General features: G+C 61.8%; 53 protein-coding genes (2 of these 53 running past the window's edge). 30 read left to right on the top strand and 23 right to left on the bottom strand.

The genetic code is table 11. From position 1 onward, the window contains the following. The 3 genes from FHT75_RS20850 to FHT75_RS20840 all read right to left on the bottom strand — a co-directional run. Positions 1-113: the beginning of a TerC family protein gene (locus FHT75_RS20850; protein ID WP_047616605.1), read on the bottom strand. It extends 637 nt beyond the left edge of the window; only the first 113 of its 750 coding nucleotides appear in the window; it begins with the start codon at positions 111-113; its stop codon lies off the left edge, out of view. 154 nt (positions 114-267) lie between these two features. After that, entirely contained in the window at positions 268-1,107 is an 840-nt protein-coding gene (locus tag FHT75_RS20845) for an AraC family transcriptional regulator (RefSeq protein WP_063475290.1), read from the bottom strand. A gap of 105 nt (positions 1,108-1,212) precedes the next feature. After that, positions 1,213-1,893, bottom strand: coding sequence for a TetR/AcrR family transcriptional regulator (locus FHT75_RS20840; RefSeq protein WP_047616269.1), 681 nt, complete (start codon positions 1,891-1,893; stop codon positions 1,213-1,215). A gap of 152 nt (positions 1,894-2,045) precedes the next feature. On the opposite strand from FHT75_RS20840, the gene FHT75_RS20835 reads away from it, so the two are divergent. The 5 genes from FHT75_RS20835 (at position 2,046) to xylA (ending at position 9,070) form a co-directional block, all read left to right on the top strand. After that, positions 2,046-3,260: an HlyD family secretion protein gene (locus FHT75_RS20835; protein ID WP_063475291.1), complete on the top strand. Its 1,215-nt coding sequence runs from the start codon at positions 2,046-2,048 to the stop codon at positions 3,258-3,260. Between the two features lie 27 nt (positions 3,261-3,287). Beyond that, positions 3,288-4,886, top strand: coding sequence for a DHA2 family efflux MFS transporter permease subunit (locus tag FHT75_RS20830; RefSeq protein ID WP_047616274.1), 1,599 nt, complete (start codon positions 3,288-3,290; stop codon positions 4,884-4,886). A 208-nt stretch (positions 4,887-5,094) separates the two neighbouring features. Next, a complete protein-coding gene (locus FHT75_RS20825; protein ID WP_047616276.1) occupies positions 5,095-6,120 on the top strand; it encodes a LacI family DNA-binding transcriptional regulator in 1,026 nt (341 codons plus the stop codon). Positions 6,121-6,141: 21 nt separating this feature from the next. Continuing rightward, positions 6,142-7,596, top strand: coding sequence for a xylulokinase (gene xylB / locus FHT75_RS20820; RefSeq protein ID WP_047616278.1), 1,455 nt, complete (start codon positions 6,142-6,144; stop codon positions 7,594-7,596). A gap of 163 nt (positions 7,597-7,759) precedes the next feature. Then, entirely contained in the window at positions 7,760-9,070 is a 1,311-nt protein-coding gene (gene xylA, locus FHT75_RS20815; protein WP_047616280.1) for a xylose isomerase, read from the top strand. 63 nt (positions 9,071-9,133) lie between these two features. Here the strand turns inward: xylA and FHT75_RS20810 are convergent, their stop codons facing one another. Continuing rightward, positions 9,134-10,165: a LacI family DNA-binding transcriptional regulator gene (locus FHT75_RS20810; RefSeq protein WP_047616282.1), complete on the bottom strand. Its 1,032-nt coding sequence runs from the start codon at positions 10,163-10,165 to the stop codon at positions 9,134-9,136. Positions 10,166-10,335: 170 nt separating this feature from the next. Here FHT75_RS20810 and FHT75_RS20805 point away from each other — a divergent pair, with 170 nt between their 5' ends. The 5 genes from FHT75_RS20805 (at position 10,336) to FHT75_RS20785 (ending at position 16,646) form a co-directional block, all read left to right on the top strand. Then, positions 10,336-11,862, top strand: a complete 1,527-nt coding sequence (locus FHT75_RS20805) for a sugar ABC transporter ATP-binding protein (RefSeq protein WP_063475292.1) — start codon at positions 10,336-10,338, stop codon at positions 11,860-11,862. A 77-nt stretch (positions 11,863-11,939) separates the two neighbouring features. Continuing rightward, positions 11,940-12,944: an ABC transporter permease gene (locus tag FHT75_RS20800; RefSeq protein ID WP_047616285.1), complete on the top strand. Its 1,005-nt coding sequence runs from the start codon at positions 11,940-11,942 to the stop codon at positions 12,942-12,944. A gap of 69 nt (positions 12,945-13,013) precedes the next feature. Then, a complete protein-coding gene (locus FHT75_RS20795) occupies positions 13,014-13,961 on the top strand; it encodes a substrate-binding domain-containing protein (RefSeq protein WP_063475293.1) in 948 nt (315 codons plus the stop codon). A gap of 250 nt (positions 13,962-14,211) precedes the next feature. Beyond that, the gene (locus tag FHT75_RS20790) at positions 14,212-15,267 is read left to right on the top strand and encodes a sugar phosphate isomerase/epimerase family protein (protein ID WP_062939707.1); all 1,056 of its coding nucleotides are present in this window, start codon (positions 14,212-14,214) and stop codon (positions 15,265-15,267) included. A gap of 191 nt (positions 15,268-15,458) precedes the next feature. After that, complete coding sequence (locus FHT75_RS20785) at positions 15,459-16,646, top strand: Gfo/Idh/MocA family protein (RefSeq protein ID WP_183845181.1); 1,188 nt, start codon at positions 15,459-15,461, stop codon at positions 16,644-16,646. A gap of 75 nt (positions 16,647-16,721) precedes the next feature. Here FHT75_RS20785 and FHT75_RS20780 read toward each other — a convergent pair whose 3' ends face one another. Continuing rightward, positions 16,722-17,126: a DoxX family protein gene (locus FHT75_RS20780; protein ID WP_047616294.1), complete on the bottom strand. Its 405-nt coding sequence runs from the start codon at positions 17,124-17,126 to the stop codon at positions 16,722-16,724. A gap of 265 nt (positions 17,127-17,391) precedes the next feature. Between FHT75_RS20780 and FHT75_RS20775 the strand changes: the two genes are divergently transcribed. Then, entirely contained in the window at positions 17,392-18,765 is a 1,374-nt protein-coding gene (locus tag FHT75_RS20775; protein ID WP_063475294.1) for a GH1 family beta-glucosidase, read from the top strand. 201 nt (positions 18,766-18,966) lie between these two features. Further along, positions 18,967-21,180, top strand: coding sequence for a putative bifunctional diguanylate cyclase/phosphodiesterase (locus FHT75_RS20770; RefSeq protein WP_063475295.1), 2,214 nt, complete (start codon positions 18,967-18,969; stop codon positions 21,178-21,180). Between the two features lie 49 nt (positions 21,181-21,229). On the opposite strand, the gene FHT75_RS20765 is transcribed toward FHT75_RS20770, so the two are convergent. From FHT75_RS20765 to FHT75_RS20750, 4 genes are all read right to left on the bottom strand, one after another. Continuing rightward, positions 21,230-22,159 carry a rhodanese-related sulfurtransferase gene (locus FHT75_RS20765; RefSeq protein ID WP_063475296.1) on the bottom strand — a complete coding sequence of 310 codons (930 nt, stop codon included), beginning with the start codon at positions 22,157-22,159 and terminating at the stop codon, positions 21,230-21,232. 72 nt (positions 22,160-22,231) lie between these two features. Beyond that, on the bottom strand, positions 22,232-22,708 hold the full coding sequence (locus FHT75_RS20760) for a VOC family protein (RefSeq protein WP_047616302.1): 477 nt from the start codon (positions 22,706-22,708) through the stop codon (positions 22,232-22,234). 150 nt (positions 22,709-22,858) lie between these two features. Next, a complete protein-coding gene (locus FHT75_RS20755) occupies positions 22,859-23,770 on the bottom strand; it encodes a CHAD domain-containing protein (protein WP_047616304.1) in 912 nt (303 codons plus the stop codon). Then, positions 23,748-24,236 (bottom strand): CYTH domain-containing protein, encoded by a 489-nt coding sequence (locus FHT75_RS20750; protein ID WP_047616306.1) that lies wholly within the window; start codon positions 24,234-24,236, stop codon positions 23,748-23,750. Before FHT75_RS20750 ends, FHT75_RS20755 begins: the two co-directional genes overlap by 23 nt. Positions 24,237-24,390: 154 nt before the next feature. On the opposite strand from FHT75_RS20750, the gene FHT75_RS20745 reads away from it, so the two are divergent. The 4 genes from FHT75_RS20745 to FHT75_RS20730 all read left to right on the top strand — a co-directional run bounded on the left by FHT75_RS20745 (position 24,391) and on the right by FHT75_RS20730 (position 26,823). Then, positions 24,391-25,029 carry a 2-dehydro-3-deoxy-phosphogluconate aldolase gene (locus tag FHT75_RS20745; protein ID WP_047616308.1) on the top strand — a complete coding sequence of 213 codons (639 nt, stop codon included), beginning with the start codon at positions 24,391-24,393 and terminating at the stop codon, positions 25,027-25,029. A 112-nt stretch (positions 25,030-25,141) separates the two neighbouring features. Then, a complete protein-coding gene (locus FHT75_RS20740; RefSeq protein WP_047616310.1) occupies positions 25,142-25,861 on the top strand; it encodes a tellurite resistance TerB family protein in 720 nt (239 codons plus the stop codon). A gap of 63 nt (positions 25,862-25,924) precedes the next feature. Beyond that, positions 25,925-26,620, top strand: coding sequence for a GNAT family N-acetyltransferase (locus FHT75_RS20735; protein WP_063475297.1), 696 nt, complete (start codon positions 25,925-25,927; stop codon positions 26,618-26,620). Then, entirely contained in the window at positions 26,617-26,823 is a 207-nt protein-coding gene (locus FHT75_RS20730) for a hypothetical protein (RefSeq protein ID WP_047616314.1), read from the top strand. Before FHT75_RS20735 ends, FHT75_RS20730 begins: the two co-directional genes overlap by 4 nt. A gap of 10 nt (positions 26,824-26,833) precedes the next feature. Here the strand turns inward: FHT75_RS20730 and FHT75_RS20725 are convergent, their stop codons facing one another. The 3 genes from FHT75_RS20725 to FHT75_RS20715 form a co-directional block, all read right to left on the bottom strand. Then, positions 26,834-27,910 carry a nickel/cobalt transporter gene (locus tag FHT75_RS20725; protein ID WP_063475298.1) on the bottom strand — a complete coding sequence of 359 codons (1,077 nt, stop codon included), beginning with the start codon at positions 27,908-27,910 and terminating at the stop codon, positions 26,834-26,836. Beyond that, on the bottom strand, positions 27,904-28,545 hold the full coding sequence (locus FHT75_RS20720; RefSeq protein ID WP_047616317.1) for a DUF1007 family protein: 642 nt from the start codon (positions 28,543-28,545) through the stop codon (positions 27,904-27,906). The genes FHT75_RS20725 and FHT75_RS20720 overlap by 7 nt, the downstream gene beginning before the upstream one ends. 107 nt (positions 28,546-28,652) lie before the next feature. Beyond that, positions 28,653-29,546, bottom strand: coding sequence for a LysR family transcriptional regulator (locus tag FHT75_RS20715; protein WP_047616318.1), 894 nt, complete (start codon positions 29,544-29,546; stop codon positions 28,653-28,655). Positions 29,547-30,075: 529 nt separating this feature from the next. Between FHT75_RS20715 and odc2 the strand changes: the two genes are divergently transcribed. From odc2 to FHT75_RS20695, 4 genes are all read left to right on the top strand, one after another. Beyond that, on the top strand, positions 30,076-31,209 hold the full coding sequence (gene odc2, locus FHT75_RS20710) for an ornithine/lysine decarboxylase (RefSeq protein WP_016737287.1): 1,134 nt from the start codon (positions 30,076-30,078) through the stop codon (positions 31,207-31,209). Between the two features lie 94 nt (positions 31,210-31,303). Continuing rightward, on the top strand, positions 31,304-31,894 hold the full coding sequence (locus FHT75_RS20705) for a GNAT family N-acetyltransferase (protein WP_168332549.1): 591 nt from the start codon (positions 31,304-31,306) through the stop codon (positions 31,892-31,894). Between the two features lie 228 nt (positions 31,895-32,122). Further along, positions 32,123-33,151 (top strand): serine hydrolase domain-containing protein, encoded by a 1,029-nt coding sequence (locus FHT75_RS20700; protein ID WP_063475379.1) that lies wholly within the window; start codon positions 32,123-32,125, stop codon positions 33,149-33,151. 123 nt (positions 33,152-33,274) lie between these two features. Next, positions 33,275-34,432: a GGDEF domain-containing protein gene (locus tag FHT75_RS20695; RefSeq protein WP_063475299.1), complete on the top strand. Its 1,158-nt coding sequence runs from the start codon at positions 33,275-33,277 to the stop codon at positions 34,430-34,432. Between the two features lie 31 nt (positions 34,433-34,463). On the opposite strand, the gene cysE is transcribed toward FHT75_RS20695, so the two are convergent. From cysE to FHT75_RS20670, 5 genes are all read right to left on the bottom strand, one after another. Then, a complete protein-coding gene (cysE, locus tag FHT75_RS20690) occupies positions 34,464-35,282 on the bottom strand; it encodes a serine O-acetyltransferase (protein ID WP_063475300.1) in 819 nt (272 codons plus the stop codon). Positions 35,283-35,371: 89 nt separating this feature from the next. After that, positions 35,372-35,869 carry a GNAT family N-acetyltransferase gene (locus tag FHT75_RS20685; protein WP_063475301.1) on the bottom strand — a complete coding sequence of 166 codons (498 nt, stop codon included), beginning with the start codon at positions 35,867-35,869 and terminating at the stop codon, positions 35,372-35,374. A gap of 16 nt (positions 35,870-35,885) precedes the next feature. Further along, on the bottom strand, positions 35,886-36,875 hold the full coding sequence (locus FHT75_RS20680; RefSeq protein WP_063475302.1) for a WD40 repeat domain-containing protein: 990 nt from the start codon (positions 36,873-36,875) through the stop codon (positions 35,886-35,888). After that, positions 36,875-37,969 carry a CobW family GTP-binding protein gene (locus tag FHT75_RS20675; RefSeq protein WP_047616331.1) on the bottom strand — a complete coding sequence of 365 codons (1,095 nt, stop codon included), beginning with the start codon at positions 37,967-37,969 and terminating at the stop codon, positions 36,875-36,877. The genes FHT75_RS20680 and FHT75_RS20675 overlap by 1 nt, the downstream gene beginning before the upstream one ends. Before the next feature lie 147 nt (positions 37,970-38,116). Beyond that, entirely contained in the window at positions 38,117-38,905 is a 789-nt protein-coding gene (locus tag FHT75_RS20670) for a creatininase family protein (protein ID WP_063475303.1), read from the bottom strand. Positions 38,906-38,990: 85 nt separating this feature from the next. Between FHT75_RS20670 and FHT75_RS20665 the strand changes: the two genes are divergently transcribed. From FHT75_RS20665 to FHT75_RS20655, 3 genes are all read left to right on the top strand, one after another. Further along, positions 38,991-39,503 (top strand): MarR family winged helix-turn-helix transcriptional regulator, encoded by a 513-nt coding sequence (locus FHT75_RS20665; protein ID WP_047616336.1) that lies wholly within the window; start codon positions 38,991-38,993, stop codon positions 39,501-39,503. A 118-nt stretch (positions 39,504-39,621) separates the two neighbouring features. After that, a complete protein-coding gene (locus tag FHT75_RS20660; RefSeq protein ID WP_003590238.1) occupies positions 39,622-40,644 on the top strand; it encodes a LacI family DNA-binding transcriptional regulator in 1,023 nt (340 codons plus the stop codon). 29 nt (positions 40,645-40,673) lie between these two features. After that, positions 40,674-41,630, top strand: coding sequence for a 2-hydroxyacid dehydrogenase (locus FHT75_RS20655; RefSeq protein WP_063475304.1), 957 nt, complete (start codon positions 40,674-40,676; stop codon positions 41,628-41,630). Between the two features lie 172 nt (positions 41,631-41,802). On the opposite strand, the gene FHT75_RS20650 is transcribed toward FHT75_RS20655, so the two are convergent. Continuing rightward, positions 41,803-42,582 carry a gamma-glutamyl-gamma-aminobutyrate hydrolase family protein gene (locus FHT75_RS20650; RefSeq protein WP_047616342.1) on the bottom strand — a complete coding sequence of 260 codons (780 nt, stop codon included), beginning with the start codon at positions 42,580-42,582 and terminating at the stop codon, positions 41,803-41,805. Positions 42,583-42,874: 292 nt separating this feature from the next. On the opposite strand from FHT75_RS20650, the gene FHT75_RS20645 reads away from it, so the two are divergent. Further along, a complete protein-coding gene (locus FHT75_RS20645; protein ID WP_063475305.1) occupies positions 42,875-43,981 on the top strand; it encodes a TRAP transporter substrate-binding protein in 1,107 nt (368 codons plus the stop codon). Positions 43,982-44,065: 84 nt separating this feature from the next. Here the strand turns inward: FHT75_RS20645 and FHT75_RS20640 are convergent, their stop codons facing one another. Both FHT75_RS20640 and FHT75_RS20635 read right to left on the bottom strand, forming a co-directional pair. Beyond that, a complete protein-coding gene (locus FHT75_RS20640; RefSeq protein WP_063475306.1) occupies positions 44,066-45,559 on the bottom strand; it encodes a TRAP transporter large permease subunit in 1,494 nt (497 codons plus the stop codon). A 21-nt stretch (positions 45,560-45,580) separates the two neighbouring features. Further along, the gene (locus tag FHT75_RS20635) at positions 45,581-46,120 is read right to left on the bottom strand and encodes a TRAP transporter small permease subunit (RefSeq protein WP_063475307.1); all 540 of its coding nucleotides are present in this window, start codon (positions 46,118-46,120) and stop codon (positions 45,581-45,583) included. Positions 46,121-46,446: 326 nt separating this feature from the next. Here FHT75_RS20635 and FHT75_RS20630 point away from each other — a divergent pair, with 326 nt between their 5' ends. From FHT75_RS20630 to FHT75_RS20605, 6 genes are all read left to right on the top strand, one after another. Then, positions 46,447-48,750, top strand: a complete 2,304-nt coding sequence (locus FHT75_RS20630; RefSeq protein ID WP_047616347.1) for a putative bifunctional diguanylate cyclase/phosphodiesterase — start codon at positions 46,447-46,449, stop codon at positions 48,748-48,750. Positions 48,751-48,894: 144 nt separating this feature from the next. After that, positions 48,895-49,647: an N-acyl amino acid synthase FeeM domain-containing protein gene (locus FHT75_RS20625; protein WP_047616349.1), complete on the top strand. Its 753-nt coding sequence runs from the start codon at positions 48,895-48,897 to the stop codon at positions 49,645-49,647. A gap of 243 nt (positions 49,648-49,890) precedes the next feature. After that, positions 49,891-50,115 carry an aa3-type cytochrome c oxidase subunit IV gene (locus FHT75_RS20620; protein ID WP_047616350.1) on the top strand — a complete coding sequence of 75 codons (225 nt, stop codon included), beginning with the start codon at positions 49,891-49,893 and terminating at the stop codon, positions 50,113-50,115. A gap of 153 nt (positions 50,116-50,268) precedes the next feature. Next, a complete protein-coding gene (locus FHT75_RS20615; protein WP_063475308.1) occupies positions 50,269-51,417 on the top strand; it encodes a Re/Si-specific NAD(P)(+) transhydrogenase subunit alpha in 1,149 nt (382 codons plus the stop codon). Continuing rightward, a complete protein-coding gene (locus tag FHT75_RS20610) occupies positions 51,417-51,815 on the top strand; it encodes a proton-translocating transhydrogenase family protein (protein ID WP_003542949.1) in 399 nt (132 codons plus the stop codon). Before FHT75_RS20615 ends, FHT75_RS20610 begins: the two co-directional genes overlap by 1 nt. A gap of 7 nt (positions 51,816-51,822) precedes the next feature. Then, positions 51,823-53,217 carry an NAD(P)(+) transhydrogenase (Re/Si-specific) subunit beta gene (locus FHT75_RS20605; protein ID WP_063475309.1) on the top strand — a complete coding sequence of 465 codons (1,395 nt, stop codon included), beginning with the start codon at positions 51,823-51,825 and terminating at the stop codon, positions 53,215-53,217. Between the two features lie 63 nt (positions 53,218-53,280). On the opposite strand, the gene FHT75_RS20600 is transcribed toward FHT75_RS20605, so the two are convergent. The 3 genes from FHT75_RS20600 to FHT75_RS20590 all read right to left on the bottom strand — a co-directional run. Continuing rightward, positions 53,281-53,763 carry a DUF992 domain-containing protein gene (locus FHT75_RS20600; protein ID WP_047616357.1) on the bottom strand — a complete coding sequence of 161 codons (483 nt, stop codon included), beginning with the start codon at positions 53,761-53,763 and terminating at the stop codon, positions 53,281-53,283. Between the two features lie 102 nt (positions 53,764-53,865). Then, a complete protein-coding gene (locus FHT75_RS20595; protein WP_063475310.1) occupies positions 53,866-55,518 on the bottom strand; it encodes a sensor histidine kinase in 1,653 nt (550 codons plus the stop codon). 528 nt (positions 55,519-56,046) lie between these two features. Next, a protein-coding gene (locus tag FHT75_RS20590) for a tetratricopeptide repeat protein (protein WP_047616361.1) crosses the window boundary here: on the bottom strand, positions 56,047-56,687 show its 3' portion. Its footprint extends 229 nt past the window's final position; 641 of the gene's 870 nt are visible here — the last part of the coding sequence; its start codon lies beyond the right edge, outside the window — the gene reads right to left on this strand; the stop codon is at positions 56,047-56,049.

Below are 56,687 nucleotides of genomic sequence, written 5' to 3'. Positions count from 1 at the left end.
AGAATGGAAATGAAGATCAGGTTGTCGATCCCGAGAACGACTTCCATCACCACCAGCGTGATGAGCGCCACCCAGGCGGCCGGATCCTGAATGAGCGTCATGATTTCCTGCATCAGCGTATATCCCTTTTGCGTCATATGGATAAATGACGCTCGCAATGTAATGACGCCGGCCTGCCAGACAAGCGCCGCAAGGGGGTATACGAAAGTGATGTGACATTTATTCCCTAGCGCAGGATGTCATAAGAAAACCGCCCGCACTCCGGCATCATGCTCTGATCGGCAACCAGATTTCGGTGACGCCCATGCCGGTATAGGGATCGAAGCGCTCGTCGTAGCGTTCGAACATGTCGGGTATCTCGCCGTGCTCCAGGCCGGATGTCGGCCACCATGCGCCAAAAATCCGGTTCATTGTCGCCGGAATGCCCGAGACATGGCCGCGATGGCTAAAGACGACGTAACGCTGGCCGGGAAGCTTGAGCGTTGCAAAATCCGCCGGCAGATCGCCAGCATCGGCGATTTCGGCTGCGGCCATATAGCGGAATTTCTCCGCTTCGCCGGTGATATGCGTGCAGATGCCGTAGGCGACGTTGCCCTTCTGGCCGGGGATATGACCGAAATGGGCATTGAACTTCTGCCAGAGGGAGGGGATGGCGGCATTGCCACCATAGGGATAGATCTCCTGCAGGCCGGCAAAGAGCATCGGCGGAAGGGTTTCGAAGCGGGGCGGTTCGAGGTCGTTGAGGTGGGCGGGGTCCATTCTGATCGGCTCCAGCAAGATAAGGTTACGGGCGTGTCCCTGTCTGCGCACCGCATCCGGCGTCATGCCGAATTGGTCGCGGAAGGCACGGGTGAAAGCCTCGTGCGAGCCGTAGCCCGCGCAAAGCGCAACCTCGAGAATGGTCGATGAACCGCCGACCAAGGCCGGCACGGCGCGGCTGAGGCGCCGCCCCCTGATATAGCTGCTGATCGAGTGGCCGGTGACGAGCCCGAAGACGCGCGACAGATGGTAGCGCGACAATCCGGCGGCTTCCGATATCTCTTCCAGCGATATATCGCTTTCGAAATGGCTCTCTATGAACCAGATCGCCCGTCCAACTGCGCTCATCCTCACTCCCCTGGTTGCGGCTTCTTCCTTAAAGAAAAGCCGGCAGCCGGGTTTGATCGCAGTTGCGGACTTTTGGCCGATGGAGGCGGGCAGTCAAGGGGGCGGTCAGTCGGTCTTGTGTCGGGGCGCACCGTAGGCGGCCATGAAGACCCGGATGGCGCCGCGGATGACGCGCTCGATTTCGTCGCGAGACGGCGGTTCTTCCATGCTTCCGAACAGCCGGAGCTTGAAGAAGCTGCCGCTGGCGAGATCGAGAAACTGGCCGGCGGCCAGATCGATGTCGTCGATCTCAAATCTGCCTTCGGCGATGTGACGCTCCAGGAAGTCGCGCATGATGGTGCGCAGGTTTTCCGGACCCTTGAAGAAGCGTTGACAGAGAACCGGCATGCGGTCGCGAACGCCGAGAACGGTGCGCATCGCGTTGATGACCTTTTCATCGGTCATATGGGTGACGAAGCTTATCCCGAATTCATACAGGCCGGCTTCGGGATCGTCATGTTCGGCAAGCGCCGTGCGCACGGCCGCCACGAAGGCGGCGCGCTCGGCCTCGATCATCGCCGAAAACAGTTCTTCCTTGTTGGTGAAATAGACGTAGAGCGTTCCCTTGGAGACACCGGCCTCGCGCGTCACGTCGTTCATGCTGGCGGCGTCGAAACCCATTTTCATGAAGACACGCTTGGCGCCGGCGAGAATCTGCTGGCGCTTGGCCGGATCTTCGCCTGCAGCAAATCGGCCTCCGGGCGCGGGAGGGCTGAAGACGGCGGCGTGGTCGGGGTTCAGCGTCATGTCTCCTTAACCGTGTTAACGGTTTCGTATTTTCTTTAAAAGAAATCGAACCGATTGGTTCTATACATCTTGATATGACGGTAAAACAGGTTTAAGTCAACTGAACCGAACCGTTCAGTTCGATTATTTACTCCAAGATCGGTAAAGTGGCCATGTCGAGCAACCAGAAGAGCAATGTCGCGCGGATTGTCAGCGAAAACGCCGAGACCGAAGAGGTCAAGGCCGAGGTCGCGGCTGTTGCGGAAGCTCCGACGGCTGAAGCCCGCGAAGTCCCTTCCACTCCCGCGCAGTCGGCGCCGGCTTCGGTCGCCGCACCTGCGGCTGCGAAGAAGCGCCGTAGCCCGGTGCTGCCGATCGTCGTGCTCGCCCTTCTCGCGGGCGGCGGCTGGTATGGTTATGAATGGTGGACGAACGGCCGCTTCATGGTGTCGACCGACGACGCCTATATCGAGGGCGATATTGCAACGATTTCGCCGAAGGTCACGGGCTACGTCGCGAAGGTGAATGTTGTCGCCAACCAGGAAGTCAAAGCGGGCGACGTGCTTGCCACGCTTGATAACGGCGACTATCAGAACGCCCTCGACCAAGCCCAGGCCCAGATCGCCACCGAACAGCTTTCGCTGCAGCGTATCGACGCGCAGATCGAAGGCGCCAATGCGAGCCTCGTGCAGGCGCGGGCGCAGAAGGTGGCACTCGAAGCGGCCGTTCGCGGTGCTGAGATCACCCAGAAGCGCCAGAGCGAGCTTCAGGCGAAGTCGGTCGGCACTGCCGCCGATCTCGACAACGCCAACATCGCTCTCGATCAGGCCAAGGCCAATCTTTCCGGCGGCGATGCCAACATCGTGGTTGCGCAGGCCAATGTCACCATTCTCCAGGCCCAGCGCAAAGAGGCCGAAGGCTCGGTCCGTTCGCTCGAGATCTCGCGCGACAAGGCTGCCCGCGACCTTTCCTTCACCGTGCTGAAGGCGCCTTATGACGGCATTGTCGGCAACCGCTCGGTCCAGGAAGGCGATCTCGTCTCGCCCGGCCAGCGCCTGATGGCGCTCGTTCCGGTGCGCCAGCTCTATATCGACGCCAATTTCAAGGAAACGCAGATCCAGCATCTGGTGGCGGGATCGAAGGTTAACGTGCATGTCGATGCCTATAGCGATCATCCGATCGTCGGCACCGTCGAATCGATCTCGCCGGCATCCGGCTCGGTCTTTTCGCTGCTGCCGCCGGAAAACGCCACGGGCAACTTCACCAAGGTGATCCAGCGCGTGCCGGTGCGCATCGCGCTGCCGCAGGATGCGCTCGATAGCGGCCGTCTGCGCGCGGGCCTGAGCGTCGTCGTCGATGTTGACACCCGTACGGCGCCGAGCAAGTAAGCCTTCAGGAAAGGCAGAGGTGATCTGATGGCCGGCAGCGCGACAGCAACGGCGGGGACGATGCCGGCGGCACCCGCCCATGCCGACGAGCGCATGGACCCGAAGAAGCTCATCGCCTTCTTTGCGATGGTGCTCGGCATGTTCATGTCGATCCTCGACATCCAGATCGTCTCGGCCTCGCTTGCGGAAATCCAGGCCGGCCTTTCGGCCGGCAGCGACGAGATCGGCTGGGTGCAGACGTCTTATCTGATCGCCGAAGTGATCATGATCCCGCTATCCGGCACGCTGGCGCGCATCATCTCGACGCGTTATCTCTTCGCGATCTCGGCTGCCGGCTTCACCATGGCGAGCGCGCTGGCGGCGACGGCGACGAATATCGACCAGATGATTGTCTACCGCGTCATTCAGGGCTTCATCGGCGGCGGCATGATCCCATCGGTCTTCGCGGCCGCCTTCACCATCTTCCCGCCGTCGAAGCGCAGCATCGTCTCGCCGATCATCGGCCTGATCGCGACTTTGGCGCCGACCATCGGCCCGACCGTCGGCGGCTACCTCAGCCACGCCTTCTCCTGGCACTGGCTGTTTCTCGTCAACATCGTGCCCGGCATCATCGTCACGATCGTCACCTGGAACTTCATCGATTTCGACAAACCGGAACTGTCGCTCTTCAAGAAGTTCGACTGGTGGGGTCTGATCTCGATGGGCGTCTTTCTCGGCGCGCTGGAATATGTGCTCGAAGAGGGCAATTCGAACGACTGGTTCAACGACAGCTCGATCACCATAGCGGCGGTCGCTTCCGGCGCTGCCGCGATCATCTTCTTCTATCGCGCCTTCACGGTGGAATTCCCCGTCGTCGACCTCAAGGCCTTTGCGAACCGGAATTTTTCCTTCGGCTCGGTCTTCTCCTTCGTCATGGGTATCGGCCTCTATGGCCTCACCTATATCTATCCGGTCTATCTCGGCCGCATCCGCGGCTATGATTCGCTGATGATCGGCGAGACGATGTTCGTCTCCGGGCTTGCGATGTTCTTCACCGCGCCGATCGCCGGCCGGCTGTCGACCAAGATGGACCTGCGCCTGATGATGGTGATCGGCTTCGTCAGCTTTGCCGCCGGCACCTTCATCATGATGCATCTGACGGCGGATTGGGATTTCTACGAACTCTTCATCCCGCAGATCCTGCGCGGCTTCGGGCTGATGATGTGCATGGTGCCGATCAACAACATCGCGCTCGGCACGATGCCGCCTTCGCGCATTCGCGGCGCGTCCGGCCTGTTCAACCTGACCAGAAACCTCGGCGGCGCCGTCGGCCTTGCCGTCATCAACACCGTGCTCACCAACCGGCAGGACGTGCACTACGAGCGGCTGCGGGAGAATATGGATTGGGGCAATCCGGCGGCGGTCGACCAGATGAACAACATGGCCGCCAATTTCAACACCTACGGCATGGATGGCGCCTCGGTCGCAGTCAAGCAGATGGTCGGCCTTGCCACCAAGCAGGCGATCATTCTCTCCTTCAGCGACGTATTCCTGATCCTGACCGCGCTTTTCCTGGCGATGATCCTCGGTGTCGCCATGATCAAGAAACCCGCGCCGCAAGGCGGGGGAGGCGGTGGCGGCCACTGACCTCCGGCCTGCCGCCCCTTGAAAAGGCCCTCTTCGGAGGGCCTTTTTGTTGCTGTTTTCCGGCCGTCGTGTCATCAGGCGAATGATCGCCGGTCGGATCGATCCGAATCGGGTAGGCCATGCCGGAAAACCACGCGGAAACCGGCCCGTTCGATTTTTTGATTTACGTACATCAAAATTGGCGCTAATGGTCTCGTCAGGAGGAATGATGAGACCAACCGTTCACGATATCGCCGCCGCCGCCGGTGTCAGTCTGGCGACTGTCGACCGGGTTCTCAACCAGCGGCCCGGTGTGCGCCACGTCACGCGGGAAAAGGTCGAGACCGCGATCCGCGAGCTCGGTTATGTCAGAGACGTCGCCGCCGCCAATCTTGCCAAAGGGCGCACCTATCCGCTGGTCTTCATCCTCCCGGCCAGCGACAACTCCTTCATGCACGGGCTCAATGCCGAGATCCGCCAGGCAGTCCTCCGATCGTCGGCCGAGCGCACCGATATCCGCACGATCGAGGTGCCGGCCTTCGATCCCGCAGCGCTTGTCTCGGTGCTCGAGGAGCTTTCCCGGGAAAAGCCCTGTGGCATCGCACTGGTTGCGACCGATGCGCCTGGCGTGCGCGCCGTCGTCGACAGGCTGGTGCGCGAGCGTTTTCCCATCGTCACCTTGGTTTCCGATCTCACCGGCTCGCTGCGCCATCACTATGCCGGCGTCGACAATATCGCCGCCGGGCGCACGGCGGCTCGCCTGCTCGGCCGATTCCTCGGACCGAAAAAAGGCGAGATTGCCGTGCTTGCCGGCTCCATGCTGGTGCGCGACCATCGCGAGCGGCTGGAGGGCTTCACCGCCGTCATGGCCGAGGAATTTCCCGATCTGGCGATTCTGCCAGTCCTCGAAGGCCGCGACGACCCCGAGATCGCCCATATGCTCGTTGCCGACGCGCTTTCCAGGAATGCCGGCATCATCGGCGTCTACAGCCTTGGCGCCGGCAATCGCGGCCTCATCCGGGCGTTGAAGGAGAAGGCCGTCGATCGCGTGCTGACGGTGATTGCCCACGAACTGACCGCCCACACGCGTGCAGCCCTGATCGACAATACGATCGATGCGATCCTCAACCAGGACGCCGGCCACGAGGTACGCAGCGCGATTCGCGTGCTGAAAGCCAAGGCGGACGGGCTGGCCGTCATCGAGGCGCAGGAGCGCATCCGCCTCGACATATTCCTGAAAGACAATCTGCCGTAACGGCAAAGGGAGAAATACCACATGTATCTGGGTCTCGATCTCGGAACCTCCGGCGTCAAGGCGATGCTGATCGATGGTGATCAGAAGATCGTCGGCTCGGCCAATGGTTCGCTCGACGTCTCGCGTCCGCATTCCGGCTGGTCGGAGCAGGAGCCAGCCCACTGGGTGCGGGCCACCGAGGAGGCTGTCACCGGCCTCAAGGCGAAACATCCGAAAGAGTTCGCCGCGGTCAGGGGCATCGGCCTTTCCGGCCAGATGCACGGGGCGACGCTCATCGATGCCAGCGATAAGGTCCTGCGGCCCTGCATCCTCTGGAACGATACGCGCAGCTATGTAGAGGCCGCGGCGCTCGATGCCGATCCGCGTTTTCGCGCGCTGACCGGCAACATCGTCTTCCCGGGCTTCACGGCGCCGAAGCTCGCCTGGGTCCAGAAGCATGAGCCCGATGTCTTCGCCAAAATCGCCAAGGTGCTGTTGCCGAAGGACTATCTGCGTCTTTGGCTGACCGGCGAATATATTTCGGAAATGTCGGATTCGGCCGGCACGTCCTGGCTCGACACCGGCAAGCGCGCCTGGTCGTCGCAACTGCTCGCCGCCACCAACCTTTCCGAGGCGCAGATGCCGGCGCTTGTCGAAGGCACCGCGCAGGCCGGCAAGCTGCGGTCTGAACTGGCGGCGCAATGGGGTATTTCCGGCGATGTCGTCGTTGCCGGCGGCGCGGGCGACAATGCAGCCTCGGCCTGCGGCATGGGCACGGTCAGCGATGGCGCCGCTTTCGTCTCGCTGGGCACGTCGGGCGTGCTTTTTGCCGCCAACGGTTCCTATTTGCCGAAACCGGAAAGCGCCGTGCATGCCTTCTGCCACGCGCTGCCGAACACCTGGCACCAGATGGGCGTCATACTGTCGGCGACCGATGCGCTCAACTGGCATTCCGGCGTGACCGGCAAGTCGGCCGCCGATCTTACCGGCGAACTCGGGGAGACGCTGAAGGCGCCCACCGGCGTCACCTTCCTGCCCTATCTCTCCGGCGAGCGCACGCCCCACAACGATGCCGTCATCCGCGGCGCCTTCATCGGCCTCGAACATGAAAGCAGCCGTGTCGTGCTCACCCAGGCGGTGCTCGAAGGCGTCGCCTTCGCCATTCGCGACAATCTCGAAGCCCTGCGTTCGGCCGGCACCGGCATATCCCGGGTCACGGCAATCGGCGGCGGGTCGCGCTCGCGTTACTGGCTGGCCTCGATTGCGACCGCGCTCGGCGTTCCCGTCGACCTGCCGGCCGACGGCGATTTCGGCGCCGCCTTCGGTGCAGCCCGCCTCGGCCTGATCGCGGCAACGCGGGCAGATCCCATTGCCGTCTGCACGCCGCCGGTAACGGCCGGAACGATCGAGCCGGTGTCGGCGCTGAGCGGCGCTTACGAGGATGCCTACAAGCGCTATCGGGCGCTCTATCCGGCGATCAAGTCGCTGGCGCATTGAGATCGAGGCGCCCCCTCACCCTACCCTCATTCGAGGGAGCCGCGACGTTGCCACAAGTTTCTTCTCCCCGCCGGGGAGAAGGTGCGGCAGGCGGATGAGGGGGCCTCTGGCATAGACTAACAATTCAGAACTTCGAAAAGATACGAACCCAAGGAGACCCAACATGAGCACCGGATTTTTCGGCGATATCCAGAAAGTGAAATACGAAGGCCCCGACAGCACCAATCCGCTGGCCTTCCGCTATTACCAGCCGGACGAGATCGTCATGGGCAAACGCATGGAAGACCATCTGCGCTTTGCGGTGGCCTATTGGCACACCTTCACATGGCCGGGCGGCGACCCCTTCGGCGGCCAGACCTTCCTGCGTCCCTGGTTCGAGGACACGATGAAGGCCGCCAAGCTCAAGGCCGACGTCGCCTTCGAATTCTTCTCGCTGCTCGGCTCGCCCTACTACTGCTTCCATGACGCCGACGTGCGTCCGGAGGGCAAGAATTTCGCCGAGAACACCAAAAACCTCAACGAGATCGTCGATTATTTCGCCGAGAAGCAGGCCGCAACCGGCACCAAGCTGCTCTGGGGCACGGCGAACCTCTTCTCTCACCGCCGTTACATGTCGGGTGCGGCGACCAATCCGGATCCAGATGTCTTTGCTTTCGCAGCCGCGACGGTCAAGACCTGCATCGATGCCACGCAGAAGCTCGGCGGCGAAAACTACGTGCTCTGGGGCGGCCGCGAAGGTTACGAGACGCTGCTCAACACCGATATCAAGCGCGAGCTCGACCAGCTCGGCCGCTTCCTCAACCTCGTCGTCGAATACAAGCACAAGATCGGCTACAAGGGCACGATCCTGATCGAGCCGAAGCCGCAGGAGCCGACCAAGCACCAGTACGACTATGACGTCGCGACCGTCTACGGCTTCCTCAAGAAGCACGGCCTTGAAAACGAGGTGAAGCTCAATATCGAGCAGGGCCACGCAATTCTTGCCGGCCACTCCTTCGAGCACGAGCTGGCGCTTGCCAATGCGCTCGGCATCTTCGGCTCGATCGACATGAACCGCAACGACTACCAGTCCGGCTGGGATACCGACCAGTTCCCGAACAATGTTCCCGAAATGGCGCTGGCCTATTATCACGTTCTGGCAGGCGGCGGCTTCAAGACCGGCGGCACCAACTTCGACTCGAAGCTTCGCCGTCAGTCGCTCGACCCGGCGGATCTACTGATCGGCCATATCGGCGGCATGGATTGCTGCGCCCGCGGTCTGAAGGCCGCTGCTAAGATGATCGAGGACAAGGCTCTGTCGCAGCCGCTCGCCGATCGTTATGCCGGCTGGGAATCCGCCGAGGCGCAGAAGCTCTTCCGCGGCGAGTATTCGCTGGATGAGATCAGCCATTATGTCGAAAGCCACGACGTCAACCCGCAGCCGAGATCCGGCAAGCAGGAGCTGCTGGAAAACGTCGTCAATCGTTACGTCTGATAAAGCGCGCCGGCGGTCATCGGCCGCCGGCGCAGCCCTCTCCGGCCGGAAGCCTATATGGATTTACCGTTTCAACCAGTTGCGCGACGGCGCCGAGACGGAGTTTCGAACCACCAGATCCGGCCTCAGCAGGATTTCCGTTTCGGTCGGCCGGCCATCGGACAGCAGTTCCAACAGCAGCGCCATTGCCTGTTTGCCGATTGCCGTTCTCGGCTGGCGGATCGTGGTCAGTGGCGGGGATATGAAGACGGCCTGCGGCACGTCGTCGAAACCGGTCACCGAGAAATCCCGCGGAATGTCGTAACCCCGCGCGCCGAGCCCGACCATGACGCCGATCGCCGTCTGGTCGTTGACGCACATGAAGGCTGTGGGAAGCGTGTCACGCATGAAAAGCTGTTCGACCGCATGCCGCCCGCTTTCGATCGTGCCGTCGCCTTCGAGCACGATCCTCAAGTCGGGCGGGATGCCGGCGGCGTCGAGACCGGCATCGTAACCCATGCGGCGCCTGGTATAGGCAAGCCGGGTGCGTGAATCGCCGATGAAGGCGATCTTGCGATGCCCTTCGGCCAGCAGCAGATCCACCGCTTTCCTGGCGCCTTCGGTATCGTCGACACCGACATAGGGAATGCCGCCGTTGAAGACAGGCTCGAAAACGCCGACGCTCGGCGGCAGCCGCGCGGTCATCGTCTGATGCCCGAAGGGCAGGATGCCGGTGAAGAGGATCAATCCGGCCGCCTGGTTGGAATTGAAGAATTTCAGATATTCGAGGCCGCGCTGGGCGTCGTTCTGCGTGTGGCCGATCAGGATGCCGTAGCCATGCGCGCGCGCCTCGTTCTCCAGCCCGACGAGAATGTTGGAGAAATTGGGATCGCCGATATCCGGCGCCACCACCAGGATCATGTTGGAGCGGCCAAGCCTCAGGCTGCGCGCCATCGCATTGGTCGTATAACCGGTGATGGCGATCGCCTGGTTGACCTTGAGCCGTGTGGAGTTGGCGACCTTCTCGGGCATATGGATCGCCCGGGACACCGTCGCGATGGAGACCTCGGCGATCCGGGCGACGTCTTCGATGGTTGCGGGCGTGGAATTCGACACTGGGCTCTGCCTTGGGGCTGTCTTCGCCGAGACACTACACAGACTTGTCGAGAGGTCAAAGGCAGGCTTCAACTGATCTGTGTAAATCAACGATGTAAACCTTTACACGATGTATGTAAAGGTTTACATAGGGTCCAGAGCGGATGGAGAGCCGCTTTGGGGAGGATCAGATGACCGTGGAAGCCGCCGACACCGCACCCGTGGTGCTGTCCGCCAGGCGCATATGCAAATCCTTCAGTGGGGTGCAGGTCCTCTTCAGCGTGAACTTCGATCTTCGCGCCGGCGAAATCCATGCCCTGATGGGTGAAAACGGGGCCGGCAAATCCACGCTTGTCAAGGTATTGTCCGGTTTCGAACAGCCGAGTTCCGGCGAGATCCTGCTCGACGGCAAGCCCGTCGTCCTGCCGCCCAATGGTGCTGCCGAGGCGCTCGGCATCGTCATCATTCACCAGGAATTCAACCTCGCCGACCACCTGACCGTAACGGAGAGCCTCTTCCTCGGGCGAGAAGTCACGCGCTTCGGTGTGCTCGACCGCAAATATATGCGGTCGGAGACCCGCAAGGTTCTCGACGTGCTCGGTTCGCATGTCGACGAGAACGCATTGATCAGCACGCTTTCCATCGCCGACAAGCAGATGGTCGAAATCGCCAAGGCGATCAGCCGCGATGCGCGGGTGGTGTTCATGGACGAGCCAACCGCGGTGCTGTCGCGGGAAGAGACCAGCATGCTCTTCAAGCAGGTTCGCAAGCTGCGCGACCAGGGCACGAGCTTCGTCTTCGTGTCCCACAAGCTCGACGAGGTGATGGAATTGACCGACCGCGTCACCGTGCTGCGCGACGGCCAATGGATCAAGACGTCGCCGACGTCCATTCTGGACGGGGAATCGATCGCCCAGCTGATGGTCGGCCGCGAACTTTCCAGCCTCTATCCCGCCAAGGTCGAGCCCGATATCGACGAGGAGGTCGTTCTCAGCGTCGATTCGGTGTCGACCGGTTATGTGAAGGATGCGAGTTTCGAGGTGCGCAAGGGCGAAATTATCGGTTTCTCCGGCATGATCGGCTCCGGCCGCACCGAACTGATGGAAGCGATCGCCGGATTGCGGACCCGTCTCGAGGGCGAGGTGGTCATCAAGGGCGAAACGGTTCCCTCCGGCGACGTGCATGCCGCCAATCGCTGCGGGCTCGCCTATATGACCAAGGACCGCAAGTCGAAGGGCCTGCTGCTGCGCTCCGGCATGGTGACCAATCTGACGCTGCAATCGCTCGGAAGGCATGCGCGTCACGGCTATCTCAGCCCGGGAAGCGAGGCGGCCGCCATGGCAAAGGCCAAACGCCGCTTCGACATCAGGGTTCGCGACGGCAATATCGTCGCCGGGCGCATGTCGGGCGGGAACCAGCAGAAGCTGCTGCTGGCCAAGGTCATGGAGACCGATCCTGATATCATCATCATCGACGAGCCGACGCGCGGCATCGATGTCGGCACCAAGCAGCAAATCTATCATTTCATTTCGGCGCTCGCCCGGGACGGGCGGTCGATCATCGTCGTGTCGTCGGAGATGCCGGAGGTTATCGGTCTCTGCACCAGAGTGGCGGTGATGCGCGAAGGGCGTATCGTCGGCATGCTCGAAGGAGACGAGATTTCCGAGCAGGAGATCATGCGTTACGCCGCCGGGCTCAAGAAGAAGGCGGCCGCCTGAGGCTGAAGCAGGGCTTCGCCGATCAGGACGACAGATAAGATGCCCAGAAAATATGGGACGGGAGGTTGGTTTTGGAAATGAGTGTCAACGAGGAGACCAGGGAAATCCGGCGCCGATCCTGGCGGGATGTCGACCTGCGTGCGGTCGCGCCCTTTGTCGCCCTGGCCCTGCTCCTGATCGTCGGAGCCCTGGTCAATCCCAATTTCATCGGCATCACCAACCTTGCCAATGTCGCGACGCGTAGCGCCTTCATCGCCATCATCGCGGTCGGCGCGACCTTCGTGATATCAGCGGGCGACCTCGATCTGTCTGTGGGCTCCATGGTGGCCTTCGTCGCCAGCCTGATGATCCTGCTGATGAATTCGGGCGCCGTCGAAAACCCGGCTTTGATGCTGACGGTCGCGGTCGCCTTCACCATCGTCGCCGGCGCGCTCTGCGGCCTGGCAAACGGCCTGATCACCACAGTGGGCAAGATCGAGCCGTTCATCGCGACGCTCGGCACGATGGGCATCTATCGCGGCCTGACGACATGGCTGTCGCAGGGCGGCGCCATCACGCTTCGCTCCGCCGATATCCAGACGCTCTATCGTCCTGCCTATTTCGGCAATATCGCCGGCGTGCCGATACCGATCGTGGTGATCCTGGCGGTGACGGCGGTTGCAGCCTTCATCCTCTATCGCACCCGCTACGGGCGCCATGTCGTCGCAGTGGGATCGAACAGCGATGTCGCCCGCTATTCGGGCATCGCGGTCAACCGCGTCAGGACGATTGCTTTCGTCATCCAGGGACTGTGCGTAGCCATTGCCGTGCTGCTCTACGTTCCGCGTCTCGGCTCGACCTCGGCGACGACGGGCATCCTGTGGGAGCTGCAGGCGATCACCGCCGTCGTCGTCGGCGGCACGGCGCTCAAGGGCGGCGCGGGCAGGGTCTGGGGCACGATCTGCGGCGCCTTTATTCTCGAACTCGTCGGCAACATCATGCTGCTTTCGAATTTCATCAGCGAATATCTGATCGGCGCCATCCAGGGTGCGATCATCATCATTGCCATGTTCGTCCAGCGCTCGCTGGTGCGCAAATCATGAATTGACCGGGCTGACAGGGCGTCCGGTCCCGATATGGAAAAGTCCCTGAAGTTAGTGGGAGGAAATAGCATGCGTAGATTGATGTTGGGTCTCGCGGTTGCGGCGGTGACGTTCGCCGGCGCCGCTCACGCCCAGGACAAGAAATTCACCATCGGCGTCTCCATTCCGGCGGCCGACCACGGCTGGACTTCGGGCGTGGTGTTCCATGCCGAGCGCGTCGCCAAGCTGCTGATGGCCGAACATCCCGGTCTCAACGTCATCGTCAAGACCTCGCCGGATGCCGCCAGCCAGGCGAACGCCGTGCAGGATCTCGATACGCAAGGCATCGACGCCCTCGTCATCCTGCCGTCGGATCCGGATCCGCTCGTCAACGCCATCAAGGAAGTCAAGGGCAAGGGCAAGTTTGTCGCCCTCGTCGACCGTGCGCCGAGCAACAACGACAATTCCGTGCGCGACCTCTATGTCGCCGGCAACAACCCGGCTCTCGGCGAAGTCGCCGGCAAATACATCAAGGACAACACGCCTGATGCCGAAGTGGTCATCATCCGCGGTCTGCCGATCCCGATCGACCAGCAGCGCCAGGATGGTTTCGACAAGGGCATTGCCGGCTCGAACGTCAAGGTTCTCGACCGCCAGTACGGCAACTGGAACCGCGACGATGCCTTCAAGGTCATGCAGGACTACCTGACGAAGTACCAGAAGATCGACGTCGTCTGGTGCCAGGACGACGACATGGCCGTCGGCGTTCTGCAGGCGATCGAGCAGGCCAAGCGCACCGACATCAAATATGTTGTCGCCGGTGCCGGCTCCAAGGATATGGTCAAGAAGGTCATGGACGGGGATAAGCTGATCCCGGTCGACGTCCTCTATCCGCCGGCAATGGTCGGCACGGCGATGGAACTGACGGCGGCAGCCCTTTACGATCAGGTCCCGGTTCACGGCAGCTATATCCTCGACGCGACGCTCGTCACCAAGGAAAATGCCAAGGACTTCTACTTCCCGGATTCACCGTTCTGATCCATCGATTGGAGACATGCGCCCATTCGTAAGGATGGGCGCATTTTTAATGCTTCCACACAGTGTGCGGCCGAAAATGCTGCACGTACCTCTTGCCCGCCAAAGCCCATCATGATTAGCTCGCGGCCATACCGCATATGGCTTTGCGCCAAATCCGCTGGCAAGGGCGAGGAGGCGCCTTGCGCCCGCAAAATAGCGTGCTACAACACTTCAGAAACGTTTACGGTCCATATTCAGGGAGGAATCTGACATGAAGACGATCAAGGGCCCGGGCCTTTTTCTTGGCCAGTTCGCGGGCGATACTGCCCCTTTCAACTCCTGGGACGCCATCACCAAATGGGCGGCCGACATCGGCTATAAGGGTGTCCAGGTGCCGACCTGGGCCAGTCAGCTGATCGATCTGAAGAAGGCTGCCACGTCGAAGGATTATTGCGACGAATTCGCCGGCAAGGCGCGCGAAAACGGCATCGAGATCACCGAACTCTCCACCCATCTGCAGGGCCAGCTCGTCGCCGTTCATCCGGCCTATGACGAAGCCTTCGACGGGTTCGCGGCACCGGAGGTGCGCGGCAATCCGAAGGCGCGCCAGGAATGGGCTGTCGAGCAGGTCAAGATGGCGCTGACGGCATCCAAAAATCTCGGCCTCAAGGCGCATGCGACCTTCTCCGGCGCGCTTGCCTGGCCGTTCATCTATCCCTGGCCGCAGCGCCCTGCCGGTCTGGTCGAAACGGCCTTCGACGAACTCGCCCGCCGCTGGACGCCGATCCTCAACCATGCGGACGAAAACGGCATCGACGTCTGCTACGAGATCCATCCCGGTGAAGACCTGCATGACGGGATCACCTTCGAGATGTTCCTGGAGCGCGTGAAGAACCATCCGCGCGCCAACATGCTCTATGACCCCTCGCACTACGTCCTGCAGTGCCTGGATTATCTCGACAACATCGACATCTACAAGGACCGCATCAAGATGTTCCACGTCAAGGATGCGGAGTTCAATCCGACCGGGCGCCAGGGCGTCTACGGCGGCTATCAGGGCTGGGTGGAACGCGCCGGCCGGTTCCGCTCGCTCGGCGACGGCCAGGTCGATTTCGGTGCGGTGTTCTCGAAGATGACCGCCAATAATTTCGACGGCTGGGCCGTGGTCGAATGGGAATGTGCGCTGAAGCATCCGGAAGACGGTGCCCGCGAAGGCGCCGAATTCGTGGCCGCTCATATCATCCGCGTCACCGAGAAAGCCTTCGACGATTTCGCCGGCAGCGGCACGGATCAGGCGGCGAACCGGCGGATGCTGGGGCTTTCCTAAAACAGGGCATCTCGTGGGTGCCTCTCACCCTAACCCTCTCCCCGTAAACGGGGAGAGGGGAGTTGCCGCACCAGCCGTCGAGATGGGCGTAAACATCGCGGCATATCCCCCTCGCCCCGTTTACGGGGAGAAGGTGGCGGCAGCCGGATGAGGGGCGCATCCGCACCAAGTTTAAATTTCAGGAGGACAGAATGGCAATCGAAGCATCATCCGAACAGACCCGCGAGCCGCGCATCCGGCTCGGCATGGTGGGCGGCGGCGCGGGCGCGTTCATCGGCGCGGTGCACCGTCTAGCGGCGCGCATCGACGATCAGTACGATCTCATCGCCGGCGCGCTGTCGTCAACGCCCGAGAAGGCCGTGCAGTCCGGCCGCGACCTCGGCCTCGATCCGTCGCGGACCTATTCCAGCTATCGCGAGATGGCGATCCGCGAGGCGAAGCTGAAGAACGGCATCGAGGCGGTGGCGATCGTGACGCCGAACCATGTGCATTACGATGCGGCCAAGGAATTCCTGAGGCGCGGCATCCATGTGATTTGCGACAAGCCGCTGACGTCAAACCTGGCCGATGCGAAGAAGCTGAAGAAGATCGCCGACGAGAGCGGTGCGCTGTTCGTGCTGACGCATAATTACACCGGCTATCCGATGGTCCGCCAGGCGCGCGAGATGATCGCGAACGGCGAACTCGGCGATATAAGAGTCGTTCAGGCCGAATATCCGCAGGACTGGCTGACGGAAGCGGTCGAGCAGACCGGCCAGAAACAGGCCGCCTGGCGCACCGATCCGGCGCAATCCGGCGTCGGTGGGTCCACAGGCGATATCGGCACGCATGCCTATAATCTTGCCGCCTTCATATCGGGCCTGGAACTCGACAGCCTTGCCGCCGATCTCGACAGCTTCGTCCCGGGCCGCCGGCTGGATGACAACGCCCATGTCTTGCTGCGCTTCAAGGCAAAAGGCTCGGAGAAGCCGGCCAAGGGCATGCTCTGGTGCAGCCAGGTGGCGCCCGGCCATGAAAACGGCCTGATGGTGCGCGTCTACGGCACCAAGGGCGGGCTGGAATGGACCCAGAAGGACCCGAACTATCTCTGGTACACGCCTTTCGGCGAGCCGAAGCGGCTGATCACCCGGGGCGGCGCCGGTTCGGGCGCGGCTGCCGGCCGTGTCTCGCGCGTGCCGTCAGGGCATCCGGAGGGGTATCTTGAAGCCTTTGCGACGATCTATACGGAAGCGGCGCATGCCATCAACGCCCGCAAGAAGGGCAAAGCTGTCGACAAGGCGGTGGTCTACCCGACGGTCGATGACGGCGTGAAGGGCGTGGCCTTCGTCGAGGCTTGCGTCGCATCTTCGAAGAAGAACGGCGCCTGGGTCAAGGTCTGAATTTGACGTTCCCAGTCACTCAATGAAAAACGCCGAGGCGGGCTCGAGTCGCCTCGGCGTTTTGTTTATTCTCGATCAGGCCGCAGCCGTGCGGCCACGCTTCAGCAGGTTGTCGACGCTGAAGGGTCCGGCGCCTGCCGCCACCAGATAAAGAAATACGAAGCAGAACAGGATTGCCGCGACGCCGCCGTTCTGCGCGGGATAGATGCCCTTCGACGCATGCCCGATGAAATAGGCGAAGGCCATCAGGCCCGAGAGCACGAAGGCGGCGATACGGGTCTGGAATCCGACCAGCACCAGGAAGCCGAGGGTGAGTTCGAGAAGACCGGCAACCCAGGACAGCGAGCCGACGGGAGGCACGCTTGCCGCAACCGGAAAATGCAAAATCTTCTGCGTTCCGTAGCTAAAAAGCACAAGTGAGGAGATGATGCGCAGCAAGCTCAACAGATGCGGCTGCAGCAGATGGATCGAAGACAGCATTGGATTCCTTTCCTGTTTGTGATGTCTTGGCTGTGCAACGATCGCGGGCGCGCCGGCAAGTCACGACTTCTGACGTTCACGTTATGGGAGCAGTCCGCGCCGGAAAGTGCGGCAGGTCAGGGCGACCGAATACTGCAGTCGCCGCCGCTTCGCGGCCGTACTGTAACGTTGCAGTTTTTCTGCGTCCGGGCCTGTACTTTGCTTTTCGGCTTGGCTAAATCCGAACCCAAACGGTTCACCCACACGCCGAGAACGGGATTTACAGATGATCGATCCGAAAAAACTCGCAGACCGCTTTCCAGGCGATTTCACTTTCGGCGTTGCCACCGCCGCCTTCCAGATCGAAGGCGCCAGCAAGGCAGACGGCCGCAAGCCGTCCATCTGGGATGCCTTCTGCAATATGCCGGGTCGCGTCTATCATCGCCATAATGGCGACGTTGCCTGCGATCACTACAATCGCCTGGAGCAGGATCTCGATCTCATCAAGGATATGGGCGTCGAAGCCTACCGGTTCTCCATTGCCTGGCCGCGCATTATCCCCGACGGCACAGGTCCGGTGAACGAGGCCGGCCTCGATTTCTACGACCGGCTGGTCGACGGTTGCAAGGCGCGGGGGATCAAGACCTTTGCGACGCTCTACCACTGGGACCTGCCTCTGCTGCTCGCCGGCGACGGCGGCTGGACGGCGCGCTCGACCGCCTATGCCTATCACCGCTATGCCAAGACGGTGATGAACCGCCTTGGCGACCGCCTCGATGCCGTCGCGACCTTCAACGAACCCTGGTGCATTGTCTGGCTGAGCCACCTTTACGGCATCCATGCTCCGGGCGAGCGCAACATGCAGGCCGCCCTTCACGCCATGCACTACATGAACCTTGCCCATGGCCTCGGCGTCGAGGCGATCCGCTCGGAAGCCCCTGATGTGCCTGTCGGGCTCGTGCTCAACGCCGCCTCGATCATCCCTGGCTCCGACAGCCCGGCCGATCTTGCCGCCGGCGAGCGTGCGCATCAGTTCCACAACGGCGCCTTCTTCGATCCTGTCTTCAAGGGCGAATATCCGAAGGAATTCGTCGAAGCGCTCGGCGACCTCATGCCCGTCATCGAAGATGGCGACATGAAGCTCATCAGCCAGAAACTCGACTGGTGGGGCCTGAACTATTACAAGCCCGAGCGAGTCACTGATGATGCCGATCGCAAAGGCGATTTCCCCTGGACGGTGGAGGCGCCGCCGGCAAGCGACGTCAAGACCGATATTGGCTGGGAAATCTATGCGCCGGGCCTGAAGCTCTCCGTCGAGGACCTCTACCGCCGCTACGAACTGCCGGAATGCTACATCACCGAGAACGGTGCCTGCGACAACACCGATGTCGTCGATGGCGAGGTCGATGACGCGATGCGCCTCGACTATGTCGGTGAGCACCTCGATGTCGTCGCCAACCTCGTCAAGGACGGCTATCCCCTGCGCGGTTATTTCGCCTGGAGCCTGATGGACAATTTCGAATGGGCGGAAGGCTACCGCATGCGCTTCGGCCTCGTCCACGTCGATTACGAGACCCAGCAGCGCACGGTGAAGAAGAGCGGCAAATGGTATCGCGACCTTGCGGCTCAATTCCCGAAGGGCAATTACAAAGCGGGTTAGCGCCATTCCTCGCGCGGGCAGTTGATAAGGCGCCTCTTGAACTCGAACTACCGGCCGGCACGGCAAGCTGACGCTGCCTGCCGTCAATGTCACGGCGGCCGGCGGCACGCATAAAAATAGATTGTCAGAAACGTACAACAGGCGGTTGCTTAAACGTTTTTGAACCCTTGACTGGCAAAGTCCAACGGTCAGGGAGTCGTAATGCAGACAGTCGGAAAGTCGCAAAGCAAGGGATCGGGAATAGGCCGCCACATCGCCGTCACCGGCGTGCTTTTCTCCTTCGCGGTCGTCGTCGCCGTCGTCACCATCATGGTGCTGACGGCGCTTGAACGCGTGGCCGAAAATGCCAATCTCCTCGATGACGAGCGCTCGCGCGAAACGACGATCGGCGCGGTGAAGACTTTCGAGGATCAGCTCGGCGCGACACTCGACGATTATGCCGCCTGGGACGACGCTGCCGTCAACGTCTACGCGCCTGACGGTATGGACTGGACGGTGAGCAATTACGGCGAGATGTCGCTCAACAGCTCGCTGTTCGACATGGCGATCGTCATCGATGACGCGAAGAAGGCGATCATCGCCTATCGCGACGGCAAACCGATGGAGGAGCCGCTCACGGATTTCTTCGCGCCGTCGCTCTGGACCCTGCTCGACACGGTGAAGGCGGCCGGCCCGGCAGATCGTCCTCAAGCGGTCGGTTTCATCACCACCAAGCGGGGCATTGCCGCTGTCGGCGTGGCATTGGTTCGGAAGAAGTCCGGTGCGCTTGACGTGCCCGCCGGCCAGCACCGCTATCTCGTTTTCGCCCGCCATCTCGATGACGACAGGGTGACCGCTCTCGGCCAGACCTATGTCATTGGCGGCCTGAGGCTGGCGCCACCCAGCTTTGCGGCCGACTATCGCGTCCCGATCGTCGATCCGACGGGGGCAACGCTCGGCAAGCTCGTCTGGACCTCGCGTTCACCCGGCGACATCGCCTATGCGCAGGTGCGGCCGATGGTCATCCAGGCGCTCGGCCTCGTCGGATTGTTTTTCGCGGTATTGCTGGTCATCGGCTTGCTTGCCGGCCGCCGCCTGAAGGCAGAGGAAGGCAGCGCCCGCGAGGAGGCGTTGCGCGACAGGCTGAGCGGCCTTTCCAATCGCGACGGGCTCGGGCTCGCCGTCGATCGTTTTGTCGTCGAAGCACGCCAGACCAGGCGCAACGTGCTGCTCCTCTATCTCGACCTCGATGGCTTCAAGGAAGTCAATGACAGCTATGGCCATGGCACCGGCGACCAGTTGATCCGTGCGGTCGCTGCCGGGCTGGAAGTGCTCATTCCACAGGATGCGGTTCTGGCGCGCATTGGCGGCGATGAATTTGCGATCGCCTTTCTCTCCGACAGCGAGAATGCCGCCGCCCTGCAGCTTGCCGAGCAGATCCTCGATTTTCTTGTCGAGCCATTGGAGATCGGCCGCCGCGTCGTCGTCGTCGGGGCCAGTATCGGCATCGCCATGTCACCCTTCGGTTCGATCGGCCGCGAGGAGCTGGTGCGCCGCTCCGATCTTGCCATGTACAAGGCGAAGGAGGCCGGCCGCGCGCGCATGACGCTCTACGATCCGTCGATGGATGCTGATAGAGAGCAGCGCAACGCGCTGGAACTCGATCTCCGGATCGCCATCGAAAGCGGTGACCTGACGCTCGCCTACCAGCCGCTGATCGATGCGACCACCCAGGCGATGACCGGCGTCGAAGCACTGGTGCGCTGGAATCGCCCGGGCCACGGTCCTGTTTCGCCCGAGCTGTTCATCCCGATCGCGGAGACCAGCGGCCTCATCGAATCGCTTGGCCTGTTCGTGCTGCGCAAGGCCTGCGAGACGGCCAAGCAATGGCCGGAACTCAACGTCTCGGTCAACGTCTCGCCCGGCCAGTTCCGCAATCCCGCCTTCAGCGACTATGTGCGTTACGTGCTGAAGCAGACGGAGATCGAAGCCAGCCGCATCACGCTCGAGATTACCGAAGGCTACATGATCCAGAATCCGCAGCGGACCCGCCAGTCGATCGAACGGCTGAAGGGGCTGGGGGTCAAGGTGGCGCTTGACGATTTCGGCTCCGGATTCTCCTCGATCGGCTATCTCAGGCAGTTCGGCTTCGACCGCATCAAGATCGACCGCTCGCTGGTCATGGGCGTCAACGAGGATAAGCGCCAGCGCGAGATGCTGCAGGCGACGGTGGCGCTTGCCCGTTCGCTCGACATTCCGGTGACGGCCGAAGGTATCGAGACCGAGGAGCAGGCGATCGCCATGCGCCTTTTCGGCTGCGACTGCCTGCAGGGCTATTTGTTCGGAAAGCCTGTTACAGCAGACCTCATCACCAAGATGCTGAACGAACGACGGGCAGCGGAGCCGACAGGCCGGCGTCGTATCGGCGCCGCCTGACCGGCGGCCTGATCTTCAGAAAGCAAATTTGATTCACACAGAATCCGGCTCAGCTGCCGATATGCCGCTGGCCGCGCTTTTTGGCGAGGGCGATCTGGTGCTGCCGCTGACGGTAGCGCAGCCGGTCTTCTTCCGTGCGCTTGGGATAACAGTGGCTGCAGGAAACGCCTTCCTCGTAGAGCGGCGAGGTGATCTCCTCTGATGTGATCGGGTTACGGCAGGCATGGCACAACCTGTGTTCGCCTTCCGTCAGCCCGTGCTCGACGGAGACGCGCTCGTCGAAGACGAAGCAGGCGCCATCCCAGAGGCTTTCCTCCTGCGGCACTTCCTCCAGATATTTCAGGATGCCGCCCTTCAGATGATAGACCTCGTCGAAGCCCTCAGCCTTCATGAAGGCCGTGGCCTTCTCGCAGCGTATGCCGCCGGTGCAATACATGGCGACCTTCGGCTTGTTGTGCAGGCCGGGATTGTTGCGCACCCAATCCGGAAATTCACGGAAGGTCTTGGTCTTCGGGTCGAGCGCGCCGCGAAAGGTGCCGATTGCCGTCTCATAATCGTTGCGGGTGTCGATGACGATCGTATCGGGATCGGATATCAGCGCGTTCCAGTCCTTGGCGGCCACATAGGTACCGACCACCTTGTTGGGGTCGATATCCTCGACGCCCATGGTGACGATTTCCTTCTTCAACTTCACCTTCATGCGCAGGAAGGGCATTTTCGAGGCGCGGCTTTCCTTGTGCTCCAGGCCCGAAAATTCCGCCTGGGCGCGCAGGAAGGAGAGCACGGCGCCAATCCCGGCATCCGGTCCGGCGATCGTGCCGTTGATGCCCTCATGCGCCAGAAGCAGCGTTCCCTTGACGCCGTTCTCCTCGCAAAGCGCCTGCAGCGGTGCCTGCAGGCTGGCAAAACGCGGCACGGAAACGAAATGGTAGAGGGCCGCCACGAGGAACGGGCTGGTGTGTGTGAGGCTGTCGGTCATAGGCCTGGAAATACAGAAAATCGGCGGGCCACGCAATTGCCTTCGCCAGAGGCGATTTCGACAGGTGGCGGACTACGCTCGCGCCTGCCATTCGGAAAACGGCCGCACGCCGAAACTCCGGTCGGGGATGGCGTCGAGAATGCTGATGAACTCGATCGAGTGCCCGTCCGGATCCTTGAAATAGATCGACAGCGCCGGCATCCAGCCGAGAACCACCGGTTCCGTTGCCGGTTCACCGTTAAAGCCGAGAGGCTCCACGCCCTTTGCCTTGAGCAAGGCGGGAGCCTGCAGCACACTATCGGCGGTCATGCGGAAGGCGATATGCAGCCGCATCTTCAACGGTCCGGTTCCGGTTTCCCAAAGGCCCAGCATGCCGGTCTTCCGGTCGTCCACCCAGAGGAACGTGACTTTGCGCTCCTCGAACGATGCTGCGGGCTCTAGCCCGACGACATCGCGGTAGAAATCCGTAGAGGTCTTGAGATCGGCAACGGTCAGATGGGTCTCGTAGAGTCCGAGCACCTTCGGCATAGCGGCATTTTCGGCGGTCATTTTTTCCTCGCAGCGTCAGGTCTTTGCTTGTTCGACCACCGGAGGCTAGGACCTCAAGACTGGTTGAGGTCAATGGGTTTGCCCATGATATTTCAGATGCGCTGAGGCATTCGGAAATGCAGCGTTCGCAAGCACTGCCGGTGTCGCCACCTATCGATTCCCGGCGGCCAGCCAGAGAAGCTCGATGCGGTCGGCTTCCTCGTCGGGATCATCGGTGAAGACGATTTCGGCTTTGACAAGCGCCTGCCGCCGGTCTTCCTGCTGGCGGAAGATGATGGCGTCAAGCAGGTGTGCGAGATCGTCGTTGCGGGTGAAGAGCTGCGGTTCGGCCTCCACCAGTTCGGAGAGCACGGCGAGATCGTGTATATGGCCGAGATCTTCGACAAGTTCCGTGGCGGCATCGCGCTTGGCCTTCATCGCGCCCGGCCAGACGTCACGCAGAAGAGCATGGTAGAGCCGATAGTCGTAGGCGCGCTTGCGCAGATCGTGGAAATCGTCGGCCGATGCCTCGCCGTGGCAGGCCGCAAGCGCGGTCTTCGCCTTGCGCGCGGTGCGGCGCCAGCTCTTTGCCAGCATGCGGGCATTCTTGCGGTGGCTGCCGTCGAAGGACACTTTATCCAGGGCTGCAATCGCCGCCGTCAGGACCGCAGAGGTTTCCGTCAGCCGCTGCTCCAGGCCGCTTTCGGCTTCGGCCATCCAGTCACGGCGTCCTTCGAGAACAGTGACGATGCGGCCGAGCGCCTCGCTTTCCTCGTTCCCCCGGGCTGATTGTTGGAGATATTGTGCGGTGCCGATGAGGGCGGCAGCGTCGCGGATCGCCGAAAGCGACGCTGCGGCATCGCGCAGCCTCGTGTTTTCCTGGGCCTGGAAATCCGGCACCTTGCGACGAACGAGGCGGTACAGCGAGCGCAGTCGTTTCACGTTCTTGCGGAAGGAATGGATTGCCTCATCGGTGCCGTCCGGCCGTTCCTCGATAAGCGTAATGGCACGTTCCAGCTGCTGTGTCGCGACGCTGCGGAACGCGTCCGTGAAATCGGCGTCAGGCCGAATGCGATAGGCCATGCCTGTCGTGCTCATATTCTGTGGCAAGGGCCTGGTTGGAATAGCGGAAATCGCCGGTCACTTCGCGGCCAAGCCAGCTGGGTAGGGCCGGATTGTCGGTTTCCGCCGTCATCTCCACCTCGGCGATGACAAGGCCACGATGCTCGCCAGTAAAGACGTCGACCTCCCAGACGAAACCCTGATGTGGAACGCGGTAGCGCGTCTTCTCGATGACGATGCCGATCGCATTCTGCAGCAGCTCTTTGGCATCGGCGATCGGGATGTCGTATTCGAATTCGTCGCGGGTAATCGTGCTGCGGCCGATCTTGATCGTCAGCTTCGCTTTCCTGTCGTCGAGGATGCGCACCCGGACGGAACGGTCGTCCATCGAAGCGATGTAACCCTGCCTGAGAACAGACTTCGTCTCGACGGCGGAACGCCATCCATCGCTGCGTACAAGAAACTTCCGCTCGATCTCTTTCGCCATATCGGTGAACCTTTTGTGACGATTGCGGCACGGTAGACCAATTTCCACCCATTTCCTACCCATCTTGTCATACGGTCTGGTTTTATCTCGACAAGGGTCGGCGGGGGCGTTATTCGGGATCCGAATTCAATCGTTTCAAGGAAGTCGCACGACCATGGGCGAGAAAACAGAAAAGCTCCTTTCCATCCTGAAACTCCAGCCGGTCGTTCCGGTCTTGATCGTCGACGACGCCAAGTCGGCGGTATCGCTGGCCCGGGCGCTCGTCGCGGGAGGCCTGAAGGCGATCGAGATCACCATGCGCACGCCGGCGGCACTCGATGCCGTGCGCGCCGTCGCAGCCGAGGTCGAGGGCGCCGAAGTCGGCGCCGGCACGATCCTGAATGCCGCCCATTGGCAAGCCGCCGTCGAGGCCGGTTCGAAGTTCATCGTCAGCCCGGGCACGACACAGGAACTGCTCGATGCCGCTGCCGACTCCGATGTGCCCTTGCTTCCGGGGGCTGCGACCGCCAGCGAAGTGATGGCTTTGCGCGAAGAAGGCTACCAAGTGTTGAAATTCTTCCCGGCGGAGCAGGCCGGTGGCGCGGCCTTGCTGAAGGCGCTCTCTTCGCCGCTCGCCGGCACGCTGTTTTGCCCGACCGGCGGCATTTCGCTGAAGAACGCCAATGATTATCTCTCGCTGCCGAACGTCATCTGCGTCGGCGGCTCCTGGGTAGCGCCGAAGGAACTGGTCGCGGCCGGCGACTGGGCTGGTATTACCAGGCTCGCGGCAGAAGCGGCGGCACTGAAGGCCTGAGTTTCGGCAGGGGTGGGGTCGGCCTTCGGGCATAATCCCCACTCCTCAATTTGTATTTCACCCGTCGCAAACCTATGTACCTCCCTAGCTTCAAACAGGGAGATGACGAGGAATGTTCGACGCAAAGAAGCTTCTCGACCAGTTCTTGGGTTCGCAGGTGCCGGGTCTCGGCGGTTCGGTCCGCGACAGGGCGGGCGACGCCGTTCAGACGGCTAAAAACAACCCGCTGGCGACAGGCGCGATTGCAGCCGCGCTTCTCGGCACCAAGACCGGCCGGGGTATTGCCGGCAATGCATTGGCGATCGGCGGTCTTGCCGCCATTGCCGGCCTCGGCTACCAGGCCTACAAGAATTACCAGGCGGGGCAGGCGCCCGCAGCCCCCTCGGATGCGCCCTCGGCCAACAATCCGGTTCTCTTGCCGCCGCCCGCCGAATCCGGTTTCGGACCGACATCCCCTGCCGGCAGCAATGAATTCGTGCTGGTGCTGATCCGCGCGATGATCGCCGCCGCCAAGGCCGACGGCCATATCGACGATGCCGAACGCGCCCTCATCATGGACAAGGTCAAGGCCGCCGACGTCAGTGGTGAGGCCGCGGCCTTCATCGAGCACGAACTCGCTTCGCCGACGGATATCGATGCGCTGGTGGCCGCGGCGAGGACCGAAGAACAGCGCGTCGAACTTTACACCGCCTCGCGGCTCACCATCGAGCCGGATTCGCGCGCCGAGCGCGGTTATCTCGATCTGCTCGCCGGCCGCCTCGGTCTTGCCGACCAGTTGGTCGACCATATCGAGGCGACGGTGTCCTCCGCCAAGGTGACCTTGTCACAGTGACAAGCAGGCCGGTTGCCTTTGTCGGGCGGCTGGCCTATCCACTCCTAGACAAGGGGAGTGAACATGCGCGATCTAGCAAATTTCAACGGTTGTCCGGCGCCGACGCCGGTCACGCTCAAGGGTCGTTTCGTCACCGTCGAGCCCTATCGGCGCGCGGAACATCTCGAGGCGCTGTGGGACGGGCTCGGCGGTATGGGCATCAACCCGCTGCTTCTCTATTTCGCGCAGGACGATTTCTCCGGTATCGACGATTTCGCCAACTGGCTGGAAGCCGTCCACACCAAGTCCGGCTGGCTCACCCATATCTTCCGTGACAACGCCACCGGCAAGATTGTCGGTATGGCGAATTACATGCGCGCCGACCCGGCAAACGGCGTCGTCGAGATCGGCGGAGTGGCGCACGGCGCCGAGATGAAGCGGTCGCCGCTTTCGACCGAGGCGCATTATCTGATGGCCAAGCACGTGTTCGAGGATCTCGGCTACCGCCGCTACGAATGGAAATGCGACAATAAGAACGAGGCGAGCAAGACGACGGCCGCGCGTTACGGCTTCAGCTTCGAAGGCGTCTTCCGCCAGCACATGATTTCCAAGCATCGCAACCGCGATACCGCCTGGTTCTCGATGATCGATGTCGAATGGCCGATGATCAACGATGCCTTCGAGGCCTGGCTTTCGCCTGAGAATTTCGACGCCGCCGGCAACCAGATCCGCCGCCTGCAGGATATCCGCGCCGATCTCGAAAAGGAAAGGCTCGTATGAGTCCGGAGAGCCGCTCGCAGGCGACAGCCGCCGGCATCATCCTGCTTGGTGCCGCCTTGGTCATCTATTTCCTGCCGACCATCGTGCTGTGGATCGGCAATTTCTCGCCGACACTGGCGATTGCCGTCGGCGTCTGCCTGATCATGGCGTTCTTCGCGGTGTTCTGGCTGCGGGCGCGCTATCAGCGCGGCAGAGAGAAATAGGGCTACAGCTCTACCCCTGCAGCGAGGCCCCGAGCAGCAGGGCGCCCATCAGCATGACGAGCACGGCGCCGAGGATTTCGATGGCGTTGCCGACCCAGATCGAGGCGGTCGAGCCGCGTCCGGAGAGTCGGACGGCCGCCCCCTTGGCCGTGACGGCAAGTGTGGCAAGCAGGGAAACGGTGATCGCCGTGCCGAGCGACATGGCGGCGACGGAAAGCACGCCGCCGAGATAGAGCCCGTTCAGCAGCGAGAAGGTCATGACCAGCAGTGCGCCCGAGCAGGGGCGCAGACCGACGGCAACGATCGCCGACCAGGCCTCGCGGGCGCTGAACCTGTCGCCGGCGAGCAGGGCCGGATCAGGCACATGGGCATTGCCGCAGGTCTCGCAGGCCATGCCGGGAACGAAGGTATGGCCGGCGTCGATGGCCTGTGCCTTGCCGTTGAAGGCATAGACCTGGCGCTCGGCCGCATTGTCCTTCCAGTCGAGCATCATGCTGACCGGGCCGGCGGACGTCGCCATCAGCCGGCGGCGCGGCATGTTGCCCACCATCGAGCGCAGTTTGCGGAACAGCAGCCAGCCGCCGAAGAGGATGACCATGACGAAGCTTGCGATTTCCATCGCATGGGTCGCCGCCGTCAGCGTGATACCGGTGCCGCGCAGCACCAGCCAGGCGCCGCCGACCAGCGCTACCGCCATCACGCCCTGGACGAAGGCCGAAATGAAGGAAATCACGACGCCGCGTTTCAACTCGACCTCGTTGGCGATCATGTAGGAGGAGATGACCGCCTTGCCGTGGCCGGGGCCAGCGGCATGGAAGACGCCGTAGGCAAAGGAGAGGCCGATCAGCGATGCCAGCTGCCACGGGTCCTGGCGCATGGCCTTCAAGGCACCGGTCAGCGCCCGGTAAAAGGCCTGCTGCTCATAGTTCACGTAGAGCAGAAGCGGTGCGAGCGGCCCGCCGGTCGGCTGGAAGCTCGGCTCCGCCGTGCCGATGCCGAGCGGCGATTGCGCATGGGCGAGGCTTGCCGCCGTCAGCAGCGCGAGAGCTGCAGCGGAAAGGGTGAGGGGTAACCGTTTCGTCAGCATGTGACCTCCAGCCGGGTGGCGAAGAGTTTGGACATGTTGGTGCCGGTGGGATCGTTGAAGAAGGCGTCCGTCAGTGACTGCTTGTTTTCCGAGATCACCTGGTCGGCATCAGGCCTTACCACCTGATGCTTGCAGGCCTTGAAACCGTCGCCGACCGTTGCCAGTTCACCGTCTGTGGGAAAATCGATCGAGGTATAGAGCGTCGGGTCGTAGACGCCGAAGGTGAGCCTGCCCTTGAGTGGCATCTTCTCCACCGGCTTCACCGCAAAGAACATCAAGAGCTGGCCGTCCTTGTAGTCGACATGGATGATGTCGGGCTTCTGGACGGTGATGTTCTTCCCGTTGATCGTCAGGTTCATGTAGTAGTCGTAATCGGCGAGCGATTGCTTCACCGTCTTTCCGACCTCGGCGAGTTCGTTCGGCTCCAGCTTCAGATCGGTGTTCTTGTCGAAATCCATGACGACGGAGGAGGAGAAGACCTCGTCGAAGCGCCAGACATTGCGCAGTTCCTCGACGCTGCCGTCCTTGCCGGCCACGACTTCGAGACGCGCCTCCACAAAGATGTGCGGATGGGCAAAGGCGGCGGCCGGCGCCAGCGAAAGAAGCGCGGCCATCAATATCGTCGAATGTTTCATCTGTTCCGCTGCCCTGTTCGGTGACCCTGACTTCTTGCCAGAAATTGGGACGGAATTGGGACCGGGTTAGTGGTGGCTGGCGCGGACGGAATGTCGCATCCGCCCCATTATGGATGTTTCTTGAACCAGTTGTGCAGGTAGTCGACGAAGATCCTCACTTTGGCCGGCAGATAGCGCCGATGCGGATAGACGGCGTAGATGCCGCGGTCGGTCGGGAGGTAGTCGTTGAACAGCGTCACCAGTGCGCCGCTCTCGATCGGCTTGCGGGCGATGAAATCCGGGATGAGGGCGATGCCGATGCCGGCGAGCGCTGCGCGCAATGTCGCATGCGGGCTGTTGACCTCGATCGGTCCGCTGACGGCGACGGCGAACGAGGTGTTGTCGGGATTGTGGAAGCGGATGCTTGCCTGGGTGCGCGCATTGGTGTCGACGATGAAGGGGACGTTGGAAATGTCGCTGGGGTGCTCGAGATCGGGATGGCGTTCGAGAAATTCCGGGGTGGCGCAGAGATGGACGCGGAAATCCGAGATCTTGCGGGCGATCATGCCGGAATCCTCGAGTTTGGTGACGCGGATCGCCACGTCGAAACCTTCCTCGATCAGGTCGACGAACCGGTCGTCGGCGGCGATCTCCAGCGAAAGGTCCGGGTTCTCCTTGGCGAAATCGATCAGCGACTGGCCGACATCGGCATCGACGAAGGTGCGCGGCACCGAGATGCGAAGCCGCCCTTTGAGCTGTGCATTGTTTTCACGCACGAGATCGGCGAGGTTGTCGATCTCCTTCAGGATATCGGAGGCGGTGCGGTAGTAGGTATGGCCAGCCTCGGTCATTGAGAACTGCCGGGTGGTGCGGTTGAGCAGCAGGGCGCCGAGCTCATCCTCCAGTTCGCGCACATATTTGGAGAGCAGCGCCTTCGAGCGGCCGGTGCGCCGCGCCGCGGCGGAAAAGCCTTCGGCCTCGACGACATCGATGAAGGCCCGTATGCGTGTCAAGGTGTCCATGGCTGTTCCCGAAGCTGTTTCGGAATGTTGAACAAATTGGGCGATTTTGTTCAATTATTTTTTTGGCCCCAGATTAAAAAATCGCTTGATTATGAAGGCGAATATTCTTATTTCCCACTCAGCCCAAAGTCGCACGTGCCCATGGGTGTCCGCCGAACCCTCGAATTGGTGAGGAAATCGGTAAGGTACCTGGAATTAACCCCTCCAGTCGCTATTCCGGCCAACCGGAAAATGCGAGGACGCCTGAAGCAACGACGGTGCGGGCCTTTTTGTTCTCTCCCTGCTTTCCATCAGCGGGGGTTACTGAAGAGGCACACCATCATTGCCGGAAGTGCGGTTGGGATTCTCCCTCCAATCCATGGCAGACAAAGCCGAACTTACACCGCGTCCGCGGCGTTGGTTCACTATCCGCGCATCGAGCGCTTGCTATGGTTCCGGGGTCTCCACCGGCTGGTTCCAATGCGAGCTATCGTATGCCCTTTGTCCTCCGGTTCATGCCGGAGCTCTGGAATTGGAAGAGGGAATCGATATGACCACCCAGCGCATCCGCGACTTTCTCGCAACCCGACGTCCCGACGGTCCCTGCCTCGTGGTTGACCTCGACGTCGTTCGCGACAATTTCCACGCCTTCCGTCACGCCATGCCGGACAGCGCCATCTACTACGCCGTCAAGGCCAACCCGGCCCCGGAAGTGCTGAAGCTGCTTGCAGGCCTCGGCTCCAATTTCGATTGCGCATCCGTAGCCGAAATCGAAATGGCGCTCGAAGCCGGTGCGACCGCCGCCCGCATCTCCTACGGCAACACGATCAAGAAGGAACGTGACGTTGCCCGCGCGCATGCGCTCGGCGTCAGCCTCTTTGCGGTCGACAGCCACGAGGAAGTCGAGAAGATCTCGCGCGCCGCTCCCGGCGCCCGCGTCTTCTGCCGCGTGCTGACCGATGGCGAAGGCGCTGAATGGCCGCTGTCGCGCAAGTTCGGCTGCGTTCCGCAGATGGCCGTCGACGTTCTCGTCTACGCTCATCAGCTTGGCCTGCAGTCCTACGGCGTCTCGTTCCATGTCGGTTCCCAGATGACCAAGGTCGATGCCTGGGATTCGGCGCTCGCCGATGCCAAGCGTGTCTTCGTATCGCTTGCCAAGCAGGGCATCCACCTGCAGATGGTCAACATGGGCGGCGGCTTCCCGACCAAGTACCTGCGCGACGTTCCGTCCGCAGAAGCTTACGGCAAGTCGATCTACCAGGCGCTGCGCACGCATTTCGGCAACCAGATCCCGCAGACGATCATCGAGCCGGGCCGCGGCATGGTCGGCAATGCCGGTGTCATCAAGGCGGAAGTCGTTCTGATTTCGAAGAAGTCGGACAATGACGATGCCCGCTGGGTCTTCCTCGACATCGGCAAGTTCGGCGGTCTCGCCGAGACGATGGACGAAGCCATCCGCTATCCGATCCGCACGGAGCACGACGGCGACGAGATGGAGCCCTGCGTCATCGCCGGCCCGACCTGCGATTCGGCCGACGTGCTCTACGAGAAGAACCTCTATCCGCTGCCGATCTCCCTTTCGATCGGCGACGAGGTCCTGATCGAAGGCACCGGCGCCTATACGACGACCTATTCGGCGGTCGCTTTCAATGGTTTCGAACCGCTGAAGGCCTACGTCATCTGAGGTCGTTTCCGCCGGCCCCGTAACCAGCCGGGGCGGCAACTTCACAATTTTCCTTCATCGCCGCTGATAACGGTATTGGGTACGGGAGGCCAAGATGGCCGCTGTTCTTGATTCTGTCCGCGCATTCTTTGCGCCCACCACTTTCACCATCGACGCCGAGAATCCCTCGGATGTCGTTGCTCGCGAAAACCTGCTCGACCGCGTCATGGGCGCGGATCGCCGCAAGAAATCGTCGGAGAAGATCCGCCGCAACCGCGTCCCGGCCGAGGGTCTTGCGCTCGTCGCGCGTGACCGCGACGGCCGGATCATCGGTACGGTGCGGCTCTGGAACATCGAGGCCGCCGTCAATGACGAAGGTACGCCGATCAATGCGCTGCTGCTCGGGCCGCTTGCCGTTGCCTCGCAACATGGCGGCAAGGGCATCGGTGCGGCGCTGATGCGGGCTGCGATCCTTGAAGCGAAGAACCGCGGGCATGGCGCCGTCCTGCTCGTCGGCGATGCTGCCTATTACGAGCGTTTCGGCTTTTTTGCCGAAAAGGCTCGCCATCTTGTCATGCCGGGTCCGTTCGAACGCTCGCGCTTTCTTGCGCTCGAGCTCACGGAAGGCTGGCTTGACGGCGCGGCCGGCATGATCGTCCCCTCGGGGCGCATGCTGGCCAGCGCGCCGGTTCGCCGCGCGGCCTGAGCTGTGTCGATGGGTCGGTCGGGGTTGGACGTCCTTTCGCCGTCCGGCAATATCCGCGCCGCTTGACCATGGAGGCAGGCGGGCCTGTCGTGGTTGCGGCGCGGATTATTCTTTTGGGCGCGAGCCCAGCTGCGGTCACCTGGGTAAGCATCGCGCGCGGAAACACAATCGCGTGAAAAGTGCCGCAGTCACGCGAACATGGCGCGGCGATATCCTATCTTGCGCCAGATGATCCGTCTTCTCTCCCTTCTGCTTCTCTTCTGCATGCCGCTTGCAGCGGCGGAATCGGCGGTTGCCCAGAGCACGGCTTCCACCGCCGGTGGGCTTGGGCCGCGTCTCGATCGAGTGGCGACCGATCCTGCGATGCGGCCTCTAAAGACGGTGATTGTTGCTCGCGATGGGCGTGTGCTTACCGAACGCGGATTTCATGGTCATTCGCCGGCGGAATCGACCAATATCAAATCCGCTTCGAAATCGATCATTTCGGCGCTGGTCGGTATCGCCATCGACAAAGGCCTGCTTTCGGGGCCGGATCAGAAGATCGCGCCGATCCTGAAGGTCGATCTCCCGCTAACGCCGGATCCGCGCCTCAACGACATCACCATCGGCAATCTTCTCTCCATGCAAGCCGGGCTCGATCGCATGTCGGGGGCGAACTACGGCCGCTGGGTTTCCTCGCGCAACTGGGTACGTTTTGCGCTCTCGCAGCCTTTCGTCGATCAGCCCGGTGGCGAGATGCTCTATTCCACCGCGTCCACGCATCTGCTCTCGGCCATTCTCACGAAGGTCAGCCGGCGGTCGACGCTGGCCTTGGCGCAGGAATGGCTCGGTCCGGTCGATGGTTTCCGCATCGGCGCATGGGAGCGCGATCCGCAGGGCATCTATCTCGGCGGCAATCAGATGGCGATGAGCGCCCGGTCCCTGCTTGCCTTCGGTGAACTCTATCGCAACGGCGGCAAGACTGCCGACGGCCGCCAGATCGTATCTGCCGACTGGATCTCCCAGTCGTGGCAGCCTCGCACCAACTCGCGCTTCTCCGGCGATGCATATGGCTATGGCTGGTTCACGCGGCAGATCGGCGGCGAAGAGGTGCATTTCGCCTGGGGTTACGGCGGGCAGATGCTCTACATCGTCCCGTCGCTCGATCTCACCGTCGTCATGACTTCGGAAGAGAGCGGTCCGTCTGCCCGAAACGGCTACCGGGATCTGTTGCATGGTCTGTTGGCTGATATCATCGGCACGGTGCGGGCCGCCTGACGGCAGCATCCCTTGAATTGTGCTGCAGCGGAAAAACCGCGATCGTTAAAGTCTTAGCGAAGCCTCCAATCAAACCGCAAAGCGCTTGCTGTAGCTTCCCCGCCAGAACTTCGGGAAAGCGCCATGTTGCTGGATCTCAGGACAATCTATTTCATTGTTGCCGTGAGTTGCTTCGTACTGGGCATTCTCCAGCTTGCAGCCTATGCGACCGGTCGCTTTGAGCGGTGGCCGCTCTGGTGGGGCTTGAGCAACCTTCTTGTCGGCATCGGGTCTTTCCTCGTCGCGTTGCGCAATCTCGTTCCCTATTCGGTCTCGATCGACGGCGGCAATATCGTCACCATCGCCGGCTACATGCTGATGTTCTTTGCCGTACGCGTGTTTTCGGGGCGAGCGCTCGACCAGCGTTCTTTCTGGTTGGCCATCTTGCTCGTCAGCGTGCCTGTCGTGCTCATCGTCAGCGATCCCTCGGCGGTATCGGCGAGGCTCCTCTACGTCTCGGTCATCTGCTGCCTCTGTGATCTTGCCGTCGCAAGGGAGGCAATCAGCATTGTCCGGCGCGAGAGGCTTTATTCGGCAGCCCTGCTTGTCGGCCTCTATGTCTGCACTGCCGCGATCTTTGCGGCTCGCAGCATTCTCGCGGCGACCGGCGAGATCGGCGGGCCGGATCCTTTCGGCGCCAATGTGGTCCATAGCTGGATGGCGGTATCGGCGGTCGCGTTCATCATGCTCCGCAGCATGGCGATGGTGCTGATGGCCGCCGAGCGCAGCCGAAATCAGCTGATGGAACTCGCTCACCACGATCCGCTGACCGGCGCGCTCAATCGCGGCGGCCTTGCGCAGCGTCTGCCCGCTCTCGGTTCTCAGCCGGCATCGCTGCTCATCATCGATATCGATCATTTCAAGCAGTTGAACGACCGGCATGGCCACGCCGCCGGCGACGATATCCTGCAGCTTTTCGCCCGTGTTGCGAGAGGCATCATGGGGTCCGGCGATCTGCTCGCCCGTCAAGGCGGGGATGAGTTCCTGGCGGTGCTGAAAAATATCTCCTGCGAAGATGCGGTGGCGATTGCCGAGCGCATCCGTCTCACCTTCGCCGCCGCCGTCATGCAGCGGCCGGATCTGGCGATCTTTCCGACGCTCAGCATCGGCGTTGCCGCGCGTCGGGAAAACGATGAAGATTTTGAACGGCTGATGCAGAAGGCGGATGAGGCGCTCTATCGTTCGAAGCGCGAAGGCCGCAACCGGGTCGAAGCCTTCGGAGAGAATCAGCAGGCCGCGTAGGATCGGGCGAATTCCCCATCTCAGAGCGACCCTAGATATTCTGATCCATCGTCTCGGCCGGGATTTCGTCGGCGCGGTGGACGCGCACGAGCGTTGCCGGCACGCCGGCGACCGTGCAATGGGTGGGCACCGGCTTCAGCACGACGCTGCCGGCGGCGACCTTGCTGAAGGCGCCGATTTCGATATTGCCGAGGATCTTGGCGCCGGCGCCGATCATCACACCGTGGCGGATCTTCGGGTGGCGATCGCCGGTCTCCTTGCCGGTGCCGCCGAGCGTGACGTTCTGCAGGATCGACACTTCGTCCTCGATGACAGCCGTTTCGCCGATGACGATGCCCGAACCATGGTCGAGCATGATCGACGCGCCGATCGTTGCTGCCGGATGGATATCCGGGCCGAAGACCAGCGAAACCAGATTGGCGAGCCAGCTGGCGATCTCCGGCCGGCCGGCGATCCACAGCGCATGGGCGATGCGGTGCGTCTGCAGCGCATGAAAGCCCTTGAGATTGAGAAGTGCGTGCAGAAATGTCGTGCAGGCCGGATCGCGTTCGCGCACGGCGATGAGATCGGCCTCGACCTGCCGCATGATATCGTCGTTCAATGTGGATCGGATGAGATCGAAGATATCCCCCGTTTCCACCTGCGCCACCGAAAGCCGGGCGGCCAGCACGCGGGCGATGATATCCTCATTGCCGGCGGTGTCCGTCACCTGCGCGGCCAGCAGCCGCTGCAATATCGGTTCGCGTGCGGCAAGCTCGGCCGCTTCGGCGCGGATCACCGCCCAGACGGATGCGCCGCCCAAAGCCTGCGTCTGTTGCTCGGCCAAACCGAGGCCGGTTGATTTCGGCATTTCCGTTTCCTCTGTCAGCCAGGCGCCGGCGCAAGCGCTTGCTGCGTGGTTCATGTTTCGCCCGGGCAAGGCATTTGGCAAGCTTTATTCTAGTTGCTGGACGGTTGCAGGGCCGGTGTCAGCGTCGGACGCCGGCGCCAATGATAGAGCACATCCGGCTCTCTTTCCTCGTTATCGGCACCGTCGGTCTCCTCCTCGGCGGTAAAGCCGTGTTTCTCGTAGAAAGCGCGTGCACCGATATTGCGCCGGAACGTCCAGAGCCTGATCTCGTCCATCTCCTCCTTGGCGCGGCCGAGAAGCAGAGAGCCGATGCCCATGCCCTGAAAGCCGGGAAGGATGTAAAGCTGCTCTATCCAGTTGTCGCCATAGGCGATGACGCCGACCAGCCGGTTGGCCATGGCAGCACCTAAGATGGTGCAGTTCGGCAGCAGATGCATGCGCCAATACTGCTCTTCTTCGGCCGGCGTATGCAGGTCCGGCAGCCAGGGCAGCCGCTGCCACAAGGAGACACGTCTGATACCGGCGGCCGCCTGCATGTGGTCGGCCGCGAGCGCCACGATGTCCGGCTCGATCGAAATGTCATTCATCGCCGGCTATGTGGCCTCAAGCCGAAATATCGATGACGCCGCAATCGCCGGCTTCGGAGGCGAAGGCAAGCAGCTTGCCGTTTTTGCTCCAGCTCATCGCCGTGATCGCCCCCTTGCCGGGGCGGCGCAGCAGCGCCTCCTTGCTGTCGGCAATGCGCACGGCCAGGATCATGCCGTCGATGAAGCCGATGGCGAGGATGTCCTCGAGCGGATGGAATTTTACGGCGGTCGCCATGATATTGGCGCGGGTGCCGAGTTCCAGCGGTGCCTTGCCCATCGGCCCGTCCTTGCCCTGGAAGGGCCAGACGATTGCCGCCGGCGCGCCCGAAGAGGCGAGCCATTTGCCCTTGACCGACCAGGAGAGCGATTTGACCTTGGCGGGGTAACCGGTCATGCGCATGTGGCGGGCCTCAGCGCCGGGCTTGATGTCGAGCTTCCAGCCGTGCAGCGCGTTTTCCTGCATCGAGGTGACGAGGAAATTACCATCCGGCGAGAAGGTGACGCCGGTATGCGCACCCTTCCATTCCAGATCGACCGGCTTGGCGTTCATGCCGATCCAATGCAGCGACACACCGTTGTAGCGCGCAGCCGCAATCCGCAGGCCTTTCGGCGCAAAGGCCAGGCCTTCGACCGTGCGCTCTTCGGGGAATTCCTTGGTCGTGCCGTCGGCAAGGCGGACGAGCGAACTCTTGCCGTAGGAATAGGCAACGGCACCCTGCGGGCCGGCTGCGACCTGCGAAATCCACTTGCGCGGCGCGGTGGCGATCTCGCTGACGCTACCGTCGGCGGCAATGCGCAGCACCTTACCGTCCTCGCCGCCCGAGATCAGACTCTCGCTATAGGGATCGCGGATGACGGTGAGCATGCCCTGATGGGCTTCGGACACCCTGTCGCCGCCGTCCAGCCGGTGGAATGTACCGTTTGCGCTTGCGAAGAAGGGAACATCACCTAAAAATTCGACGGCCAGAACGTGGCCGTCGAGATCAAGCGGTGCAACTGTCGGCATCAGGCGGCTGCCTCACAGGCCTTGAAGGAGGCTTCAAGCTTTGCGCGATCAAGATCGCGGCCGATGAAGACGAGACGGCTCTCGTGCTTCTCGCCTTCTTTCCACGGCCGCTGGTGATCCCCCTCGATGATCATGTGCACGCCCTGAACGACGTAGCGCTCGGGATCGTCCTTGAAGGCGATGATGCCCTTGAGCCGCAGAATATTCGGCCCCTGTGTCTGGGTAATCTTCTGGATCCAGGGGAAGAAACGCTCCGGGTTCATCTGGCCGCCGCGCAGCGACACCGACTGCACGGTGATATCGTGGATCGCCGACATCGCACCATGATGATGATCGTGGTGATGGTCATGACCGTGGTGATCATGATGATCGTGGTCATGATGGTGGTGGTCGTGATCACAATCGGGGCCGCAGACATGGTCGTCATGGCCGTGCTCCAGGAAATGCGGATCGTTTTCGAGCGCGCGCTCCAGGTTGAAGGCGCCCTGGTCGAGCACGCGGGCGAGATCGACGCCGGAGCGGCTGGTCTTGTAGACGCGGGCGGCCGGGTTGATGGCGCGGACGATGTCCTCGATCACATCAAGTTCTTCCGGGGTCACGAGGTCGCTCTTGTTGATGATGACGACGTCGGCGAAGGCGATCTGGTCTTCGGCTTCGCGGCTGTCCTTCAGACGCAACGGCAGGTGCTTGGCGTCGACGAGGGCGACGACGGCGTCGAGCTCGGTCTTGGCGCGCACATCGTCATCCATGAAGAAGGTCTGGGCGACCGGGACCGGATCGGCAAGGCCCGTCGTCTCGACGATGATTCCGTCGAAGCGGCCGGGGCGGCGCATCAGGCCTTCGACGACGCGGATCAGGTCGCCGCGCACCGTGCAACAGACGCAGCCATTGTTCATCTCGTAGATTTCCTCGTCCGACTCGACGATCAGGTCGTTGTCGATGCCGATTTCGCCGAACTCGTTGACGATGACCGCATATTTCTTGCCGTGATTTTCGGACAGGATGCGGTTGAGCAAGGTCGTCTTGCCGGCGCCGAGATAACCGGTGAGCACGGTAACGGGAATAGGCTTCTGGGTGGAGATCGCGTCGGTCATGAGAACCTCTAGGATTAGGCGTGCGGCCGAGCGGCTGGGATCGGCTGCTTGAACGGTTGGTCTCATATAATGGCTTGGGCGTGGCAGTTCAAAGGGTTTTATAATGTTATAAGATCACATCGTCTGGCCGGTGCAGGTGACGCATCTTCATCGGAGTTGCGTGACGTCGAATGCATCGACATCTTCGAGCAATTCCGCCAGTCCCTTCACCGCGTGGGTAATCAGCGCTTCACCCTTTTCTGCCGTTGCGGCCGCGGCGTTGCCTGCTGCGCCTGCGGTATTGAGATCCGACATCTTCCAGCCGAAGGCGTGCGGCCCGTAGGCGCGCAGATGTTTGAAACGCGCGGCAAACTCCGTCTGCCGCGAGGAAAAGTCCGCCGCCTTCGCCATATCAACCTTGTCGGGATGAAGCGCCAGCATCACCGAGGTCTCGATATCGCCGCCATGGATGCCGATCGCCTTTTCCTCCGGCGCGACCACGCCATCGGGCATGCCGAAGCGGGTCCAGCTCGTCGCCACCGCCAGCATGGCAAAGCGGATCCGCGCCTCGGTCGCGACGATTGATATCAAGGGCGAATTGCCGCCATGGGCGTTCAGCATCACGAATTTGCGGATGCCCTGCTTCGCCACGCCTTCAGCGATGCCGAGCCAGCGGTTCACCGCTTCGTCGAAAGCAAGCGACTTCGTTCCTTCAACATCCATATGCTCTATGGAGTAGCCGACGGATTCGGCGGGCAGAAAGGTGACCGGCCGGCCGGCAGGCAAGGCCATCTTCAATCGTCCGGCGATACCTTCGGCAATCAGCGTGTCGGTTTCAAAGGGCAGGTGAGGGCCGTGCTGTTCATGGGCGCCGAGCGGCAGCACGGCGATCAGACGGCCTCCGTCCGGGGCAAAGGCCGGGTTGCTGTCCTCGAAGCGCGGCGAAGGCGTCATCATCCGGTCGTAGCCTCTTGTTTATGACGAGATCCTGGGCAATGTCATATCGCAGCGGCGCCGGGGCTTAAAGATCAAAGGGATGGCTATGGGAAAGAAGCACAAGGACGGCAAAAAGAACAAGTCCAAGAAGAAGGACCAGACCGAGTATACGCTCGTCGATCTCTCTCCGGCGCTCACCCAGGCGGCGCGTTCCATGCGTACGGTGCTGTCGCGCAACCTGCTTGAAAGCGGCCTCTATGCCGGCCAGGACGGCGTCATTCTCGCGCTTGCCGAGAGCGACGGCATGACGGCTGGCGGCCTTGCCCAGAAGCTCGGCGTCAAGGCGCCGACGATGACGCGCACGATCGGCCGCATGGAGGCGCAGGGCTTCCTCGAGCGCAAGCCCGATGCCGAGGATGCCCGCCTCACCAAGGTCTATCTCACTGAACTCGGCCGCGGCAGCGTGCAGGGGATCGAGATGGCGGCTTCGGCCTGCGACAAGCTGGCGACGCAGGAGTTTTCCGAAAAGGAAATCCGAAATCTCGTCCGCCTGCTGAAGGCGATCGATGCCAATCTGCAGGCCGAAGCCATTCATATCGAAGAACCGGACGAAGACTGAAATTTCCCTGAAAGACGAATTGCTTCCGCCGATTAAATCTTTTAATTAAACATTTTAAGGGCCGCGCCGGTTTCCGGCGGGGTCTTGCCTGTCTTGCGTGCTGCCTGGAGGAGGACACGTGGTCCAGAAAATCAAGCTTTCGACAATCGCCGAAACACTCGGCATTTCAACGGCGACCGTATCGCTTGCCTTACGCGACAGCCCGCTCGTCGCCGGTAATACCCGGGAGAAGATCAAGGAACAGGCGCGCGCGCTCGGCTACATCTACAATCGCCGCGCCGCCAGCCTTCGCACCTCGCGCTCCGGCATCATCGGCGTCGTCGTGCATGACATCATGAACCCCTTCTACGGGGAGATCCTGAAGGCGATCGAAAGCGAGCTCGACCGCAGCCGCCACACCTTCATCCTGTCCAACCATTACGACAATGTCGAGAAGCAGCGCACCTTCATCGAGACGCTCCTGCAGCTCGGCGGCGACGGCGTCATCATGTCGCCGGCGATCGGTACCCCGCCTGAGGACGTGCAACTGGCCGAAGAGAACGGCATGCCGGCGATCCTGGTCGCCCGCTCGATGGAAGGGCAGGACCTGCCGACCTATCGGGGTGACGACAGCTACGGCATCTCGCTTGCCACCAATCACCTGATCGGCCTCGGCCACCGCTCGATTGCCATGATCGGCGGCACGGACCAGACATCCACCGGCCGCGATCGTTACCAGGGTTATGTCAATGCGCTGCGCAAGGCCGGCATCGAGGTCGATCCGAACCTGCGCATTCCCGGCCCGCGCTCGAAGCAGGGCGGATTCGAGGCCGCCGTGCATTTCCTGTCGCTGCCGCAAAAGCCGACGGCAGCCGTCTGCTGGAACGATCTCGTGGCGATCGGTCTGATGAACGGCATTGCGCGCGCCGGCCTGGTGCCCGGACGCGATATTTCCGTCACCGGTTACGACGATCTCGAGGAGGCCTCGATCGCCACTCCGGCGCTGACGACTGTCTGGAACGGCCAGACCGAAGTCGGGCGCCTGGCCGCCCGGGCGCTGCTCGATCGCCTTGCCGGCAGCCATGAGCCCGACGGCATGCATCTGATCAAGCCAGAAATGCGCATTCGCCAATCCACCAGTCCCCATCGGCCCCGCGCCTGAACCAAGACCGTCATCCAAGAGGAAAAGCCATGTCCCGCATTGCCATTCTCGTCCCTGGGAAGATACACGAGCGTGTTCTCGAAAGGCTGAAGGATCGTTTTGATATCATCGCCGTCGCACGCGAGGAAAGGCTTGCGCTTGAGGGCGAGACTGCCGGCCGTATCCGCGGCGTCGCCGTTTCCGGCCCGTTTCCGGGCGCCTGGATGGACCAACTGCCTGGAGTCGAGGTGGTCGCCAATTTCGGTGTCGGTTATGACGGCGTCGATGTGAAACATGCCGCCGAGAAAGGCATCGTCGTCACCAATACGCCTGATGTCCTGAACGACGAGGTCGCCGATACGGCGATCGGCCTGCTGCTGAATACGGTCCGCGAGTTGCCGCGGGCCGAAGCCTGGCTGCGGGCGGGCAACTGGAAGCCGGGCACGGCCTATCCGCTGTCGCGCTTCTCGCTCAAGGGCCGCCATGTCGGGCTTTATGGTCTTGGCCGCATCGGGCTCGAAATCGCCAAGCGGCTCGAGCCGTTCAAGGTGAAGATCAGTTATCACACGCGGTCGCGCCATGCCGATGTGGCCTACGATTATCACCCGACATTGAAGGGGCTGGCGGAAGCGGTGGATACGCTGATCGCGATCGTTCCGAAGACGCCGCAAACGCACAAGACGATCGATGCCGATATTCTGGCCGCACTCGGCCCGAACGGCATTCTCGTCAATGTCGGTCGCGGCTGGACGGTGGACGAGCAGGCGCTGAGTGCTGCCCTCGCTTCCGGCGCGCTCGGAGCGGCCGGCCTCGACGTTTTCTATGAAGAGCCGACCGTGCCGGCCGACTTGCTGGTGCCGGCCAATGCCGTGCTGCTGCCGCACGTCGCCTCCGCGTCGGTGCCGACGCGCAATGCGATGGCCGATCTCGTCGCTGACAATCTCATCGCCTGGTTCGAGAACGGTGCGGCGCTGACGCCGGTGCCGGAGACGCCGCAGAAGGCTTAGGCGTGTCGCATAGACTCTGCGGCCGGCTCACGCACGCTGTCTAGAGCAATTCCAGGAAAAGTGCGGAGCGGTTTTCCGTCCGGAATTGTGTAAAAACAAAAAGTTAGAGCGGTTCTGCGTTTTCGTGAAAAGCTGAAGCGCTCTAACGCACGGCGCGTCGGCGCCGCGCCGATCAAGCGATTGCCTGCGCGGGGATGGCTGGCAGCTTGCCGGCGGCATAGGCGCGGACGGCGTCGCCGAAAGCGGCGAACAGCTTGTTCGAAGGCTTGTCGGTTTCAGCCCAATATTCCGGATGCCATTGCACGCCGACGGCGAAGGCCTTGGCGTCGATGACGGAAACGGCTTCCACCGTGCCGTCCTCGGCGGTCGCTTCCACCTGCAGGCGCGGGGCGGTCCTGGCAATCGCCTGGCGATGCAGGGAATTCACGCGGACCTCGCCCGGGCCGAGAATGCCGGCGATGCAGGATCCTTCCTTGACGTGGACGCTCTGGCGAACGGCGTACATGCCGTCCCGGTCGACGCCTTCCGGCCGGCGATGGTCCCAGATGCCGGGCTGCTCCTGGATCTCGCTTGCCAGCGAGCCGCCGAGGGCGACATTCAGCTCCTGGATGCCGCGGCAGATGGCGAGCATCGGGATGGCGCGGTCGATGGCGCGGCGGATGAGCGGCAGGCTGGTGGCGTCGCGGGCAGGGTCGAAAGGGCCGTCCTTGTCACTCGCCTCGGCGCCGTAGAGCGAGGGATGAACATTGCTGGCCGAGCCGGAAACCAGCAGGCCGTCGACGCGGTCGAGAATCGCGTCGGTATCGTAGCCTTCCTCGAAAGCGGGGATGATGAAGGCCATGACGCCCGCCGCATTCAATGCAGCACGCAGATATTGATGCTGCGCGGCGTGCCAGGTGGCGCCGTCGAAGCTACGGATATCGGCAGGAATGGCAACGATCGGTTTCGTCATATCAGCCCCGGTCAAAAATCTTATGCTGGTCATTTCTGCCGCCAGAACAGCCGTCAAGTCAACGTTTGGCTGTATCAGCCAGGCAAATTGCGGCGGAGGCGGTGCCGCCGCTGGCGTTTGCCGCTAAGCCGCTGATTCTGATGGGTACGTGTGCGCCGTCCTATTGCCATCTTGATGCCAAAGGCTAATAGACTAAAGCTTGAATCGCGGCCACTGCCATGCTTAGCTTTGCCCTCGCTGCAGGTAGGGGTGAAGACTGGCCGCGCAGTGCCATCTATATGGGAGGTTTTTGATGGATCGTCGTTCGTTTTTCAAGAAGGCGGGAACCGCCAGCGCCGGTGCGGTCGCCGCAACGGCATTGGCAGCGCCTGCGATCGCGCAGGAGAATCCGAAGATCGCGTGGCGCATGACATCGTCGTTTCCGAAGAGCTTGGATACGATCTATGGCGGAGCCGAGGATATCGCCAAGCATGTTGCCGCCGCCACCGACGGCAATTTCACGATCCAGCCCTTTGCGGCCGGTGAAATCGTGCCGGGCCTGCAGGCCGTCGATGCCGTCGCCGCCGGTACGGTCGAGGCAGCCCACACCACCTCCTATTATTTCGTCGGCAAGGACCCGACCTATGCCATCGGAACGGCCATTCCGTTCGGCCTGAACAGCCGCCTGACCAATGCCTGGTATTACGAAGGCAACGGCAACAAGCTGATGAACGAATTCTATGCCACACAGGGCATGTATGCGCTGCCGGCCGGCAATACCGGTGCGCAGATGGGCGGCTGGTTCCGCAAGGAAATCAATACGCTCGACGACCTCAAGGGCGTCAAGATGCGCATTGCCGGCCTTGCCGGCCGTGTCATGGAAAAGGTCGGCGTGATCCCGCAGCAGATCGCCGGCGGTGACATCTATCCGGCACTGGAAAAAGGCACCATCGATGCGGCCGAATTCGTCGGTCCCTATGACGACCTGAAGCTCGGCTTCCACAAGGTGGCGAAGTACTACTATTATCCGGGCTGGTGGGAAGGTGGCCCGACGGTGCACGGATTCTTCAATCTCGAAAAATGGAGCAGCCTGCCCAAGCATTATCAGGCAGCCCTGACCGATGCCTGCGCCTTCGCCAACACCAACATGCTGGCGAAGTACGACACGAAGAACCCGACGGCGCTGAAGCAGCTCGTTGCGGAAGGCGCGACGCTGCGCCCGTTCAGCCAGGAGATCATGGAAGCATGCTTCCAGGCTGCGACCGGCATCTACAGCGAAATCTCGGGCACCAACCAGTATTTCAAGAAGATCTTCGACGATCAGGCCGCCTTCAAGCGGGATGCCTATCTCTGGATGCAGCTTTCGGAATACACCTTCGACACGTTCATGATGATCCAGCAGCGGGCCGGGAAGCTTTAAGCTTTCCGCCGGCAAGCTCGGCAGTTGAGATGAACGCAATGGCAGAACCCCGGATTCCGTCCGGGGTTTTGTTTTTCTGGGCTGCTATTTGGCAGGTGGCGGCGGTGCTCCGGGCAGGCCGTTCAGTGGCGGCAGGGTCAGGCCGGGGATCTGCGGTGAGCCGTTGCCGCCGCCGCCCAGCGGCGGCAGGCCGAGCTGGCCGCCGAAGCCCGGGACTTCGATCTTGATCGAGTTCGGATCGACCTTCGGGCCGCGATCCAGCCAATAGGTTACCGATTGCGGCCAGAAAATCACGATCGCCACCAGGATCAGCTGCATGCCGACCCAGGGGAGTGCGCCCATGTAGATATCCGAGGTCTTGACGTCTTTGCTGGCGATCGAGCGCAGGTAGAAGAGCGCGAAGCCGAAGGGCGGGTGCATGAAGCTCGTCTGCATGTTGACGCAGATCAGCACGCCGAACCAGATCAGGTCGATGCCGAGACTGGAGGCGACGGGGGCGAGCATCGGGATGACGATGAAGGCGATCTCGAAGAAATCGAGGAAGAAGGCGAGCACGAAGATGAAGATGTTGACGAAGATCAGGAAGCCGACCGGGCCGCCTGGTATGCCCGACAGCATGTGCTCGATCCAGCGCGAGCCGTCCATGCCTTGGAACACAAGGCTGAAACAGGTGGAGCCGATGAGGATCATCACCACCATCGAGGTGATATGCGTGGTCGATGTCATCGCCTCGCGGATCAGCGGCCAGGTGAGGCGACGATTCATGGCGGCGAGCAGCATGGCGCCGACAACGCCGAGCGCGCCGGCTTCGGTCGGCGTCGCGAGGCCCATGAAGATCGTGCCGAGCACCAGGAAGATCAGCACGATCGAGGGCACCATGCCCATCAGGACCTTCGCGAGCAGCGCCCAGTTGAAGTCGCCGCGCACCTCTTTCGGCAGCGGCGGCATCGACTTCGGCCGAATGATCGACATCACCAGGATGAAGAGCACGAAGATCGTCACCTGCAGGATCGAGGGACCGATCGCGCCGAGATACATGTCGCCGACCGACCTGCCGAGCTGGTCGGCGAGAACGACGAGCACGAGCGAGGGCGGGATCACCTGGGTGATCGTGCCCGAGGCGGCGATAACGCCGGTGGCAAGGCGGGGACTGTAGCCGTAGCGCAGCATGATCGGCAGCGAGATCACCCCCATGGTGATGACGGAGGCGGCCACCGTGCCAGTGATGGCGCCGAGCACGGCGCCGACGAGGATGACGGCATAGGCGAGGCCGCCGGGTATGCCACCGAAGAGCTTGCCGGTGCCTTCGAGCAGATCCTCGGCCAGCCCGCAGCGCTCCAGCACCGCGCCCATGAAGGTGAAGAAGGGGATGGCGAGCAGCAGGTCGTTGGAGACGATGCCGAAGAAGCGCAGCGGCAGAGCCTGCAGGAAGACCTCGCCGAAATGGCCGGTGACGATGCCGATAATGCCGAAGAACAGGCCGACGGCGGCGAGCGAAAAGGCGACCGGAAAGCCGTAGAGCATGAAGATGACCATGCCCAGGAACATGGCCGGCGGGATAATGCCGAAATCAAACAAATCCGTTTCTCCCAGCTCGCGCTACTGCAGCGGCTTTTCGTATTTCATATCGATGCTGATATGGCCGGTAAGGGCTGCGATCCGCTTGATCAGTTCGGAAATGCCCTGAAGTGAAAGCAACCCGAAACCGGCGACGAGGACCAGCTTGACGGGCCAGCGGATCAGCCCGCCGGCATTGCCCGATATTTCCCCCTGCTGGTAGGAAAGCGCGAAGAAGGGCCAGCAAATCCAGGTGAGGAAGATGCATGCGGGAAGGAGGAAGACGATAAGGCCGACAATGTCGATCCAGATCTTCGCCCTGTCGGAAACCGAGCCATAGATCAGATCGACGCGGACATGCTCATTGTTGCGCAGCGCATGCGAGGCGCCGAGCATGACGACGAAGGCGAAGAGATACCACTGGATCTCAAGCCAGCCGTTCGAACTGTAGTTGAAGGCATAGCGGACGATGGCGTTTCCGGCGCTGATCAGACAGCAGAACAGCACCATATATTCGGAAATTTTGCCCATGAACTGGCTGATCGAGTCGATCAGCCGACTGGCGGCCAGAAGTACCGACATTTTCTCCCCTTGTTCTTATCCTGCCGGTTTTCCGGCAGTTTTCCCTTTGCAACCGATGTAGACTACGGCCTTTGAAATTGGAAGGATAAATGGCTGGCCTTGGAGTATAGTCTTATCCGCGCCGGTCGTGCTTTAGGAGCGTCGAATATTTCGACAACCCAGGCGTGGATAAATTATTTCAATAAACTCGCGAGAAGGATGCATTATCTCGCGTAGGCTGTGCTGTTCATCCTCTGGTTTTAGAAAATTTGACCAAATGTTTGATTCCATTGAAATCAATTTTTAAAGGGTTGGGCTTAGAATTCCCGCGCACAGGGAAAGTGTGGATGAAGCCAGATAACCCGAACAGGGTCCCTATAGATGTGTATCTGTCGTTTGTGAGTTCCCTTTCCGGGAATCGCATGACGCTTCTTGCTGGCGTGATCGTGCATGTCGCCACGTGCCTTGCCGTTGCCGCCAAGACGCAGTTCTTCGTCTATATCCCGCTGGCGGCCGCCTTCCTTCTGGTCTTCTGCGTTCGTATGGTCATCTTCCGGCAGTTCGATTGCGTCGACAAGGAAAGCCTGTCGCGCGCCGGAATAGAGCGTTGGGAGCGGATCCTGGTTGCCGGTGCGGCCTGCACCACCGCCTTGCTTGGCATCGCCAGCGGCTATGCCATCTTCGTCGTGCACGATTCCTTTGCGGAGCTTGCCTGCATTGCCGTCACGATGGCGACGATGGTCTCCGTCGTCGGCCGCAATTACGGTTCACGCCTGGCGGTCGACCTTCAGACCTTCTCCTGCTGTCTGCCGATGATCGTCTGCAGCCTGTTGGCGCTGGATTTTTATCGCGGCCTGCTGTCGATCTTCCTCATTCCCTTCTGGCTGACGACGCGGGCGATGGCAAACGGCGTGCGCGAGTTCCTCTATGAGAATGTCATCGCGCGCCGGGAAATCACCATCATCGCCGACCGCTTCGATACGGCGCTCAACAACATGCCGCATGGCCTGGTCATGGTCGATGCCGAAAACCGTATCCAGGTCGTCAATCGCAAGGCCTGCGAGCTTCTGAAGATCGGTGCGCCGGAGCGGTTGAAGGATCGCGACCTCGGCGCCGTGCTGCGCTATGGCGCGCGCTACAGCTTCATGGACGCCTCGCAGCCGGAGCTGATCCTGCGTCAGCTCACCCAGGTTGCCGAAGGTAACCTGTCGCGCACGCTCATTCATTTCCCCGAGGGCCTGTCGCTCGAATTTTCCGCCAGCCGAAGGGCCGATGGCGGCGCCGTGCTGATCTTCGAGGACGTGTCGAGCCGGGTGAAGGCAGAGCAGAAGATCATGCACATGGTCCGCTTCGATGCGCTGACCGGCCTGCCGAACCGCGAATATTTCGGGCAGCTTGTGCAGGAGTATCTCGGCAAACATCAGAGGAAGTCCGGGCCGCTCGGCTTCATGGTCCTCGATATCGACGAGTTCAAACATGTCAACGACATGCGCGGCCACGTCACCGGCGACCATCTGCTCTGTGCCATCGCCGCCCGCATCAAGCAGGCCTCCGGCAATGCCATCCTCGGCCGGCTGATGGGAGACCAGTTCATCCTGTTCTTCCCGCATGCCAAGGAGCCGGCTTCGCTCGACATCGAGATTCGTCGCGTGCACGCCGCGATCCAGGGTCATTATGAGGTCGACGAGCTGACCTTCCTCGTTTCGCTCAGCGCCGGCTACGCGATCCTTGAAAGCACCGCTTTTGCGATGGATGAATGGAGCGTCAAGGCGGATCTGGCGCTGTTTGAAAGCAAGTCGCGCTTCAGGGGCGGCATATCAGGCTTCGAGCGGGAGATGGACGGCCGTTATATCGAGCAGCAGAAGCTGAAGGCGGATCTGCGCGACGCAGTGTCGGCGCAGGCGCTGCATCTGGTCTTCCAGCCGATGTTCCGGGCCGACGGCTCACGCATCGAATGCGCCGAGGCATTGGCGCGCTGGGTGCATCCGGAGAAGGGCTCGATCCCGCCCGACGTCTTCATCCGGCTCGCCGAAGATATGGGCATCATCTCCGACATCACCCGTTTCGTCCTGTTCAAGGCGTGCAGCGAATGCATGAACTGGCCGGACCATATCGCCGTCTCGGTCAACCTCTCGGCGCGGGACCTGCGCGATGCCGACATCCTTGCGGTGGTTGCCGATGCGCTTGCCCATTCCGGCCTCGATGCGGCGCGGCTGCATCTCGAAGTCACCGAGAGCTGCCTGATAGACGAGCCGGCGGCGGTACGCGCCATCCTGGCGGAGCTCAGGGCTCGCGGCATCACCATTGCCATCGACGATTTCGGTACCGGCTTCTCCAGCCTCAGCTATCTCGACACGCTGCCGCTCGATATCGTCAAGATCGATCGCTCCTTCGTGCGTAACATCGTCGAGGATACCCGCCGGCTCAAGCTGTTGCGCGGCACCGTCCATCTCGCCCGCGAACTGGGCCTGAAGATCGTCATCGAGGGCGTCGAGACCGAGGAGCAGCTCGCACTGCTCAACAAGCACCGCAGTGCCGATCTTGTGCAGGGCTACGTTTTCTCGCAGCCTGTGCCTTCCCAAAATATCCCGCTGCTGCAGCAGGGCATCGGCCGCCGCGTCGTTCAACGCCGTCGCAACAAAGTCGCCTGAGCGCTCTTCATCGGCCGATTTTCTCCACCGAAAGTCACGCGCCGCGTTAACCTTAACAATTTAAAAACGGCCGAAATTATCGGATTTCCTTGCCTAAATTTCGCTGGCGTATGATTAATGATCCGTTAACGAGCGGATCGAGAAATGTCAGAAACACTGTTCAAGCGTAGCGATTTCAGCACAAAAATTTTGGAAATTTTGGATCATGTCGAGTATCGCCGCGTCGAAAGCAGCGAAGACATGGAAGAGGTGGAACGGTTGCGCTACAAGGCCTACAAGGCCCATGACGTGCTGGCGCTCGCCCCGAAGGGGCTGCTTGACGATAGCGATTTCGACAGCCACGCCTATATTTTCGGACTGTATTATTATGGTGAGCTGGTCAGTACGATCCGGGTTCATTATGTGACACCCGAGCATCGCCTCAGCCAGTCCGGCGGCGCCTTCCCCGAGGCGATGGACGAGCTTCTGGATGCAGGACTGACCCTGATCGATCCGGCGCGTTTTGCGGCCGACCCCGAGCTCACCGCCGATCTGCCCTGGATCCCTTATCTGACGCTGAGGCCGACCATCGTGGCGGCAGCGTATTTCCGTGCGGACCGCGTTCTTCAGTTCGTTCGGCCGCCGCATGCGGCTTTTTACAAGCGGGTCTTCTACGCCGATACGGTCGTTCCCGGCCGGCTGGCGAAGAATTACGGGATCGACATGACGCTGATGGCGACGAATGTGATCGAGGTGGGGCGCAAGCTGTTGACGCGTTATCCCTTCTTCATCTCCAGCGCCAGCGAGCAGCGCATGATGTTTTCGCGCAATCCCAACGACACCTTGCCGCCGCTCACCATCATTCCGACGGCACGCTTCGTGCCGCAAGGCGAGCTCGGCACCGACCTGCCGCTGTGATTTGTCCTTGCCCCGACGGAGGGACGATGTCCGCGGGGCCGATGAATTGGGCGACGAATGCAGAGATATCAGCCGCTCTTCGGGCTCTTTCCGGGCCTCTGACATAGTGGTTGTCAGCCGCGCCTGCGGCATTCTCATGCATTGCGCTTTCGCCTGTCATTGTGTAATCCCTGCACGTAGGGACTTCCCTCGCAAGAGCGGGGGAATCAGGCAGCGCAGAGGCATTTCAGGGAGACGATATTTATGGCCGAACATCATACCGGACCGGTCGAGACCGGCGCGCCGATGGATTACAAGGAACATGAAAAGACCTACGACATGTTCATCGCCGGCGCGAAATACGGCTCGATGCTGCTCATCGTCCTCCTGCTTGCAATGACAGCCGGTTTCTTCGGCGGCGCCGGTCTTTTGGGCGGCCTCTTCGTCTTCATCATTCTTCTCGCCATCGGCATCGTCCTGCTCCGCTAATCGCGTAGATTCGGAGGGTCAGAGCGTCCTTTGTGCGTCCGAAAGGTGCACGGCGCTCTGAGGGAGGAGAGCTTCTCCGAAGCTTTGTGAACTAGGTGCTTGGCCCGCGCAGGCTAGCCTGTGGCGGTCCGGCTGACCCGGAGGAGGGGGCAGTTGGGCAATATTGTTTTTGTTGCGAGAGAAACTGAGGGCGAGGAGACGCGTGTCGCCGCCTCCGCCGAGACCGTGAAGAAAATGAAGAGTTTCGGCTTCGACGTTGTCGTCGAAGCCGGCGCCGGTGCGGCTTCCCGCATTCCGGACGGGGAGTTCGGGGCTGCTGGGGCCAGGATCGGCAGTTTTGCCGATGCGGCCTCCGCCGACGTGGTGCTGAAGGTGCGCCGTCCCAGCGGATCGGAAATCTCAGGCTATAAAAGCGGTGCTGTGGTCATCGCCATCATGGATCCCTACGGCAATGACGAAGCGATCGCGGCTCTGGCAAGTGCCGGGCTTTCGGCTTTCGCAATGGAGCTGATGCCGCGCATTACCCGCGCCCAGTCCATGGATGTGCTTTCGTCCCAAGCCAATCTCGCCGGCTACCAGGCCGTCATCGAGGCGGCTGGTGTCTATGACCGCGCCATGCCGATGATGATGACGGCGGCCGGCACCGTCCCGGCCGCCAAGGTCTTCGTCATGGGCGCCGGCGTCGCCGGTCTCCAGGCGATCGCGACCGCGCGTCGTCTCGGCGCGGCGGTCTCAGCCACCGACGTTCGCCCCGCTGCCAAGGAGCAGGTCGCTTCGCTCGGCGCCAAGTTCATCGCCGTCGAGGACGAGGAATTCAAGGCGGCGGAAACGGCCGGTGGCTACGCCAAGGAAATGTCCGCCGACTATCAGGCGAAACAGGCGGCTCTGGTAGCCGAACACATCGCCAAGCAGGATATCGTCATCACCACCGCGCTGATTCCCGGTCGTGCGGCGCCGCGGCTCGTTTCGCGCGCCATGCTTGCCGGGATGAAATCAGGGGCGGTCGCCGTCGACCTTGCGGTCGAGCGCGGCGGCAATATCGAGGGCGTCGTCGCCGGCGAGATCGCCGATGTCGAAGGCGTCAGGGTGATCGGTTTCGCCAATATGCCGGGCCGGGTTGCGGCCAGCGCCTCGGCGCTTTACGCCAAGAATCTCGTCACTTTCCTCGAGACCATGGTCAACAAGGAAACCAGCCGCGTCGTCGTCAATCTCGACGACGAGCTGGTCAAGGCGACGATGCTGACCTATGCCGGCGACGTGGTTCATCCCGCCTTCGGCGGCGCGAAGAAGGGAGACATCTGATGGCCAGTGAAGCAATGGACAGAGCGCTGGAGCAGCTCGACCAAGCGGTGACCGCCGTCATCACGGCGGCGGCCCAGGCACCGGAAGCGGCAAGTGCTGCGACCGGCGGGGCGATCGATCCTTTCGTCTTCCAGCTCGCCATCTTCGTATTGTCGATCTTCGTCGGCTATTACGTCGTGTGGTCGGTGACGCCGGCACTGCATACGCCGCTGATGGCCGTCACCAATGCGATCTCCTCCGTCATCGTCGTCGGCGCGCTTCTGGCGGTCGGCATCTCCACAAGCGGGCTTGCGACCGGCTTCGGTTTCGTCGCCCTCGTGCTCGTCTCGGTGAACATCTTCGGCGGCTTCCTCGTCACGCAGCGGATGCTTTCGATGTACCGCAAGAAGGACAGGTAAGGGACCGATGACCAATATCGCAGCCTTTCTCTACCTCGTCTCCGGCGTTCTCTTCATCCTGGCGCTGCGCGGCCTGTCGCATCCGGCCACCAGCCGCAAGGGCAATCTCTACGGCATGATCGGCATGGGGATCGCAATCCTGACGACGCTCGTGCTGGCGACGCCGAATTTTGGCGGCTTCGTGCTGATCGTCCTCGGCCTCGCCATCGGCGGCAGCGTCGGCGCCTATGTCGCCCGCACCATCGCCATGACCTCGATGCCGCAACTCGTCGCCGGTTTCCATTCGCTGGTCGGCCTTGCGGCCGTACTGGTCGCGGCCTCCGCACTCTATACGCCTGCCTCCTTCGGCATCGGTGAGATCGGCCACATTCACACCGAGGCGCGTGTCGAAATGGCGCTCGGCGTGGCGATCGGAGCGCTGACTTTCACCGGCTCGATCATCGCCTTTCTGAAGCTCGACGGACGCATGTCCGGCAAGCCGATCCTGCTGCCCTACCGGCATGTGATCAATGCCAGCCTGCTGGTGCTGATCGTGCTCTTCATCATCGGGCTTGCCGCCACCGAAAGCCATTTCGACTTCTGGGCCGTCGTGGCACTGTCGCTGGCGCTCGGCGTTCTGCTGATCGTGCCGATCGGCGGGGCCGATATGCCCGTCGTCGTCTCGATGCTGAATTCCTACTCGGGCTGGGCCGCGGCCGGGATCGGCTTCACGCTCGGCAATCTGGCGCTGATCATCACCGGCGCGCTTGTCGGCTCCTCCGGCGCGATCCTCTCCTACATCATGTGCAAGGGCATGAACCGCTCCTTCGTCTCCGTCATCCTCGGCGGTTTCGGGGGTGAGACGGCCATCGGCGGGCCGGACACATCCGACAGGACGGTGAAGCTCGGCTCGGCCGAGGATGCAGCCTATCTGATGGCGAATGCTTCAAAGGTCATCATCGTGCCGGGATACGGCATGGCGGTCGCCCAGGCCCAGCATGCATTGCGTGAGCTCGCCGACAATCTGAAGAAAAACGGCGTCGAGGTGAAATATGCGATCCATCCGGTCGCAGGCCGCATGCCCGGCCACATGAACGTGCTGCTCGCCGAAGCCAACGTTCCTTATGACGAAGTCTTCGAGCTCGAGGACATCAATTCGGAATTCGCTCAGGCCGATGTCGCCTATGTCATCGGCGCCAATGACGTCACCAATCCGGCGGCGCGCGACGACAAGACCTCGCCGATCTACGGCATGCCGATCCTCGATGTCGACCGGGCAAAGACCTGCCTCTTCGTCAAGCGCTCGCTCGGCTCGGGCTATGCGGGTATCGACAATACGCTGTTCTATAAGGACGGCACGATGATGCTGCTCGGTGACGCGAAGAAGATGACCGAGGATATCAACAAGGCGATCGCGCATTGATCGACAAAGATGCAGCCGCCCTCGGGGCGGCTGTTCGATTTGCGGCAGACCTGGCTAGTTTCCTCAGGTCTCGCCCGGCACCAGCGTCATCTTCTCGACGCCGATCGCCAGATTCAAACCTTCCTGCGCCTGAACGTTCAACGGCTGCAGCATGAAGGCCTTGTCGGTGCCGCCGGCGATGACCTTGGCGCCGGCGCCTGCACCGATGCTCGCATCGGCGCCGATCCCGTAATATTCGCCGGCGAGGGCGAATTGCGGGATATCCGTGCCGGTCTTTGCCAGCACCTGCCAGATCATGACGCTCTTGCCGGTCTGGCCGATATCGAGCCCGAATTTCTCGATCTTTCCGGCATAGACCGCCTTGGCGCCGCCGGATGCCGGTGTGTAGGTGCAGATGAGGTTCTTCTGCGAGGTGACGATCAGACCCTGGCCGCCATCCGATCCGCAGACCAGACGGCCAAGCGTGACATAGTTTTCCGCGCCCGCCGGGCTCGCCCAGGCAGCGGCCGTCAGTGCCGCGGCTGCGATCATGATTTGCTTGAACATGGCCTTTCTCCTTTGGAACGACCTGTCCGAAACGGGTGGAAATAGCGATTGTTCCGGGCGCAGATTCAAAGTGACAGCGCGTCTGCAGAGACGCGCAGCGCTCTATTCCCGCTCCAGCGTGGCGCGTTGCGCCGTCAGCACCCACAGCAGACCTTCGGGGCGGAAATCGATCTCAACCGTGCCGCGGAAGGCGGAGGCGGCATGGGCTTTGATCACGGTCGTGCCGAAGCCCGAGCGTGATGGCTCGGTGACCGTCGGGCCGCCTTGCTCCTCCCAGGTGAAGCGGAGCAGGGCATCCGGCTTGTCTTCCTCCCTGATATCGCGCCATTCGAAGCGGACGCGGCCTTGCGGCACCGAGAGCGCGCCGTATTTCACCGAATTGGTGGCAAGTTCATGCAAAGCGAGGCCGAGATTCTGCACGGCATCCGGCTTCAGCACGAAGTCTTGCCCGCTGATGTCGATCTGCTCGCGCGATTGCGGGAAGGCCTGCAGATGAATGTCGACCACCCGTCGCAGCGACACCCCGCCCCATTGCTCGCTGGTCAGGAGCTCGATCGAACGCACCAACCCCTCGAGGCGGTCGGCGACGGCGGCGCGGAAGGTCTCGACGCTGTCGGACTGCTTGGCGAGCTGGCGCATCATTGCCTGGGCTAGCGTCAGAAGATTCTTGGTGCGGTGGACGAGCTCATGCATGACGAAACGCAGTCGGTCCTCGGTCTGGCTGCGATCGAAAGAGGCATTCGAAAGAGCAATCGCCACCTGGTTCGCCTCGATGACGCTGGTCTCGACCGGCGAGACGATATGGCCTTCGCCCATGCGGTTCGCCATTTCGGCGATATCGCGGATGGTGGTACGCACCTGCCTTGCGACGGCATAGGCGCCCAGCACGGCGACGAGCACCAGGGCGACGCCGCCGATGATGAGGAAACGCCAGGTGCTAAGGATCGAAGCCTGGGCGATCGGTCCCCAGATCACTGTCTTCCACGACCAACCTGGGATTTGGGCATAACCGAGGAGCATGTGCGGCAGGATCGCCTCGTCCCGGAAGACGCCACGCGGCGCGGTGAGTGCGGGCAGGATGCGCGGATCGAAAGCCGTGCCGGGTTCTAGATTGGCGGGGCCGGTGGCCGCGACGACATGGCCGCTGTCATCGATGACGGCAGCCGACCAGCCGGTTGCAAGACCCTCGGTGGTCACGAGCTTGCGCAGATCCTTGGCATCCTGGGTAATGATGAGGGCAGCAACGGGATCGTTCTTCCGCGGCAGGGTGACGTTATAAACCCAATCGCCGCTGGTCCGGCCGCGAAAGACGTCCGATGCTTCGATGCGACCGGAAGCCATGACCGCCTCGAGGGCAGGCATGTTCGCCGTCTTGTCGAGCGGTGTGCCGAATGCCCGGCGTGTGTTCAACAACTGCTGGCCGCTGCGATCGACGGCGATGACGAAAAGCGTATTGTCTCGAAGGGCCGTTTCGGTGCGTTCGTGGAAGGCGGCGAGATTGCCATTTTCCAGCTCCGGCGAGCTGGAAAGCAGCCGCAGCGTCGTTGCCATATCCTGAAGCTGGCGATCAATGATGCGCGAAAGGGCGAGCGCATCCTGGGCCGTCTCGCGCCTCAGCGCCGAGCGCTGGTTGTCTTCCAGCTGCAGCAGAAGCAGCGTCACAAAGGCGAAGATCGGCAGTGCGATCGCCACCGCCATGGCGACGAGGTAGGTGCCGATCGAGGCTTTGGGAAAGAACAGTGCGACGATCTTCATCTGCCGCGCCACATGACGTGGGCTACGGCATAATTCCTTAAATCGGATCGATCTAACGGTACAATTATGCAGCCATTCACAGGGTGACTGCATCCTTTACGCGCCTGAAAAGACGCGCGGCGCCGGAATGCGCGTGGCCCGCAACGGTTTTCGCTTGCGGCCAGGAAAGCAAAGATCCGCATCTCTCGCAAACCGCCCCCAACACGTGTTCGAACGCCCGATAGCGGGCTATCGAAGCAGCGCCATGTTAGGGGGAGCAAGAGCAGGTTGCAACATGGTATGACACGCGATCGACGGTGACGGACGCTTTTTCCGGCGTCTCTTCTGAAGGAGGCGCGCGGCTGCTTTTTTTGGCGGGGATCGCTTCCGCCGCCCGGCGCGACACAATCTCACATTGACGATATCGGCAGGGTGCTTCCGCAAGATTCGTTTGAATCTTCAGGGCTTTGGCCGGCGCCCCGATGGGCGGTGCGATCGGCAGGGGCTGCTACGGGCGGCCGATGTTTTCGGGCCGCCCGATTCATATCCTTAGCCGGCTGGGGCAACGCCGACTCGGGCAAGACCGTCGCGTGCCGGCTGGTATTTGGGATCGAGGCCGATCGCGTGGCGATAAGAGCGGGCGGCCTTCGCCTTATCGCCACGACGTTCGTAGACGAGCGCTTGGTTGGCCCAGGATTCGGCGAGGTTGCCGTTGAGCTCGATCGCATGGTTGAAATCGGCAAAGGCGTTGTCGTCGTCGTTCAGCGCGATATAGGAAATGCCGCGGCCATTATAGGGTTCGGCAGAATTCGGCGCGAGCGAGATGGCTTTCGAGAAATCGTCGATCGCCTTGTCCTGCTGATTGCGCTTCTGATAGATCAGGCCACGATTGTGATAGGCGCGGCCATCGGTGGTGCCGAGCTGGATCGCCTTGTCGAAATCGTTGAAAGCCTGATCGTCCTGGCCAGCCATGCGATAGACATTGCCGCGGCCGATATAGGCGACGTCGTAGCTCGGATTGATCTGCAGGGCGGCATTGTAATCGCCAATCGCCTGAGCCTGCTGGCCCATGTTGCGATAGACAAGGGCGCGGTTGGCGTAGGCCTGGAAAAACCGCGGGTTGATCTGCAGCGCCGTGTTGAAATCGTTCAACGCCTGGCGGAACTCGCCGGCGCGGCCATAGGCGGAGC

It is taken from the genome of Rhizobium sp. BK112, from assembly GCF_014193215.1.
GTDB classification, from domain to species: Bacteria; Pseudomonadota; Alphaproteobacteria; order Rhizobiales; family Rhizobiaceae; genus Rhizobium; species Rhizobium anhuiense.
The sequence above is the reverse complement of the archived record's forward strand: the minus strand, read 5'-3'. Positions and strand labels throughout refer to the sequence as shown.

Bases quoted from the DNA above. Each gene is read 5' to 3' on its own strand.
- FHT75_RS20830 (WP_047616274.1), top strand. From the start codon at position 3,288: ATGGCCGGCAGCGCGACAGCAACGGCGGGGACGATGCCGGCGGCACCC.
- FHT75_RS20635 (WP_063475307.1), bottom strand. From the start codon at position 46,120: ATGTCGGTACTTCTGGCCGCCAGTCGGCTGATCGACTCGATCAGCCAG.
- FHT75_RS20665 (WP_047616336.1), top strand. From the start codon at position 38,991: ATGGGAAAGAAGCACAAGGACGGCAAAAAGAACAAGTCCAAGAAGAAG.
- FHT75_RS20775 (WP_063475294.1), top strand. From the start codon at position 17,392: ATGATCGATCCGAAAAAACTCGCAGACCGCTTTCCAGGCGATTTCACT.
- FHT75_RS20670 (WP_063475303.1), bottom strand. From the start codon at position 38,905: ATGATGACGCCTTCGCCGCGCTTCGAGGACAGCAACCCGGCCTTTGCC.
- FHT75_RS20765 (WP_063475296.1), bottom strand. From the start codon at position 22,159: ATGACCGACAGCCTCACACACACCAGCCCGTTCCTCGTGGCGGCCCTC.
- FHT75_RS20725 (WP_063475298.1), bottom strand. From the start codon at position 27,910: ATGCTGACGAAACGGTTACCCCTCACCCTTTCCGCTGCAGCTCTCGCG.
- FHT75_RS20680 (WP_063475302.1), bottom strand. From the start codon at position 36,875: ATGCCGACAGTTGCACCGCTTGATCTCGACGGCCACGTTCTGGCCGTC.
- FHT75_RS20740 (WP_047616310.1), top strand. From the start codon at position 25,142: ATGTTCGACGCAAAGAAGCTTCTCGACCAGTTCTTGGGTTCGCAGGTG.
- FHT75_RS20705 (WP_168332549.1), top strand. From the start codon at position 31,304: ATGGCCGCTGTTCTTGATTCTGTCCGCGCATTCTTTGCGCCCACCACT.
- FHT75_RS20675 (WP_047616331.1), bottom strand. From the start codon at position 37,969: ATGACCGACGCGATCTCCACCCAGAAGCCTATTCCCGTTACCGTGCTC.
- FHT75_RS20825 (WP_047616276.1), top strand. From the start codon at position 5,095: ATGAGACCAACCGTTCACGATATCGCCGCCGCCGCCGGTGTCAGTCTG.
- FHT75_RS20595 (WP_063475310.1), bottom strand. From the start codon at position 55,518: ATGAAGATCGTCGCACTGTTCTTTCCCAAAGCCTCGATCGGCACCTAC.
- FHT75_RS20695 (WP_063475299.1), top strand. From the start codon at position 33,275: ATGTTGCTGGATCTCAGGACAATCTATTTCATTGTTGCCGTGAGTTGC.
- FHT75_RS20625 (WP_047616349.1), top strand. From the start codon at position 48,895: ATGTCAGAAACACTGTTCAAGCGTAGCGATTTCAGCACAAAAATTTTG.
- FHT75_RS20790 (WP_062939707.1), top strand. From the start codon at position 14,212: ATGAAGACGATCAAGGGCCCGGGCCTTTTTCTTGGCCAGTTCGCGGGC.
- FHT75_RS20610 (WP_003542949.1), top strand. From the start codon at position 51,417: ATGGCCAGTGAAGCAATGGACAGAGCGCTGGAGCAGCTCGACCAAGCG.
- FHT75_RS20735 (WP_063475297.1), top strand. From the start codon at position 25,925: ATGCGCGATCTAGCAAATTTCAACGGTTGTCCGGCGCCGACGCCGGTC.
- FHT75_RS20720 (WP_047616317.1), bottom strand. From the start codon at position 28,545: ATGAAACATTCGACGATATTGATGGCCGCGCTTCTTTCGCTGGCGCCG.
- FHT75_RS20770 (WP_063475295.1), top strand. From the start codon at position 18,967: ATGCAGACAGTCGGAAAGTCGCAAAGCAAGGGATCGGGAATAGGCCGC.
- FHT75_RS20700 (WP_063475379.1), top strand. From the start codon at position 32,123: ATGATCCGTCTTCTCTCCCTTCTGCTTCTCTTCTGCATGCCGCTTGCA.
- FHT75_RS20655 (WP_063475304.1), top strand. From the start codon at position 40,674: ATGTCCCGCATTGCCATTCTCGTCCCTGGGAAGATACACGAGCGTGTT.
- FHT75_RS20800 (WP_047616285.1), top strand. From the start codon at position 11,940: ATGAGTGTCAACGAGGAGACCAGGGAAATCCGGCGCCGATCCTGGCGG.
- FHT75_RS20645 (WP_063475305.1), top strand. From the start codon at position 42,875: ATGGATCGTCGTTCGTTTTTCAAGAAGGCGGGAACCGCCAGCGCCGGT.
- FHT75_RS20805 (WP_063475292.1), top strand. From the start codon at position 10,336: ATGACCGTGGAAGCCGCCGACACCGCACCCGTGGTGCTGTCCGCCAGG.
- FHT75_RS20630 (WP_047616347.1), top strand. From the start codon at position 46,447: ATGAAGCCAGATAACCCGAACAGGGTCCCTATAGATGTGTATCTGTCG.
- xylA (WP_047616280.1), top strand. From the start codon at position 7,760: ATGAGCACCGGATTTTTCGGCGATATCCAGAAAGTGAAATACGAAGGC.
- FHT75_RS20840 (WP_047616269.1), bottom strand. From the start codon at position 1,893: ATGACGCTGAACCCCGACCACGCCGCCGTCTTCAGCCCTCCCGCGCCC.
- FHT75_RS20785 (WP_183845181.1), top strand. From the start codon at position 15,459: ATGGCAATCGAAGCATCATCCGAACAGACCCGCGAGCCGCGCATCCGG.
- FHT75_RS20715 (WP_047616318.1), bottom strand. From the start codon at position 29,546: ATGGACACCTTGACACGCATACGGGCCTTCATCGATGTCGTCGAGGCC.
- FHT75_RS20845 (WP_063475290.1), bottom strand. From the start codon at position 1,107: ATGAGCGCAGTTGGACGGGCGATCTGGTTCATAGAGAGCCATTTCGAA.
- FHT75_RS20685 (WP_063475301.1), bottom strand. From the start codon at position 35,869: ATGAATGACATTTCGATCGAGCCGGACATCGTGGCGCTCGCGGCCGAC.
- FHT75_RS20730 (WP_047616314.1), top strand. From the start codon at position 26,617: ATGAGTCCGGAGAGCCGCTCGCAGGCGACAGCCGCCGGCATCATCCTG.
- FHT75_RS20650 (WP_047616342.1), bottom strand. From the start codon at position 42,582: ATGACGAAACCGATCGTTGCCATTCCTGCCGATATCCGTAGCTTCGAC.
- FHT75_RS20835 (WP_063475291.1), top strand. From the start codon at position 2,046: ATGTCGAGCAACCAGAAGAGCAATGTCGCGCGGATTGTCAGCGAAAAC.
- FHT75_RS20745 (WP_047616308.1), top strand. From the start codon at position 24,391: ATGGGCGAGAAAACAGAAAAGCTCCTTTCCATCCTGAAACTCCAGCCG.
- FHT75_RS20760 (WP_047616302.1), bottom strand. From the start codon at position 22,708: ATGACCGCCGAAAATGCCGCTATGCCGAAGGTGCTCGGACTCTACGAG.
- FHT75_RS20605 (WP_063475309.1), top strand. From the start codon at position 51,823: ATGACCAATATCGCAGCCTTTCTCTACCTCGTCTCCGGCGTTCTCTTC.
- FHT75_RS20795 (WP_063475293.1), top strand. From the start codon at position 13,014: ATGCGTAGATTGATGTTGGGTCTCGCGGTTGCGGCGGTGACGTTCGCC.
- odc2 (WP_016737287.1), top strand. From the start codon at position 30,076: ATGACCACCCAGCGCATCCGCGACTTTCTCGCAACCCGACGTCCCGAC.
- FHT75_RS20620 (WP_047616350.1), top strand. From the start codon at position 49,891: ATGGCCGAACATCATACCGGACCGGTCGAGACCGGCGCGCCGATGGAT.
- FHT75_RS20750 (WP_047616306.1), bottom strand. From the start codon at position 24,236: ATGGCGAAAGAGATCGAGCGGAAGTTTCTTGTACGCAGCGATGGATGG.
- xylB (WP_047616278.1), top strand. From the start codon at position 6,142: ATGTATCTGGGTCTCGATCTCGGAACCTCCGGCGTCAAGGCGATGCTG.
- FHT75_RS20600 (WP_047616357.1), bottom strand. From the start codon at position 53,763: ATGTTCAAGCAAATCATGATCGCAGCCGCGGCACTGACGGCCGCTGCC.
- FHT75_RS20780 (WP_047616294.1), bottom strand. From the start codon at position 17,126: ATGCTGTCTTCGATCCATCTGCTGCAGCCGCATCTGTTGAGCTTGCTG.
- FHT75_RS20755 (WP_047616304.1), bottom strand. From the start codon at position 23,770: ATGGCCTATCGCATTCGGCCTGACGCCGATTTCACGGACGCGTTCCGC.
- cysE (WP_063475300.1), bottom strand. From the start codon at position 35,282: ATGCCGAAATCAACCGGCCTCGGTTTGGCCGAGCAACAGACGCAGGCT.